Genomic DNA, 50937 nt, shown 5'->3' on the forward strand with positions numbered 1-50937 from the left:
TTCATAATCGGGTGAATAGGTCAACTCCAGCGTCGGTACGTTGCCCGGAAGTTCAAGATGGACAATCTGGTTGCCTGCCGGTGATCTATCGCTTCGACTTCTCACAACAAAACCTAAGTGGTCGCAATACCATTTTATCGATTGATCGAGATCGCTCACTCTAACGCGCGTGTGTAAAAAGATAGCCATTTTTGTTCCCTTTCTGCATTGCCTTCCTATGAACCAAGAAACACCTTGACAACCAGAGCGATGAGGGCTAGATATATGGGGGCCATTAACCCAATAATCCATCTCAGCTGCGTGTTGAGTTGCCCCTCAACGCCAGAAACCCGTGCCTCAATTGCTTCAAAACGTCTCTCCAGCTGCTCAAAGCGTTTGTCTACCTGCTCAAAGCGGTAATTGAAAAGTTGGATTAGGTCGTCAATACGTTTATCCATCTGCTCAAAACGTTTATCCACTTGCTCAAAACGTTTATCCATCTGCTCAAAGCGTTGATTCACCTGCTCAAAGCGTTGATCGATAGATTGAACCAAGTTATCAAAGCGTTGGTTCATCTGCTCGAATGCGCCGCGCAAATACGCATTATCTCTAGCATTCTGATGGACCATTTCGACCGTTTGCTGAACAACTTCTCGGAGGTCAGCTGTCTCAGAATTGGTATTCATAGTTACCTCCCATTAAATGAGAGTATAGCATAGGTTGGCTTGAATCTCAAGGAAAAACCAGATTGTTACCGGCTAGGTTCGATCGAGAGATTCCACGCAGCGGGTAGAGGATAGGAAAAACCCAATCGCTCATGTTAAGAAATCGTGCAGTTTTGCGATTCTACTTGACGATTACCATCCGCCGCGTGGCGGAATAGTCCCTCCGGTGAGGCACCAAGAGTCCAGAGCGAACTGCGAACAGGTGATAGAAATACACGCCTTTTACATTTTTTAACCCTTATAGGACTTATACAACTGAACACTCAAATACCTATAGTTCGACGATGTATCGCCGCAAGTACCCGATGAAGGCCATCCCATTAGAATTTAAAGATTCAGATGGGACCGATAAACGTGGTTGAACACAGATTTCCATCCTTTTTCTCTTGGCTCATATAAAAAGAAAGTGCAAAACGCGAATCGAAATCGTAGGGGCGGGGTCTCCCCACCCGCAGTCCGTAAGGGTTGGGTCACCCAACCCCTACGAAGATTCGGTTGCTGTTGCACGCTTTCTTAACATGAACTTTTCTCTTTTTATTTGCGAAAATCTGCGTCCCTATCTGCTCTTAGAACTGAAGTGCGTAAATCCTAAGAAGAGTAAGAAACTTATGGACTCAGAATGGAGAAAAAATTATGAATGCATCAACCTGGAATCAAGTCGTTATCAGAGACGAAACGGAGGAGTTAGTCAACGCTAGCATTGCACCGAGCACTGTCGAGACATATCAGCGTGCAATGCAACAGTTGGAAAAATGGTTGGATGGACGTTCTCTGAGCGATAACCTATTTGCAACTTATATCACGGAGTTGTATCAAAACGGAAAGTCACCGGCGACAATCAGTAAAATTGTCGCTGCGGTCAAATGGACGGTTAAAAATCAAGGTGTAGGAATCCCCTTTGAGATCACGGAAAAGGCACTCGCTGGCATTCGGCGTAAAGGCGCGATTGCACGGTTCAAATATGGAAAGTGAAACGTGATGCGTAAAACGTAAGTTGTAGGTTGGGTTGAACGGTTAAAAGCAAATCTATATCAATAGAGGAGCTGGTTTTCAATAGCACCGTCTTATAGCAGAGATAAAGTGAAACCCAACACCCAATCCAACACACCTACTGATTATCAACTGTTGGGTTTCACTATCGGAGATTTCAAGCAGAATCGAACCTTGCAATTCAACTCTAATGTTTGGTATTCTTCATAGAGATTCCGTTCAACCCAACCTACGCGTTGAAGTGCTCTTTCTTTCGCTCCAGAGGAGCGATATGTTTATAGAACAGCGATATGTCCAACTCCCGCGCTTCAGAGGAGCGCAATGTATAGGGTTCATCTATGAAGGCAATCTATTCCCTCATCCTTCTTTGGCTGTTGATTTGGCAAATCGAATTCAGCCATGCCGTTCGTGAAGGCACCGCCAACGCTAAGGCCATGATCCAACGGTATGAACGGGAGGGAAATTTCGTCAAAGCAGCCTTATGGCACCAAGCAGCTGCAGACTGTTTGAAAATCATCTCTATTCCGATGACGGAAATCCAAACTCGGTACTACGTGCATCATGGAAAACACACACTGGCAGGCCGGAGTCGTGGACAGTTGGCAGACATAAAGAAGCGGCGAAAATACCATCTGAAGGCTGCGAAGGCATATCGGGAAAGATTGGAAACGGAGGGAACTTTACCCGAACTTGAGGCAGAACGCGAGAAAATTATGCAGTTTGTTTCAACGTGGGTACAGATCTATCCAAATCGGTTCTACCATTACGGTATCTACCCCAGTTTCTTCAAAGTAGAACAGGAGATTTTTAAAAAGAAGGGGGATTATGTCGCTGTCCTAAATCTCGAAGCCGATGCAGCGGAGATGTGTGCCAATCAGTACAACGAGATAACAGTCGTCTATTTTCAGGAGATCGCTCCGGATCGTGATACAGTCGGAGAGGGTGTGGGAGGAGAGGCAATTTCCCACCGCGGGGAAAATCACCTCTCAAAGGTAGGAAAGGACTGTGTCACTCAGTATAAAAAGGTTCGAGACACGCATCGTCAGCGGGCAGCCCTGTTGCGTAAAATCGCTGAGGGCAAACCCAAAACGCTCCCCATCGAAGCAGAAGCTGTGTTAAGGGATTTATCCCATAAAGCCATCAGCCCTGCCCCGAAATTAACGTCCACACAGGCGTTGGAGATCGCTAATAGAGATACACGTCTACAAGAACACCTAAAAGCGCATACAAGTGTGCACGGATACGCCTCGTTTCAAGGGTTTGCGTGGTTTGTCAGTTACTACAATCACGGTTGGGGGAATCTAGGAACCGTGCTTGTCGATGACAAAACCGGAACAGTCCTCAATATGCTCAATCTCCGTCCTACTCGAAACTGAGTTTGTCGTCAACGTCTTGAAGAGCTGCCCACGTCTTAATGTCCGTACGAGTTGGAGCTACTTCTTGACGACGCTGTTCAAAATAGGCTCTTGACGACTCATCTTCAGGACCCCAATTTGCCATGCGTTCGTTGAACGCTGCGATTTCGTCTGCCCCTTTGCCACTTTGTTCAAGCACCCAGTCCCCGATTTCAACGTCGTTGGGGTTGTTGACCGCAGCTTCTTGGAAGTCCTCCGCAGATACACCGAGAAACTCCAAGATACGTCTATCCTGTCCAGAATCCTCGCCGTACTTATATTCTCCGATTTTTTCGGCGCGTGCTGCGCGTGCCTTATCTGCCATCCGTGCGACACCATGGCAGTCTGCGACATCTTTAGCGTGGGGACTGCGTGGTGGTCCGACCGTCAAGTCAACCTGCCAGAAACTACCCCAATCATCTAGTTCCATCGATTGAAGTACCGTTGTGAAAGTCGATCCCTCAGCATTTGCTTGTATTGCTCATTCGGTGGCTCAAGACTCAATTCCCGCTGATTAAATTCATCAATGTCCGCCTGCGTGACGCTCGAATTTTCAAGCACCCACGCCTGCAAGGCTTCGTCATCATGCTCACCAGCGGCTTTGGCAAAGTCATCGCCAGAAATTCCCAGAAGTCCGAGAACTTTAGCGTCTAGGCCGGAATTTTCTCCATAGAGGTACTCGCCGGTTGTTCCGTTGTTATGCGCTCTGGCTTTGTCGGTCATTCGTGCTGCGCCGACAATGCCGGCGAGGCTAAGGTTTGATGCACGCCGTGGTGGCTGTCGTGTAAGATCCATAATTAGTAGCTCCTTTTAGTTTATTGATTCAATGGATAAAAAAAGAATCCTAAAAATCCAGTAACGGTTTCATATTATAACCTAACCTGTAATTCGGGAGGCTCTATTTTACTACATCCACAAATCTGCGGCAATTCTAAAAACTCCAGCACCCTTAAAGAATTTCACAGCAAGGCGCGGGGAAAGGTTCGTACCCACCGCTGTTGATGGTGAGGCAAGCCGTTGACAGCGATATGCAGGTCAATCGTAACGTGAAACGCTGTTTCGGTGCTTCGAAAATGGCAGCAAGTGTCAACGGTGATTTCGCCATCGTTGTGCACGATGCGGCGATGATGTTTCCCCAACGCTGTAACATCGGCGGGATCCCGATTATGCGCCCATACTTCAAGTTGTGCATCGGTTTCCACTTTCGTCCCCGAATTCACGAGACTCGTGCCATGTGTACGGGTTCGTAGTCCGGTTCGGTCGCCAAGAATGTCGTAGACAATCTCCCACGGACGCACATCAGGCGAGAGACGATAGACGTTGATCCCCATGTGTAAGGGTTCAAACTGTGCTTCACTGGCCGGTAATTCTCCTTTCTTTGCCACTCTCACTGGAACAATGGGTAACTCCAAACACGATGAGTGCTTGGAGTCGCGATAAACGTGGTTAATCCCCGGATACGGGGTGGGCCAGAGGTTTGGGAAATCTGCGCTACATATAGAAAGACGAATGCGGTGTCCTGTTTCAAAACGCCAAGCGGTGCAGTCGAGATTGATCTCGATTTCGTAAATCTCGCTAGAATTCAGTGGTACCGGATTGGTGAGGGATTCGCGGCGCGTCGCGTTCAACACACCGCTACAGACCAATGCACTCGTTCCATCGGGGGCAACATCGCACAATTTCGCAACGAACGCCATCACAGGTGCCGTGGAACTGACATTCAGTGCAACTTGCGGCCTGCCGATAATTTCCAAAGGTTCATCAAGCGGCTTCGCTGTGTAGTTTAGTGAATGAATTTCATCAGGACGTTGATCTGTCGGCAATCCGAAGGGAACACCGCCACTCCACAATCCGCCTGTGACCCCGACAGTTGGACGGTAAGTATAGCTGTCGAAACGCAGCCCTTGATCCGGTGGCTGAGGACAGAGTTGATCGTCGTTGCCAAGCCAATAGGTCAGCGATTCGCTCGAATCCAGGGGGAACGCTTCTTCTACACGCCAGTATCCGCGTGTTTCGGTTCGATCCACACGCGGTTCATCGTAGGTCTGCATATAGACGCAAACCGGAGGCTCATCCATCACGCCGTTGTCCTCGCCCTTGAGCCAATAGTCGCACCAACGGACGACTTCGCGCAGGTGGTCAATGCGTGGTCCGGGGATAGCTTCATTGGGGTGCGCGTGGTTCCAAGGCCCGATGAGGACTTTTTTGGGCACAGTGAGATTTCTAAACGTTCGCAACGGTGGGTTTGGATAGCCGTCTCGCCAGCCACCAATCATGAAAACCGAACACTGGATCTGGTCGTATCGGCCGCGCAAACTACCGGGACGCCAATATTCACCATCGGTCTGATTCTCCAGCCATTTGAGTAGATAAGGGGTATTGTGTGCGAGGTGTTCTTCCCAGATTCGCGCCCAATCCTCGCCGCTGTATTCGGGATACGGTGGCATCGCGTTCATGCCAATCATCGAACAGCCATACGCTCCGATATCGTAGTAGCAGCGCAGGGCGCCGCCGCGATAGTGACAATCGTCGGCATAACGGTCATCGGTGAAGTACATGGGGATAATGGTCGTGAGGTGCGGTGGACGGTGTGCAGCGATCTGTACAGAAGTAAAACCACCATACGATGCCCCAAACATTGCAATCTTTCCGCTGCACCACGGCTGCGCCGCAAGCCATTCAATCGCTTCAACGCCATCTTGCTGTTCACGTGGCGTGTATTCATCCGTGTTGATCCCCTCGCTGCTGCCCGTACCGCGACAGTCCAACCGCGCCCCGATGAACCCGTGCTGTGCAAAGTAGTTATGATAACCTGAATACGGAGCGGTGTCATCTTTGCGATATGGGATGTATTCGAGGATCAGTGGACGCGGCGTCTGTTCCCAATCATCACTGTCGGGAACGTGCATATCCATCGCTAACTGCACGCCATCTGAGGTCGGAATCATCACGTTTTTGACAAAGCGAACCCTATCTTTCGGTCCCATGGCTTGGCTTCCACCTCCACTTTGATTTGACGGCTAACTGGGGCGTATTGACATTTTGATGTTGCTAATTCGGCAAACGCTGTAATCATTGGGTAATCTGACATAAGTAGCGCAAACTGTATGAAGTTTAAGAAAATAATTCTGTAATTTGCTATCGACACCAGCGCGGTTTCAAACCGCGCCTACCGTATGTTTCGAGGAAAATCGGGATTACCGATTTAAATACTTAAACTTCATACAGATTGTGGTACAAAAGACGACTCTTATGATAAAAGTTTTTGATAGGGGTTGACGTTTAACCTTTCAACCCAACCTACGGACTGAACTGAAGGCGCTTTAAGCGGTCGCCTAGGCGCGGACAACTTCTCCTGCCCGCACAGTGAGGATCGGCTCCCAACAACCTCCGGGCCGCTCCAGACCTTTGACATCTTGTAGTGGCAGCGCATCTTGATTGAAACGCAACACAGCAAGGTCTGCACAGGCACCGGGTGCCAACGTTCCAACCTCTCCGGACAGCCCAAGAAATTCTGCGGGACGTACCGTTACCCGCGCTAGGGCGTCTGCTTCGGTCATGCCGGCGGCGAGCAGCTTAGAAAGGGTACGGGGTAGATCATGTTGTGGGTTGCTATCCACATGCCGAATATACTGGTCTGTCGAGATAGTGTCCGGAAGAAATCCGTTTGCGATTGCTACCTCCGCCACATCAAAGTGGAATGAGTTCATGCCGTGCCCGATATCGAACAGTATCCCTTTCTCGCGAGCCTCCCAAACTTCATCCTTGATACGTCCGTCCTCTACGAGACAATCCATATTGCTCTGAAAGCAGTAAGTGATTACATCTCCGGGACGTAATAGTTCCAACTGCTCTTCAAAAGGAAAATCTGGCTCTCGTCGCGTACCGAAGAGCAGCGGACGGTTTGTCTGGTTGCCAGCTGCCAATGCACGGTTCAGAATCTCGCGGGGATCGTTATCACCGGCACAGGATTTGGCTATATTGGCAGCAATGCCCCAGATTGCCTCACCCCTATCTTCGATCGCTGCGACACAGGCGTCCACATCCACATCGCCCAGATTCTCGAAACAGCCACTCGTCGGGATCGATTCCCCGGTAACGGAGAGATTGATAGCTAATCGGACACGTGTCCGCGCGCCTTCGATGATTGACTCCCGGTATTGAGACCAATTGCCGGCACCCGCATCCCCTTGAGAAAGCACGGTCGTCACTCCACGGGGGAGGAAGTGAACATCGGGATCGACACCGTACTTCGAGCCTTCACGTGCGGGGTGGGCGTGCATATCCACTAATCCCGGCAGTAGCATGGCATCAGGGAAATCCAGCGTCTCCCGCGCAGATCCATCAATCTGATCACCGACAGCGACAATGCGATCGCCGCGAACGGCGACTCCGCCCGGACCCTCCAGTCCAGTCGCAGGGCAGACAACACGCCCGGCGCGGAGGTGGAGATCGTAGGCATAGGTATCAGTATTAGACATAATAACTTCCTCCTGTCGCTCACTGCGATTATTTTATAGCGCGTCCCACTGCCTCTATCAACCCGTCCACATGGCGAGTCTCAGTCGGCAGCGAGATCGCGTTCATGGACAATCCATGACTCAAGAAATAACCTTCTGCCAACAGCGCGAGGAAAACGCGATGTGCCATCGCCTTGTCGGTGCGGGCGAGGTTACGATAGTTGACAAGGTCTTCGCTAGTAAAGTGAATGCTAAACACGGAGCCGGTGTTCACCGCTTTCGCTGCGATATTTTCACGGGCGAACAGCTCGTTCAGTCCTATGCGTAGCCGGTCAGCCAATCCGTTCAAATGGTTGAAAGCTTCAGGGGTGAGCTGTTTCAAGGTCGCCAAACCAGCTGCCATAGTGATGGGATGCGCGCTGAATGTGCCGCTTTGGAAGAAACCTGTGCTGCCGCGCGTGCCGTCTAGCAAGTCCATAATATCCGCTCGTCCACCAAATGCACCGACAGGGAAACCCCCGCCGACAACCTTGCCATAAGCGGTTAAGTCAGGTGTAACGCCGTAGTATTCCTGCAATCCGCCTGTTCCCACTCGGAAGCCGACAATTTCGTCCAAAATAAAGAGTAGGTCGTTCTTCCGTGCTATCTCCCCGACGAACTGCACGAACTCTTTACGCTGCGGCACGATGCCCGCTTTGGTATCGAAAATAATGCACGCTAACTCATCACGATGCTGCGTGATAAGGCGTTCGACCGAGACTTCATCGTTGAAGGGAAGGACAACCACCTCCTCTGCCGCATGTGGAGACATCCCGCCTGCTGAGGGAACAGAATTGGGAGCCGTTTCAGATCCCACTTTGTCCAAGGACGGAGCAGAACTAATTTCGACGACATCGTGGCTGCCGTGATAACCACCCTCAAACTTGGCGATTTTAGCCCGTCCACTGACGCCACGCGCCAGTCGTATGGCATGTAACGTCGCTTCGGTGCCGGAGTTGCAGAATCGGATTCGGTCTAGGGAGGTCACTCGGCGGCACATCTCCTCGCACAATTCTGCCTCGATGCCAACCGGTGCACCTAGCGCAATGCCATTCGCCATCTGTTCCTGGATAGCATCTATGACCGCGGGATGGTTATGACCCAACACCTGTGCCGTGTGATGATTTGCAAAATCCACATATCGCTGCCCTTCGACATCATACAGATAGCACCCCTCGCCCCGCGCCATTGTGAGGGGATACGGCTGATGAAAGTATGCACCTTTTGCCCCACCGGGCATCGTCTTTCGTGCCCGCTCAAAGAGTTCCTGCGACCGTGGGGTGCGCGCTCGATAACTCTCCTCTAGTGAAACTGTGACATCTTCAGCTGTTCTGTTTTCCATTGCGATCTCCTTGCGTAATTGGTGTATTAGTTCATTAATAAACCCAAAACAGTCTCTGTGACCTCTGTGTCTCTGCGGTTGGCTATAATGCTATAAGTTTGTGTTCTACTATGGACACGCAAGCGCAGTTTTCGTATTGTTGTACAGGCTTTGAAATTCAATCCTCAAAAAGTCGATTCCAGTCGTGATGCGATTGTGCTACGCGTTCCGGATGCTTGTGGCTGCGGGCGATAAAGCCGGGAACGTTCTCACGCCCCGTTGGAAGCCCGATTTGGTTGTACCGCGTATCGACGCTCCACCTAACGGTATCCGATCGGTTCGGAACTGACCGATGCACCAACCGCTCCGTCGTCATCAGGACATCGCCCACATCAACTTCCCCTGCCACAACCTCGCAAGGCGGCAGATTGGAGTCAGCGATACCTTTTCCGCCCTTATGACCCGGTGTCGATATGAGACGGCTATGTGGCAACAACCCCAGACGATGCGAGCCCCGCATCACCTCCATACACCCGTTAGTGACTGTGGCATCCACAAGTGGAATCCAGAAATTGGCAACCAATGTATCCCCCGCTTCCTCCGGTCTCAAGTACGCGAGATCCTGATGCCAAGGGATGACTGTTAGATCCTGGTCCGGCAGTTTGGCGCGGCAGCTGAATTGTGGGTGTGCTAGAATTTCGGGCCCCATCAACGATTCAGCGACATCTAGCAGTGCAGGAACTGTTCTTAGCACAAACATCCCAGCACTCATCGGCTTTTGACTGGAAAAGTAGTGATGCCAGACCCAATCCGGTTCGGTGCAGGCTTTGCACACCTGCGCCAGGCGAGTTTCAAAGGGGGCATCACCAAATGTGTTATCCGGACCGAGTACCCCCTGCTTTACCGCTTCGTCCGTTGCTTCATCGACTCGCTGCGCCAGTTCATCGATCAATGGTTGAATCGCTTCGCGTGGAAGCAGATTGCGGATAATCAGAAAGCCGTCATCCTTGAGCTGCTGGATCTGCTGGGGTGTGAGCCCACTTTTCACGGCTGAAGTTTCAGTTGAAACGGAGTCTTTTATAACCATAGATCCTCTCCAATCGGCTCAAATCAGCTGACATTTGGGCGTCGAGAATGAATCTCGACCTACAGGTTATCTGCCGGTATTGGACCCAACGAGAGGGTCTACCAAGATGCCCGACTTACGCGTTGTCAAACGTCTAACACACCTTAATCAGTGCGCTACCTACGCTGGAATTGCCGTTGTCGGACCTCGTGCCAGTCCTCTGGTAGCGGATGGAAAGCACCTTCGCCACAGGAACCCGATTCGATTTTGGCGGCATGCCCCAAACCTGTGACTTGGAACCGTGTCCCGTCAAGCTCCGGCAGGACATATCGGCTGAACCAAGAAGCGAGTTGTTGACGCATCTCCTTCATCAGTGCACTCTTCGCTTTCTCGTCCACAAGGTTTTTTCGTTCGTCTGGGTCATTCACCAGATCATAGAGTTCATGGGGACCATAAGGATAGCGGTGGACATATTTCCATTCCTGCGTCCGAATCATCCGGACAGGACCATATTCGTCAAAGATAACCACTTCATCCTGTGCATCGTTTGTTTCACCGAGCAACGCCGGTTGGAAACTTCGTCCGGGGCGCAATGGATCCGCTGGCATCTCCAAGCCGAGGTAATCAAGCAGAGTGGGCATAAAATCGTATTGACTCGCCATCGCTTCCGTAACGCGTCCTAGTGGAATACCGCCGGGGTGGCTCATAATAAAGGGAACTTTGACCGAGTTCTCGTACATATTCAGCGGGAAGGTGCCGTTCCCTTTATGCCAAAAGCCGTGATGCCCACAGGAATAGCCATTGTCGCTGCTGAAGACGATCAGAGTATCTTCCCGCAAGCCAAGCCCTTCAAGCTTCTCCAGAATGCGACCAACGTTTAGATCCATCGCTGTAATCGCTGCAAAGTAACCCTTCAACGATTCCCTGTTTCCTAGATGTATCCGAGCGCCGGGAATCGCCCACGGGTGTGCCGCTTCTTGGGGACAGGTTTTGAATGGACAATCGTCGTAAGAATCCACAATATCCTGTGGGTGTCCGTCGAACGGCGTATGAGGCGCGTTATAGTGGACGCTGAGATAGAACGGTTGATCTTTGTTACCCTCAATAAACTGCAAAGCGTCGTCTGTGATGATATCGGTAACGTAGCCGGGCTGCACCTCTACAACCCCATCCCGAATCATCTCCGCGTCATTATACTTACTACCACCGAGTGGCATCGCAAACCAGTGGCTGAAGCCGTGCTGTGGGGTCATACTATCGCCAAGATGCCATTTCCCACTGAGTCCAACGGTGTAGCCGTTGGCACCGAGCACATCGGTGTAGCACGTCAAGCCTTCAAGATACTTCGCGGAGGTCGGTGGCATATTTCCATCTCGAATCCAGTCGTGCACGCCGTGCGCTGACGGAATCCGCCCGGTCATCAGGCTAGCGCGTGCTGGCGAACAGACGGGAGAGGTACAGAAAAAGTTTTCGAAGCGAACACCTGTTTCCGCAAGTCGATCCATGTTTGGTGTGCGAACTTCATCGTTTCCACAGCAGCCTGCCGCCCAAGGTCCCTGATCATCAGTCAAAATAAAGATTACATTGGGCTGACGACTATTGGAATCAGACATAAATTTTACTCCTTTTCCCGGGATAAAATTGACCGCAGAGACGCAGAGGTCACAGAGGGATTATGAGGGAGCGTGTGTGTGAGTCTGTGAGGTAGTGAATGCTCGCTCCCTCACTTCCCCGCTCACCCGCTTTCTCGTTTGCTCTGCGTTCTCCGCGCCTCTGCGGTAAGTTTTCAACTCAAACGTTTTATTACATCGGTCCAATTCGTCGAGGGCCTCGATCCATCGCCAGCATCGAAGCATCATAACTTCGTTTCATTAAGTCCACCTTGAGGCTTTGCGCGCTCGACGTATCCCACAGGTTTTCAAACTCCCCCGGATCCGTTTCAAGATCGTAAAGCTCGCCGTGCGGGTGACCGTGGTACATCACCAGCTTATGCTGCCTATCGCGGTACATCGTAGCAAAGGTCCCGTCCGGCTGATCTAAGGCATCATAGAATTCGCAGCGGACGAAATCCCGGTGATGAGTGGGAGAAGCCTCTCCCTTGAGGATTGGCAGCAGCGACCTGCCTTGCATACGATCAGGGATTTCCAAGCCAGCTAAGTCCAGCAAGGTCGGTGTCTTGTCCAGCAGCCCGACCAACGCATCGCTTCTCAAACCCTGCTCAAAATGCCCAGGGAAAGAAAAGATGAGCGGCACACGGACTAGTCCTTCGTAGAAACGACACCCCTTCTGAATCAGTCCGTGATCGCCGAGCATTTCTCCATGATCACTAGTGAAGATAATCACCGTCCGCTCACGCTGTCCGGTTTCGTCCAACGTCTCCAAGATACGCCCCAACACATCGTCAATTAGCTTGATCATAGCATAATATGCCGCTTGCAAGGTTTTGGCATCGCGTCCGCCCGCTGAAGCTACTTCAGCTGTCCCCGGAGACTGCGGCACGATCGGGCTGCGGATATCCAATTCCTCTGGAGGTCGTCCCTTCGACTGGAAATCTACGGCTTCTAGCTTCCGCTGCTGTTCCAGATCGCTCTCTCGGAAAAGGGGACCTGGCATATCTGCCGGATTGAACATATCCCTGTAAGTTTTGGGCGGATTGAAGGGTGGGTGAGGATCGTAGATGTTTACACTTGCCAGCCACGGTGTTTCCCGTTCTTGTCGGATAAATTCAATCGTCTTTTCCGCACACCATGTGGTTTGATGGAGTTCGGCAGGCACACCGTCAATGCTTTTGGTCAATTCCCCCAGAATATGCCCTTTGAATCGCACCCAGTCTGCGTAGTCGTGTCCCGTGTCCCAGTCGTCACGGGGTGCGTGGCTGTACTGCCAATACTGGTATCCATCGTTCACGCGGGGTTCGATGCGACGGTGAGCACTAGCGAGGTGCAGCTTACCAATCAACCCACAGTCGTAGCCAGCATCTGCGAGGAGGCGGGTTACAAGGGGCGGACTATCTGGGAAGTATTCGTTGCCGTTTCCGTTGACGTGCACCGCACTCGGATACATTCCTGTGAGAAAACTCCCCCGGCTAGGTGTGCAGATTGGGCTTTGGCAGTAGGCGTGGGTAAAAGTAACCCCCTCCTCGACTAAGCCATCAATGTTCGGAGTTGAGACGTACTGGTTTCCCAGCGCACCAATTGTGTCGTAACGCTGTTGGTCTGTACAGATCCAGAGGATGTTCGGACGCCTATTTTGTTTGCTGTTTGTAGCCATATTGAACCTCTTCAAGAATGAGAGCATTGTTCGATAGATAGTTTTATGGTATAATTTTTCCTAGGATAATTTGACGAATCTGCCATTGTCGCCTAAATTAGAGTATCGAATGAGTACACCTACTTGTCTAGCCGGAGAACCAAAGGGGATGACTTCCGATGAGAAAGCTCACCGACGCCGAAAAACGGCAACTGCAAAATAAGATAAAAGATGAGCGAGAACAGCAATATCAAGCAGTTAGAAAAATTGTCCGAAAGAACGACAATGAGGAACCAAGTAGGATACTGTCTCTATTGTTTTTCTGGAAGTTCTCCAGTTTCTGGGACTTCTTCTTTTTCTGGAGCGATTGATGTACTCCTGCCCCATGTCCTCCCTACAAATCTTGCATAGGCAAGATAACCTTAGTCTTTTCCTTTGCTGAACGGTAGGTCGCTAAGACAACCTCAACAGCATGACGCCCACCTCTGCCATCAATCAGGGGTGTTTTATCCTCACGGATACAATCGACAAAATGGGTCAGTTCACCGACGACGCCGTGAGGTCCCGTGCGGTCAGGAGTGAGCGTTTGCCATTCCGATTCACCGATTTTTTTGAGGTATGCGATGTCGGCTCCCATATCGAGCCGTAGCGAGCCTTTCGATCCGTCAATAATGGTCTCGTTTGTGCCGCGTGCGCCCATGAACCCACCCCATCGCAATATCCCCACCGCCCTCGTATCATACCGAATGAGCGAGACGGTGTAATCTTCCCAATCATCGTGTCCAGAAAAGCTGCCCACTTCCGCCGCAACCGTTAGAGCGGTCCCGCCATACCAGTTAATGAGATCAGATTTGTGGATGCCGTTCTCTAGCAGCCCACCGACACTCCCGTACCAAGTTGATGGGCGTTCCCGTGGTCCTCGATAGGGACCGCTATAATCCGTTTCAATATAGGTAACATCCCCAATCTCACCGTCATCGATCAACTGTCTGCCGAGGACATGCACGGGGTAGAAACGGAGAACCTGTCCCACCATCAGGTGCGTCCCCGCTTTGTCTGAAGCGTCAATCATTGCGTCCGCATCGCTGAGGGTGAGGGATAGGGGTTTTTCGCAAAAGGCGTGGACACCAGCCTCTGCTGCTGCAACAACAACCTCCCCATGTGCCACCGGCGGCGTCGCAACTACAACACCATCCACGATCTCTAGCAGTTCGCGGTAATCTTGAAACGCACGGATTTGGTGCTGTTCTGCGATAGCTTGTGCCGCTTCCAATCGAAGGTCCGCAACACCGACAAATTCACAATTTTCAACTTGAGGCAGTGAATTGCAATGAGCACCGCCCATGCCGCCTGTACCGATAACGCCAATACGTGCCATCAAGACCTCCTTTATGTACGGAAACCTAAGTCCTTGAAGTTCATTGGTTCACTCATTCATTAATGAATCCCTGACCATTTACATTTCACGTCCCAGTATCGTTGTCTTTCGGGCCGAAAGATTTACGAGACCGTGGATCCCGATAGGAGAGGCGCATCACGTTTCACTGATAAGTCCTTCCTTTTGAAGGATATCCCCAGCAATCGCGTAAGTCGTTCCGTGCATGGCAATGACCACCAATCCAATGCCCGATGCGAGGTAACCGCCCATATAGAGATTCGGGATATTGAACGCCTCGTAGTTATGCGGATGCGTCATCACCTGATCCAACTGGAAACGGTAGTTGTCATATTTTTCGACCTGTGGCAGCGGTTCAAATCCCTCAAAGGGAGAATAGTCTGGGATACCGCCAATCTCCAAGATAATATGCTCGGCTTCGATGATCTGTTTTTCACTCTGACGGTCTATTGTCGCCAGGCCGGCGGAGGTTCCTTCTTCAACCTTGCAAATGTGGCTTTGGTACAACGTCTGAAAACGGGGATCTCGGCTTTCCATGATCTCTGCAAGTCGGGCGTAATAAGGTAGCCCGTAACGGCTATCGCTGATTAATCGCCAATGATTCTCAAAGGGCTGGCGCATCACATAGTAGACCTGTTTGCCCGCATCGTAAAGTTCCGTTGCCGCCCAATCCGCCGATCTACCACCACCAACGACAACCACCCGTTCACCGGGGAAATCCTCCGGCCGATCGTAGCTTTTCGCCACAAACGGAAGATCTTCCCCGGGCACATCGAGCCGCCGAAGGATGCACCGCTGCCCAACGGCGTAAACGAGGTACTTGGCGGTATATTGATGCGTTGTCTCCGTCCCCAAATCCTTGCTCGTGACTAGAAAACCGCGTTCATGCGGTTCAATACGGACGACCTTTTCGCCGGTATGGATGCGGTCGGTCTGTCCAAACCGGGCAGGAATGCTGTGATAGTAACGCAGTAGGTCGCCCTTGATTATCAAATCGTTGACGTTTAAGTCAATCCCCTGTTCTTCAACATGTAGGGCTAGCGGATAGAACGCAAATTCCATCCACTGTCCTGGAGAGAGGGTCAAGAGATTTTGGGGAACATTGTTCCACAGCCCGCCGACCTCCTCTTGAGTAATGAGTAGGTAATCTATCGGGGGCTCTTGGCGAAAGTCCATCGCGATCTGTGTGAGCTCTTCAAACAACTGTCTGGGGTGATGGAGGAGTCGGAAGAGATCCACGGGCGGGACGTTTCTGGACAACCCCTTGAAATCTAATCCCAGAAGGGTGCCTTTGATTTGCTGTAGCCCCGCAGCCAACTGTGGATAGCGCATGCTGAACATACGACTTCCGCGAAAGTAAGGGTGCCAACCTCCCAACACCACAGCGAGCGGAAGTCCAGCAGGTCCCCCGCCCACAATAATTACAGTATGATGTTCTATATTCGGCAATCAATCACCTCGGAAGCAGATGGAATCTTCAGAAGAACCTGTCCTCGAACCATTCGTTTCACATTTCACAAGCTACAACTCGTCCCGATAATAGAGACAATGTGCCGTGATGGGACACTGATCGCATTTCGGCTTGCGTGCGTTGCAGATCCGGCGTCCAAAAGCAATAAGGTTCATGTGAAACGGGTACGCTTTGCCTTCGGGGATGATTTGCGGCATCAATTCATGCGCTTTTTCCGCAGTACAATTTGATGGCACGAATCCAAGCCGTTTGCTGATCCGCAGGACGTGCGTATCCACAGGAAACACATCACGCCCACAAGCGAAGGCAAGTGTAACGGATACGGTTTTGATCCCGATGCCCTTGTGCTGAGACAGCAGTGGTATTGCGTCTTTGGTGTCCATCTCGCGGATGAATTCCAGATCTAGCTCACCATACTCGGCCTTGAGCCATGTTAAGAAATTCTTGATGGTTTGGCTTTTTTGTCCGCTCAACCCTGCAATCTTGATAGCGTCCGCGATTTCCTCCACATCAGCGTTGAGCACCTCTTCCCACGTAGGGAAGCGTTCCTTGAGGATCGCGAATCCCTTATCACGGTTGACATCGTTTGTGTTCTGGGACAAGACGGTAAGCATTAAACAATCGAGGACATTTTCTTCCATATCCGGTTCGGGCGCGCCGTAAAGTTCCTCTAAAGCATCAGAAATTAACTCTGTTTTCTGCTCAAGGTCCAAATCATACCTCCAATCCTTTTTGGTTCATTGGTTCATTAGCGTATCAGTTCACTAATAGATAAATGCAATCAATACTCGCACCAACCCGTACCAGAAGTTATTATGAGGGTTTTCCAATGCCCAATAGTTCTATACCATCCCGTGTGGGGTTGACTTGGAAGCGAATTACGTACACACGATTTGGGGCTTTACCACTTTCACAATACGAGATAAGCAGCGATCCATCCTCCATCTGGAGGCCGCCGGGGTAGCCGTAGCAAGATACATCGAGGGGAATCTCTGGTGTCCAATCCACGCCTCCGTTCCGGCTCAAGAAGACATATAGCCCGCCTTGGTAGGTTGCGACACAGACAAGGGTACCATCGTCTAGCACGAACAATCGTGGTGCTTTGACTGTCCCACTTTCGACGATTTGCCTAGACTCGCACCAACTCACACCATCATCATCTGAGAAAAAGATACCGCCATCGGGTCGGGACACCATGACAAGATGTCCATCGTCAAAACGAGCGATGGCAGGTTCGTCCACATCCTTATCTTCACGACGGATAGTAGAGACGGTGCGCCATGTCTGGCCAGCATCATCGGAGCGGCGAATCGCGCCAAAGAGATGATCCTCATTTTGATTTGAACAGTAGGTGGGCCAGAGGATACCTCCATCGGGGAGTTGAAACGCTTGACCGTGGCTCCTTTCGTAAAATGAGCCGGGACTGTCTAACCAAATCGGTTCACTCCAAGTTGCTCCGCTATCAGTCGATCTAATCACGCACTGTTGAGTATTCAATCCATTCAGGTCTTTGCGGAAAGCCGGGGGTGCCTCTGGAAATCCATACCAGGATGCTTGCACATTGATGAAACAGAGCACGGTATTATCTTTGCAAACAAACAGTGTAACGGGACCGTCATCTAAAGGAATGTTTGTCAGTTCGACAGGTTTGCTCCAAGTACAACCATCATCGGTGGAATGGACTCCCATTGAGCGTCCACCTGTGGGCGCAACAAAATCCACGGGCCAACCTTCATCGGCATAGCGTTCGCGGGTCTCTTGCTCAAACAATCTCGGTGAGGCAAACGAGGCATGCCAGTAACCAGCGGAGTGAGCGAGCAACAGATTTCCATTGGGCATTCGCTCTAGTCCCCCAGCCCAGCCGATGAAGTCACCGAGTCCGGGAAATGGGTCAGGACGATTGAAATCCCAGCCGGTGGCACATACCCGCGCCTCTTTAGGCGTGAGCGGTTTTGTTGTGGTAGGAGGCATTTTTTTCTCCTAATTTCGAGAACTGAGAATTGAAGAAGACGATACCAACGGTGTTGATGGCTATTGCCCACATCGCTGACGATGGAGGTTAGGATCAATCGCTGCAGCCATGGCGCAAACATCTAGGTCTTCACTGAGAAATTCTCGAATCTGCTCTGCAATCTTCATTGGGTACTGAAGGGCATCCGAATACGCCACATCAAGCATCGGAATATTGCGTTGACTCAACAGCCGCTTAACCTCAAGGACCTGACGTTCAAAGATAGGGTGCAGCTGCGCATCGGACAGATTGCCGCCATCTTTTCCCTGACGCTGAAGCATCTCCCGCTGGGAGGCGAGTACTTCGCTGATGTCACGCTCCATGAAGATAACTTGATAGCTGAATTGAAGTGGCAGAAACGGAATCAGCTGGACGATGATTTTTACTGCCTTGCCTTTCGCTTCGGGCAGCCATGCACAATCTCGCCGAAGCTGTTTCACCTTCTCGTATTCAAAATACCCACGCGGATTATCAGCATCCGCCCTCCGTACGCCGTCAGTCAGGCACGGGTAGCCAGCGGCATCTAGCATCTGCATCAGCATTGAGGTGCCAGACCGGGGGAGACCAGATACCACCGTGATGAGTTCATTCGTACATGTGTTCATTTGTTCACTTTAGTTCATTCGTTCATTAATGAACCAGTGAACCAATGAACCAAACAGCGATCCTAGCTATCAATTTGTCAAGATTCCTGTGAGGGTATTTTTTTCTCTAACTCGATATACCTCTTCAGCAGCTTTTCCTGTTGCCTCGTTAGGGCAGTAGGGATTTCAATAACAACAGTGACAAGGAGATCGCCGTTCTCGTTTTCAGATTTTTTTATCCCCCGCCCGATGAGCCTGAACGTCTGATTGGGTTGTGTCCCTCGTGGGAGGTTCAACACAATAGGATCGGTAAGCGTCGGGACGTGGATCTCTCCACCTAGAGTCGCAGTCGCAAAACCAACTGGAACCTGACATCGCAAATCATACCCATCACACTGTAGGACCGGGTGTGACTTGACAACAACATCTACAAACAGGTCGCCATAAGGTCCTCCACGTAAACCACATTCCCCCTGACCGGGTAGACGTAATGATTTCCCACTCTCAATCCCCTGAGGCGTTTTCACTAGTAAAGAACGCTCCTTGCGGGTGGCACCTGTCCCGTGACAAGTTTGGCACGGACGGTGAATGAGGACACCTGTTCCACGGCAGCGCTCGCACAGTTTATTCTCCGTTGTGTTACCCCGCAGCAACTGGTCGAGAATCTCGCCGTTCCCCATACAATTAGGACAAGTTGATTCGGGCGATTCCTTTTGTGCACCTGTACCGTTACAACTGTCACACTCCTCGTTGCGATGAATACGGATGGACCGCTCCGTTCCCAACATGGCTTCAGTAAATGAGAGGGTTAGACCGGTTCTTATGTTGGAACCCCGCCTTCCATTTGCTTTAACCGTTCGTCTTGCTTTTGTTTTTCGTTTCGTTTGCGGACCGGACCTAAATAGACCATCAAAGAAGTCATTAATTTTGGAGTCGCTATCGCTAGCACGTCGAAATCCCCCATTCCCTTGACCTCCCGTATCCTGCCCTGACGATTGATCATCGGTATGCTGCGGATTGAGCTCGATCAATGCCTGATAAGCCATCGATGCTTCTTTGAATCTCTCTTCCGCCCGTTTATCTCCCGGATTTTTGTCCGGATGATATCGCATCGCAATTTTTCGATAGGCTTTCTTTATTTCGTCGAGGGTCGCATTCCGACTGACACCAAGGATTTGATAGTTATCCTTCTTCCTCACCAATCTCTCTCCTCACAACCGCCAAAACTAAACAGACAAGATTCTTTACCGCAATCTATAGTGAATTCAAAAAATAAATAAACACTTTCGCCCCCCGGTAGGTTCGGTTTGTAACCGCACCGGTTTGGAGTGTCTCATTAATTCTAAGGTCCACTATAATTATAAATTTATCTTTATTTTTGGATTAACAATACCCGCTTGGTTCCCTTGTTTGAAGCCTGCCGAACAAGTGCCTTTAGGTCGAGAATATCATTGACGGAAACTGTTGGACGATGGAAGCGGAGTGTCTGCTTCATCACCATTTTTCGTTTCGATTTTGTATATTCGAGTTGGATAGATCCGACACGGTTGTGGATCTCACGGTCCTCAGGCACAGAATCCACTGAAAACAGAGACGGTAAATTAACGGTAACCTCATCTTCAAAGGTAATTGCTTTGCCGAGGACAACCGGGTGTGTCCTGCTCTCTTCACTGAGCAATGCAGCGTACGGATGCTTGACAAGCGGTAATTCGAGGACATACTGCTGACCAATAGCAAAGAGATAATCCTCACACCACCATGTGAGGACAATTTTCAATTCGTCCTCCATAGTATCGAGTTTTGAGATTGAAACTTTTTCTAACTTCGCGCGGTCATCAAGTTCCATGTATTCATGGAGAAACTTTGATTGTTCATCAGGAATGATATATTTCAATTGACCTCGTAGTTTTGTATTGAACGCTCCAGTTACGGTGAGTGTTTGTGTAACCTTTACTGATAGATCATCTTCTACCTGTATCCGTGTTTCAACACCTTTGAGATTTGCCGCTGCTTCGATGGTTGGACTTTTCGCAAATCGGTATAATTGCTCCCGCATTCCACCAATTTCCTCGGAACTTGAGGTGACCTCAATGGCTGTGGAGGTCCTCCCTTGGTCTACCTCTCCCCTTTCCTTCATAAGAAAATCGGGGTTGACGATGAGTGCCCACCGATCCTGATCGCTGGCGGGGAGATCTCCAAACGCGCAGGTCTCCGCTGTCGCATCTAGCCAGATGAGTCCACCGTTGTCGTTTTCCTCCACAGCGAGAATCATATGATTGAAGTACGAAAGCGAGGGAATCTCACGGATAACTTTACTAGACTCACCCGCGGAAATCAGGACCGGATAGGACTGGATGCCCACCGCCGATAGCATTGTGCTGAGCAGGGTCGTTTTATCCTTGCAGTCCCCATAGCCTTCCTTAAAGATTTCGGGCGCTGAGTGCGGCTTTATTGCCCATATTCCGAGTTCAATGCCGACATAATCAATGTTTGTCGCAACGTATTCGTAGAGCCGTTTAATCTTCTCTTTTCGGCTCCATGCGCCCCTCAACAACGCCTTCGTTTTCTGCTCGATTTCTGGCGTCAAATAATCTTGCTCACGGATGAGAGTGCCGTACCATTCCATCAGTTTATCCCACGAGTCAAGCGACGTAATATTGATGCTATAGGCAAGGTCCTCGACAGCTGGCATAAATGCCTCTTCGCGGAGTGGTGGGACATCGCGCATTTCAAATGTATAAGTGCGTGTATAGCGGGTCTCCGTGATTGTCGGTTCGGATCCAACCGCTTGTGGACTGTTACTCTGGTAGTAAACCGTCTTCTTTTTTGGCGCGTGAATGGTAAAACGGTAGTGCCGCACAGGCTCTGAGGTTTGAAAGTAGACCTGATGCCAAAATTCGCCCTGCATCAGATGGCCCCGATTGTTGGACGAGTAGGCATAGTCAATGATACAATCATCCGACATCTCCGGCATTGAAAAATGCATGAGGCGCGCGTCTACAAACAACCCCGCTTCGACCGCACTCGGTGGCGGGATATTTTTCACGATGCTCCGTTGATCGAGATCGACCACACGACCATCGGGGGTGAGTGTTCGAGCGTGATGAATCGTGATGTCATCGTTTCCGCGTGTGTAAGGTATGCTAACCTTACCAAATTTATGGCCCATATCATTAAAGATTTTCACAATCCGCCGTGTCGAATAGATGTAGCTGCTGTCTTCGTTGACGTTCATCACCTCTACTTCCCAAAGCACGACCGCACTGCTATCAGGATAATCATCTGCCTTTGGTGCATCAGCGAGTAACCCTTTGATCTGGGCTTCATCCGCTCCTGAAATGAAATTATAAGAAATTGAAGTGCGTTGGGATTGTGGTTCATCGACCTCATCAAATGCTTCCGTAAATTCATTGGCGGGGCGGTCTAACTCCAGTTCAGCGGATACAGAGTCAACAAGTGCTGAATGACGTTTTCCTAAGTAAGTTCTTTGAGCGAGGGTGCCGTCCGAGGCATTTGGTAACTCCGTGCGTGAGGCAACCCCATCCCCGTTATCGTCAAGGTGGGGATGCTCCGATTGAACAGAGCCATCGTTCGTGTACCACGTTTTCACCCGATTTTGGGTGTATAGAAACGCTTCTAACAGTGAAATAGCTCCATTGTCGTCAGCATCAGCCGCGCGATCAGAAAAGGCATCGATGAAGATGTTCCCAAAGCCTGAACGCATGTAGCCCTCACGCGCTGAACAAGCGGTGATAACTGTTCGTCCCTCCTTGCTCACTTGAGAGACGAGGCGCGCACTGTAGGGAAATCCGAAGATTAAAACCATCTGCTCCGCGGGAATCTGATTGATGAGCGTAGCCCATTCTACATCTCGGATATCCCGTCCGGGGGAGTTGAATTTCAGTCCGCCTCCGGTTTTGGTTGCATGCCCCACCATGAAGAGGAGAAATCGATCCTCTGACTGTATCTGCGCTTGCAAGTTAGCAAAGGCAGCTTCAACCCCAGCCTTCGTCGATTTCCCATCGACTAAGTCTGACACCTCTCCGCCATCTTCAAATAGGAAGGTGATATGCTCCGGTGCATAGCCGTACTCCTCCACCAGCAGTTCACGCATTCGTGTGGTCGCGTTCCAAAACTCATCGTAAAAGGATTTTTCACCCCCAACACCGCCAATAATAAGCGCGTAATCTTCGGCAGGGGTATCCAGTGTGATGAACAGAATGCAGCTCAAAATCAGGCAAACGTAAATTGCTGCAAAGTTCGATCTCACGCCGGAGATTTGGATTAATCTCCTCATCAAGCCTACCCGTCTCATTATGCCAATTCCTCCCGAATAAATGTTCCACTTTTCCCACCAGTCTTTTTGACCAATCGAATATCAGAGATTTCCATCTCCCTGTCTACCGATTTGCACATGTCATAGACTGTCAAACTAGCAACAGAAACAGCGGTCAAGGCTTCCATTTCAACACCTGTTCGCCCAACGGTCTGAACCTCCGCCTCAATTTCAACGCGGTGTTCCGCTTCATTGATCAACAGATCGACTTTGACGGAGGTCAGTTCGAGCGGATGACAGAGGGGGATAAGATCTCCGGTGCGCTTGGTCGCCATGATGCCGGCAAGACGAGCCACTTCAAGGACATCCCCTTTTGCAAAACCCCGTTCAGCGATTAACTGAAGCGTCTCCGGTTTTGCCAATACATGCCCACATGCCACTGCAACCCGTAGCGTTTCCGCTTTCGGCGTGACATCAACCATGCGGGTATGTCCTTTTTCGTCAAAATGTGTGAGTTTATTCATTATATTCTCCGCCCGAAACTAGTGCCGTCACCTGATCAAACTGTGGCTTGAGCGCGGGATAAAGCGCGCGATAAATCTGGTAATATTCCTCATAAACTCTTACACTATCAGCGTTCGGCTGCGTCGATGATGTGATTTTGATAATTTCATCTGCTGCACTCTCAACGCTATCGTAAATCCCCGTTCCAACACCTGCGAGGATTGCTGCGCCAAATGCGGGTCCTTCGGCGATGTTAATCGTCACCAGTTCAACATCGTAGACATCGGCTTGAATCTGTCGCCAGAGTGAACTCCGTGCACCACCGCCTGTGGCATAGATTCGCTCAATGGGCGTTCCTAACCCACGGATAATCTCTAGCGAGTCACGTAGGGCGTAGGCGATGCCTTCCATTACCGATCGAATTAGATGGGATTTGCCGTGCCGCAACGTCATACCGAAGAAGGTCGCTTTGGCGTTTGCATCCGCGTGTGGTGTGCGCTCGCCGGTCAGGTAGGGCAGAAAGATTAAGCCTTCGCTGCCAACGGGTGCTTCTGCTGCGTGTCGAGTCAAAATCTGATATGAATCAACGCCTTCGATTTTTGCAGCTGCAACCTCTGAGTCACCCAAATTATCGCGAAACCAACGAAATGCACCGCCGGCTGAAAGTACCACACCCATCAGATACCACTTGTGCGGGGCAGAGTGGCAGAAGCTGTGTGCCTGTAGGTTTGGGTCCACTTTGGCTTCATCGGTATGTGCGACGATTGCTCCCGACGTTCCGATACTTGCCGAAACCCGTCCCGTACTGACAATCCCGTTGCCAACTGCGCTACAGGCGTTGTCCGCCCCACCTCCGACGACCGGAGTCCCCGCCGGGAGTCCGGTCAGTTCGGCGACCTCAGCGGTAATTTTTCCACAGATATCGACCGACTCGTACACAGGCGGTAGAAGTGATGGGTCGATATCGAGCTTATGCAACACCTCCTCAGACCACCGCCGTTTCCGTACATCAAATAGGAGTGTCCCCGCTGCATCGGAAACCTCCGCGGCGATCTCGCCTGTCAAGCGGAATCGGACGTAATCCTTAGGGAGTAACATTGTGGCTGTCTTTTCCAGAATCTCCGGCTCATTGTCTCGTACCCAGATCACTTTTGGTGCGGTAAACCCCTCAAGTGAAGGGTTACATGTACTCTGCACCAGCAGATCCTCACCGACAGTCTCCGTGATGTAGTGGCACTGCTCCGTCGTTCGCACATCACACCATAGGATCGCCGGACGTAGGACGCGGTGTCCCCTGTCCATCAACACCAGACCGTGCATCTGACCGGACAGCCCTAATCCTTTGACCTCTTTAGGCGAAACCTGCGATTCGGCAAGCACCCTTTGGATGGATTTCACCGTTGCCTGCCACCAATCCTCCGGGGCTTGTTCCGCCCATTTCGGTTGAGGCGTGTACAGCGGATATTCCTCTAGGGCGCTGGCGTGCAGTTGACCGGTTTCATCAACAAGAATCGTCTTCGCCCCTGTTGTTCCAACATCGATACCGATGAGATATGCCATAGATCATTTCCTGAGAGCAGCGAGGCGCGATATGCTAGTGACTCACAATCCCATCTTGAGATTCGCTTCATTGATCGACAGATCGACTTTTCAGAGAGGTAAGCGGAACCAAGAGATCGTTGACGACAGGCTGCCACCCGGGCAACACGTGGGATTGGACTCGCGCGCCATTGCTGAATCGTTCAACGGTCTTAGATGAATCAGAGATGAATTGCACCACTTCAATCGTGCCCTCCCTTGAACGTACAAGCCAGCACTCATCAACCCCCATCCGTTGATAGTCCGCGAGTTTGTCCGAAACGTTTTGTTGCGATTCGCTGGGGAAGACAATTTCGACGACCAGATTTGGTGCGATGTCAAGGAAAGGCAGGGTCTCCATATCCTCCAACCCCAACTGTGTAATCCGTTCAAAACTGATGTAAAGTACATCTGGTTGTCGAGTCCGCAACGGTGCTCGACTAATCATGATGTCAACGGGGGCATACACGACAAGCCCTAATAGGTGCTCATCCACATAATTCGCCATCGGTTGAAAGATCTTTCTCGAGTGCCATTGGTGTCCAAACAGCGGTGCAGGCTCCATAATCAGCTTCCCGTCAATAACCTCATATCGCTGCATGGTTTCTGGCAGCGCGAGGTAGTCATCGTAAGTCAAGAGTGCTTGTTTCATCTAAAAAACTCCTTTAGCGCGGAAACCCAAGCATTTGAAGAAAATAGAACCTAGTACTCAATCAGATAAGTTTTGCAATTATTATATATGTTATCGTTTGCTTTCAATCAATATACACAACCATAATTTGCCTGACAGTGTACTAGTAGGAGTTACGCACTTCAGTTCTAAGAGCGGATAGGGACGTAGATTTCGCTGATTTTCGCAGACAAAAAGAGGAAAAAGGATAGAAATCTGTGTTCAACCCCGTTTATCGGTCCCATTTGAATCTTAAATGCTGATGGGATGGACTTCATCAGGTGCTTGCGGTGATAAATCGCCGAACTACAGGTATCTGAGTGTTCAACTGCGTAAGTCCTAACCTAGGACACAGAGACGGAAAAAAACTGGTGCCCTTGCGACTTTGCGTTTTATCACATTTCACGCATTACATTAATGTCGCACTACGCGCCCCGGCAGTTGCCCTGTGGGGTTTCCATCGTCGATCACGGGAACCCCGTTGACCAATACCCAGTTGACACCGGCTGCCGGCTGCACCGGATCCTGCCACGTTGAACGGTCAGCAACGGTCTCCGGATCGAAAACAACCAGATCGGCAGCCAAGCCTTCGGCGATCCGCCCACGGTCTTTGATCCCAAAACGCGCCGCCGGAAATCCACTCATCTTGTAGACCGCCTCATGTAAGGACACCAGTTGACGCTCCCTGACGAAACGTCCAAGATACTGCACGAAGCAGCCGTATCCCCGTGGGTGCGGATGGGGAATATCGTAGACGCCGTCGCTAGCAATCATCATTCGCGGGTGAACAGCTGTGCGGTCAATTGTCACCTTATTATTTTCTGGCGGCGTCTGCCAAGGAAAAACGAATGTCTCTATCCCTTCCTCTTCAAGCATCAGATCGTAAGCAAAATCCTCGCGGGACTTGCCCACACTCTCGGCGGCTTCCGATAAGGTCATACCGATGAACCGACCGGAACGGGTATAGCCGACAATCTGATCGCCTCGTCCCAACTGCTCCCGGATATGGGGCAGGCACTTTTCCCGGACCTCCGACCTTTCCATATTTGCCAAGACCTCTGTGAGGCTTCCCGCTTGGAATTCCGCCGGCAGCATCAGCGCGAGATGGGTCATCCCTGCGGGGTACAGATAGGATTCAAAAGTCAAATCAATTCCCTCGCGATCTACCTGCTCAAGCAACGCAGCGCTCTCGTCATCTACCCGCTCGTGAGAGATATGGACGGGGATGCCCGATTGTTGGGCAAGTTCAAAGGTCTCTTCCCACGCTTTCTGCCGTCCAAGGATTCGGTAACGGATATGCGCGGCATAGATTGCATCGTATGAAGCTGCCAACTTGCACAGAGTCACAAGTTCGCGGAGATCCGCATTGGCACTCGGCTGGTAGTCAAGCCCCAAGCAGAGGCAACCTGCACCCGCTTCCAACCATTCACGGGTTGTCTCCACCATGGCAGCCAGTTCTTCATCAGTAGCTGGTCGGGGATCCCACCCCATCGCTCCCAAACGAACAGCGCAATGCGGCACCTGTGGATAAACGTTGGCGGGAGTATTGCCGGGGAAAATGCTCAAATAATCTTCGACAGTATGCCAATCAAGGTTGAGTTCCGCATCCCCAATCGCAAACTGCGTATAGCGCCACATCTCCTGCGCTGTTTCAGGGGGAAGCGGTGCCCATCCAAACCCATCCGGGGCAGTAAGCTGAGTAGTCACACCCTGACGGACAGCTCCCAGCTGATCTCGACCACCCAACAGTGAAATTTCCGAATGAACATGGACATCAATGAAACCGGGACTTATGACCTGTCCGGCCGCATTGATACGCTGGTTTGCCTGTGCGGAATCTAATTTTCCGATGGCAGCGATCCGATCATCAATGACACCTACGTCAGCGGGGAAAGGCTCGTGCTCGCCTGTGCCATCGACAACCTTTCCACCATGAATAATATAGTCAAACTGCATCAAGTACTCTCCATTAATATGTTGAGGAGATTATTCTGCTAATTATTTTTAATTTCTGATAAATTCAGATTTTCGATTGACAGAGAAAAAGGAATCAAGTATGATTTAGTCCGGCTTAAACATAAATCCAAGTTGCTTTGAACCCCGATTGTAGTATCGGGGAGGAGAAATGCACGAATGCACAATAAATTTCATCTTTTCGGTCTCTTTATAAAACTCTTTCTGATTGGCATCATTTTTGGTGGATGCGATGATGCGGGCTCAGGTGGAAGTGAATCGGTCAGCCTACTCCGGGGTGAGCCTGTGATTTTGGACTCTGCCCTCGCAATTAATGTCAGCGATGATCGCCCGGATGGAATTATCAATTCTTTCTTTAGGGACGAACGGATCTACTTATGGGTGTTTTGGGTGAACGTCGAGGGACGGCATACGGTTGAAGTCAACTGGTTTTCGCCGGAGGACGACTTAGACGCTCCACCCTTCCGAGAGGACCAAGAAACCTTCACCTCCTCAACGGGAGATCAGATTACGTGGTTTTTTATCGATCCGCCTTCGAGTGGTTTTCCTGAAGGCGACTGGCGTGTTGAGATTCTCTTGGATGGGCTGTTTGAGCGGAGTCATCTGTTCTTTGTCAATGAATAGGGCAAGATACCATCCATAGTTTTACATTAACTCCCGCCCAACAATCAGGCGATATGCCTCTAGATATTTTTCGCTGGTTTGACGGATGACTTCTGCCGGCAATTCAGGTGCCGGGGGCTCTTTGTTCCATCCAACATCACTCAGATAATCACGGACATACTGCTTGTCAAAACTGGGTGGAGAGCTACCGGGCTTATATTCGTCCTTGGGCCAAAAGCGAGAGGAATCGGGAGTGAAAACCTCATCAATGAGAATCAGTTGACCGTCAATCTGCCCAAACTCAAACTTGGTGTCGCAGAGGATAATCCCGGACTTTTCGGCATGTTCGCTTGCGGCTTCAAACAGCGCAAAACTGGTCTGGATAATCTTTTCGGACAACTCCTTTCCAATCTCCGCCTCCATCTCTGCGATTGAGATGTTCTCATCGTGTTCCCCCTGCTCCGCCTTCGTGGCGGGCGTGAAGATAAGTTCTGGCAACCGCTCCGATTCGGTTAGCCCTGCCGGTAGCTTTTCCCCACACACCGTTCCATCCGCTTTATACTCCGACCACGCCGAGCCCGCAATGTATCCCCGCACGACGCATTCGATATCGATTCGATTCGCTTTCCGCACCAGCATTGACCGCCCTTTAAGCACCTCCGCGTCGGCCTGCAGCACGCCAGGATACTGTGAAACATCGGTGGTGATGATGTGATTGTCAACGATTGATTTCGTGTAATCAAACCAGAACTCAGAGAGTCCGGTCAGGATTTGTCCTTTGTACGGAATCCCATTCGGCAACACAACATCAAATGCCGAGATCCGATCCGTTGAGATAATTAATAATTCATCACCGAGGTCATAAAGGTCTCGGACTTTACCTTTGTTAGCGAGATCAAGGTTCGTTAGGCTTGTTTCTGTGATAGCGTTTTGTGACATCATTCACTCCAGTAAATATAGAATTTTGGTGCTAAGATAAATTATGGTAATATCGTCTACGCTACGCCATTTGCCACGTGGCGCAAAAGGCGTACTTTCAGCATTTTGTGAGACTATCTTCCTCAATCCTTCTTTGCAGGGGTTTTAGAGTTCTTCCCGGCGGGAGCAGGATTCACGGTAGGTTTTGAGTCAGGTTGTTGACTGGGAAGTTTTTTGATTGGTGGATCTGGCCACGGTTCCAGGGGTTTCACCTTCACGATAAAATCTTCATTGAGAGATTTATCTTTGGGATTTTTCTTACCACTAGACACGGTTACTCACCTCCTCTTTCAGCAAGATTCAATCTTTTTTTTGATTCTAAAACCTCATCGCGATATCGCTTTAGTAATTTCTTGTTACGTGGAAGGTCTGGCGCAGTGTTGTCTTCTTCACCTTCCATTTCATTCCGGATTCTTCTATATTCCTCGACAAGCTCTGGGCTTGTTCGACCTAACAATAAGTCCTCCCATAAATTTTCATATGCCCTACTTATTCGCGACCATTTTCCTCTTATAGTAAACACGAGAAATAAGGAGACATTTACCAATAACTCCGACCCGATCGAAGTTTCCGAAGTCCCCCTGATAACGGTTTCCCCCTTGATAAGGGGGGCTAGGGGGGTTGGGGGATTTAAATAATTCTAAACTTTACTATAAATTGGACATTTCTCCGATTTTTTTCTGCCAATTCACTATTGGAAGCGCGATTGCAGTAATTGCTGAAACAGCAGAGAGACCCTTCCATAAAATATCAACCTCATTCCAGATACGCCAACCCGCTACCGTAGATGAGGACATTATTGCTAGAAATATCTTTGTATATTTATCCCACGCGGAGTAACGTCGACTTAAATGGTCCCAGTATCTAAAATTTAAATCCGCGTCCAACATTGCCTCCCAGACTACTTGTATGATGTATTCTTCACTTGCTTCCGGTGTCTGCATCTTTTTATATTTCCCATCAACTGCTAAAATTGAGCAGAACCATTAACTGACTAAAGCTCTAAAAACAGACAAGCAATATTTCCAGTATTCGACTGCGTATTTTTTGACTTCCTCCGGCTGACCTACCACTTCCATATAGCTCCGAATCCAGTTAAACAATAGGTCTTGAGATGCCTTTTTGACGGTGCAGCCTTCTATATCATAAGCGATATTGCAAAAATTGTCCAGATCTTCTTCATCTAGATAGAAATCAACCTCACGATATAGGACTAAATTGACCATCAGCGCAATCGTGATTTGGCGGGAGGTATCACTTTCGGCGTCCGGAGGATAGTCAGCGGCAAAAATTTTCTCTTGCGGTAATGCTTGGAGGTAATTGAATCGGAGATTGATATAATCTAGCTGTTGATTGGCAATGTTGATGTCGGCGAGACTCGTCAAGGACCGGGGGTTGGCGGATAGCTGATTAAATGAAACCTGTGCAGCATCAATTGCGAGTTTCTTCCCGATAATTGATTCCAGAAAATCGCTTTCCCATTCATTATAAGCGGGGATCTGCTCTTGCTCGACAGCTTGCGTCGCTGGTGGGATGAGGATCGCCTTTTCAAGTGTATTTTGGGAACGTTCCGTCAACTTATCAACAAGCGTATTGCCAATTTGAAAGAACCTAATCAACCGATTGCTGTTCAACAGGCGAACCGATTTGTCGAGCGCGCCTCCGCAACCGTATTCCAATCCTAAACTTGTCAAGGTAAACGCTTCTTGAATCTGCCTTCGAACCTCCGAGCGCGAGGAGAGGTCTTCCACTTTGATTGCAATCAACTTTTGAGCAAGGGAGGCAATATCGTGGTGAATTTTGTCTAGATGTGTAGGTGAAATCTGCCCCGTCTTTTGTCCATGTGCGAGTGTTTGGGCGAGAAATAACCGACTATCGTAATGGGTCAGTGCGTCAACTTCAAGCATCTTCCGATTCCTCGTCAACTTTAGACCCCTGCTTGTCTTCTAAATCCAGTTGATCGAGGTCTACTTTTTCGAGAATCTCTGCTTCGGTGATGTCAATGCCAGCTGTTTTATCGCGTTCCCTGACTCGTTCTTCCTGTTCCTCTTTCGCGCGGTCAAGCGCCCCCCAGAGTTCCTCACCTAACTCATCTCCCCGATCTAGCCCAAAGAGTTCATACAACACACGAACGAACAGGTCGGCATCCGCTTCCCAGATTGCATCTATGATGGCCTTTGCCCGTTCATCTGAGTAGTCAATGCCCGGTGTTGACGGATCGACCAATCCCTCCTCAATAAACAGTGCTTTGAATTCTTCGTCCATCTCAACGCGCTCACGCAACAGACCGCCGAGAATTCCGACATCAATTTGGGAGAGCATCTCTCCAAGTTCATCCGTCTCGCACTCCGACAACTCAAAGAGCCACAAATCAAGTGTTTTTTCATCGAGTTTGCCGTTGCGCCACAAGACGAAATCCATCATATCTTCAAACTGATCGGACGACAGACACGGTAGCAGCGCGGACGCTGTCCCTGTACCAAGCCTTGTGTCCAAAATCTGCAACACATCTTCCATTGGACTCATCTGGATTAACTCGGTACAGTCTGGCACAAGATAATACAACTCCTCTCGCGCCTTAGTATCTCGTACGGAGGAGATGAGTTCCAGTTGCTGGTCTATTGTGTAGCTTTGAAACAGCACTTCAGCCGCAGTCACCGGCATCTTTAGCAGCTTCTCAGCTTCGAGGTATGGGTTGATGAGCCTTGCACTACTCACATTTATATCTTTCTTATTGATTGGAAATCTTAGTAGTTCTCTCGGACAAAATTCAGGTTCTTTATTGCCGAAGCTATTGGATCGCTGTTTGCCGGTGTTTCGAGGACAAGCCAACCGTCATAACCAATTGCGTGTGTGGCTTCAATAACAGCAGAGAAATCAACTCCACCTTCGCCGGCGTGGCTTCCTGCGGTGTCTTTGATGTGCATCTGCGCGATAGCATTTCCAAGCTGGCGAATCTCTTTGGCGGCGTCATATCCGCGTCCCGTGGCGTTGCCCATATCGTAATAAACACCCACCGCCGGGGAGTCAACCAGATCAAGAATCTGTTGATGTTCAGCAGCAGTTAACGTCGATTCCAACGCGAGGCAAACGTTATGTTGTTCCGCCGTTGCTGCAGCAGCCTGCACGCCGTCAATGAAACGTGGCGACGTTATATGCTCCGTTTCAATCTTGCCATCGCCGAAGAACGGCACAAGAATGACCCGCGCCCCAAGTTCTGGGCAAACCGCTGAGAGGTGTTGCAACATCGCGATTCCTTCGGCTCGCGTCGCATCGTCTGGGTGGGCAAACGTATATGCAGTGAAACTGCCCGGCGAGAGTGCCGGTGTTTCAATGCCAGCCGCGTCGGATAATGCCTTGATGTCGTCCACACCGGACTCGCTCCAAAGTGGGTGCTCACGATAATTGGCACCGATACATATTTCCACGCCGTCAAAGCCAATCTCTTTCGCTTTGCCGAATACCTCTTCAAAGGGCAAACCCAACATTCCGTCTCGGATGCCAACTTTCATATTTTTCTCCTGTCTGTATGGATGAATTCATAATGGGAAGAAATTATTTCTAAGTCTAGTGTCGATATAATAACATTTTTAAATTATTGGTGTCAAGAGACGCATGAGAGAAACCCTCTGGAGATTAGTTTGGCAGACGATTTTCGATTGCCCACCACCTCAAACCTGTGCTATCATAACAGCGAGGAGAGAAGGCAATGAAATACCATAAATTGGAGTGGAAATGCTTTCCTGCGAAGCAACAGATTTTTTGCACTTGTTGTTTGCTTTTTATCCTAATTGGCGGTGCTGTAGGGCAGCGGTTGAAAACTGATCCGGCGGAGATTGAGAAAATGATGCAGTTGCCTCAAGATGATTGGTTAAATCTAACACTGATGGGCACGAAAATCGGGTATGCTCATATCTATATGGAGAAATCAAGATATGAAGGTGAGGAGGCCATTCGGGTGCGTGTTGATATGGTGATGGACCTCAAGCGCACTGACACCGGATTAAGACTTGCAACAACACGAATCTCATACGTTGGTATGGACCTCGTCCCGCGCTATTTTATTATCACCTCCAACGAGACAGGGCAAGAGAAGTATGTCGAAGGGCGCATCAGAAATAGTGTCGCCTATCTAGAGACAAACCTTGCAGGAAAAATAACCCACGCCCAAACACCTATTTCAGCCGATACGATTTTTGAACAGATGATCAGTTACTTTGTCCTGCAACGTCGTATCCAAATCGGTGATGTACATACCTTGCACGTATTCAATCTGGACCTCATGAAGCCCGTGAAAACAGATGTCAAAGTCCTCCGAAAAGACCAGATCGAATTTGAGGGCAAGACAGAGCCGGTTTATGTCGTCAGGTACACAATGGACATCATGGGCGGACTCACGACAACTCAGTGGTTGGGACATGAGGGTACGACTTATCGGATGGAAATCGGGTTGATGGGACTAAATATGGTTCTGGCAAAGACCGATATGCAAACGGCACTCGGCGAATCGGGAGAAATTGATGTTATCCTGAATACAAAGATCTTCGCCCAAGGGGAACGCCCAACTCCCCATGCACGTCGCCTCAAAGCGCATTTGCGGTTGACCGAGGGACAATTGGATAAGGCAGTCATGATCGATAGCCGTCAGAAACTGAAGGTTGATAATGACCCCCGCCATGGAATACTTGAAATCAATATACCTGAGATGAATCAAGACGCAGCACCAAACTTGCCAATACAGGATCAACAGGGCAATGAGGAACTCACGCAATTCTTGAAATCAACCGTATATATCCAAGCGGAACACCCAGCAATTCAGTCAAAAGCCAGTGAGGTAGTTGATGGGGAGACGAATGCTTGGAAATCCGCAGAGAAGCTATGTCGATGGGTGTATAAAAATATCCGTGACAAGAATCTGAAAATTGGGTTCGGCTCGGCATTACAAACGTTAGAATCGCTGGAGGGAGACTGTACGGAACATACAGTTCTAATGATTGCAATGGCACGCTCCGTTGGTATCCCTGCGCGGGTGTGTGCGGGGCTTGTATTTCAACGTGACGCTTTCTACTACCACTTTTGGCCCGAAGTGTATGTGGGCAAGTGGGTTGCGATGGAGCCAACGCTCGGTCAAATCCAAGCAGACGCAAATCATATTCAACTCGCCGGCAGCGAGTTGGAATCCGATTCTATGCTGGAGTTCGGCGAAGGAGTGATGCGAACTCTAAATCAGCTTGAGATCGAGGTGCTTGAGTGAAGCGCAAGGAGAATGCGAGAAAACGAGTCCTATTTTCCCGTTTTTCCGTTCTCTATTTTTCACGTTTCACGCATTACGTTTCACGCATTACGTTTCACGTCCGGATTTATCGAGAATCCCCGCTTCGCGGGACATCATGTCTCACGTTTTATACACTTCTAATCTTCTGGCTTTCCGTCACTGTTGCTGCCGCCAAACCTCCGCTTCAGATTATCCAAGCAAGTACGGATAGTTTCCTCATCAAATTTGAGGTGCCGACGCTGCAATCTAGTTCGCAAGAAGTCAATGGACGCACTTTCACGAGTATCTCTTTTAGGGGAGCAACCCTCACGACAGATGTAGGACGCCCTAGCCTGCCTGTTTATCCAGAATTAATTGGCATTCCCCTTGATACCTCACCGCATGTGACCGTGATTGATTCTCGACTGGAAGTCCGCCAAACCGAGCGCGTTATCCCCGCCCAACCACCGGGACTTGCCAGCCTCCAACCGACGTTCATCATAGACAGGGACTTTTATAGACGGGATCGGCCGCACCCAACCAAACTGGTCGAAGCAATACCGCTTGGACTTATCCGCGGACAACGGGTCGCACGACTCCAAATCCAGCCGATTCAGTATAATCCCGCCAGATCACAGCTCAAAATCTATCACGAGTTATTAATCCGAATCGACTTCAATTCTACGCCCACCCAATCCTATCAAGGCTCAAAGCGGCTTGTTACCCCTTCCCTCATCATAGAACCTTCGCCAGCTTTTGAACAACTCTTTCGGACAAAGCTACTCAATTATAATCAGGCAAAGACATGGCGAGATCTTCCCCAAAGTGTTCCTGCTGCCCCAGCGGTGCAGCGCGCTAGCGAACCCTCGAACAGGTATAAAATCCGAATTAGCCGAACAGGAATGTATCAAATAACATATAGCGAACTCAGACGTGCCGGTGCCAATCCCATGGGTATTGAACTTGGAACCTTTAGAATGGAGAACCGTGGACGACGAGTCGGTCTTCATATCTTTGACCATAATACAAACGATAGGTTCGATCGGGACGACTCGATTGTTTTTTACGGGGGTGCACTAATCGGGGACAGGTTTACCGACACCAACGTGTATTGGTTGAGTTGGGGCGGCGTTGGCCGTTCACAGGTTGATGTTAGAGACGCTGCCCCAAAAACGTCGAACGCGCCTACCCCGTTTGCGTTCAAAAAAACAGCACGCTTTGAACAAGATCGTAAGTATGACCGGCTGCTTGATGTGAAATCTGAACAGGCAGACCACTATTTCTGGGAAAGTCTGACAGGCGGAACAGACAGTAGATTCAACCAGAAGCATTTCCCGATTCAACTACCTCATGCAGTAGGTAGGCAAATAAATCGGAATGCCGAGATTCGGATTAAGTTTCAAGGGGTATCGCGCGAAAGGAACGCCAGACATCAGGCGCGTATTTTGCTTAACGACGCACAACTTGGCCAAGTTGCCGAGTGGCGGCAGCAGGAGGCACCGTTAGTTGTGCGTAAAATTGAACCGCGTCAATTTAGTAATCCAGAGAACATGAATGTTCTGAAAATTATAGCCGACGACCGTAACAGCACGCCGGCAGGAGAACCTGATTTTTATCTGGATTGGTTTGAGATCGATTATTGGCACATCTTTGAGGCATCCGAGGGCGGGCTTGCGTTCAACTCAGAAACCGAACCACGAAGAACTGAACGCGTTCAGTACCGTGTGACAAACTTTCTTCGTCCAGAGGTTGATGTATATCGGATTCAAGACGACAGTATTGTTGCAAAACTTGTTAATGGTAGGCTTGAACGCAAGGACGGGACTTTTCAACTAACCTTCGAGGATAGTGTAACAGCGCCAACTGGCTACTTTGCGCTTGAACGAGGACAATACGCCCAAGTGGATCGCATTGCCCTCGCCAAACCGTCAATAATCAGCAATCCCGCGAACCAAGCGGATTACATCATTATCGCTCACAGCAAGTTTATAGATGCCATCCAACCCCTTGCAGCCTATCGGCGGTCACAAGGCTTATCCGTCATGATCGCTGACATCGAAGAGGTGTACGATCAGTTCAACCACGGAATTTTCAATCCCATCGCCATCCAGAAGTTTTTACGCCACGCCTACACCCATTGGCGTGTCCCTAAGCCGACATACGTCCTGCTGGTCGGCGATGCGCACTACGATTACAAAGGAGCAATTGTTAAGCGATATCGCGATGCACTCAACAGGGACTACGACCTTCACCCAATCTACGTGCCAACCTTTCACGGTTGGGCACCGGCGAGTGGGGAAACCGCAATCGACCACCATTTTGTCACTGTCAGTGGCGACGACCCATTACCGGATATGTTCATAGGACGACTCCCGGTACAGTCACCACACGAATTGGAGGAGATGGTAAAAAAGATTATCAATTATGAGGTAAAGCGGCAGCCCGGCTTATGGCAAGGCAGGCTGATGCAGGTCGCAGATAACGAAGTGAACAACGTTGAGGACGACATCTTTGAGCGAGCGAGCAAGCAGCTTATTGAGGAATATATCCCTGTCGGCTACGACACCCGCAAGGTGTACCTGCGACAGATTGAGAGTCCAGAACGCACCAATCAAGCTATCCTAACGACAATTGATGAGGGCGTTCTCGTTGTCGAATATTCGGGGCACGGTGGTACTCAAACGTGGGCGGATGAGGGTATTTTTCGTATTGCGGACGCGGAGGGCTTACGAAATGTGCACCTACCGTTTATCATCACAACAACGTGTCTCAACGGGCAATTTGATCAGCCTCTACAATTCGGGCAACGCAGTTTAAGCGAACAATTCTTGATGGGCAGTGCCGGTGCGATCGGTGTCTTGAGCGCGACCCGTTTGACCTACGCAACAGTAAATGCAAAATTCGATAAAAATCTCTTCACCTCGATCTTCACTGTTAAACCTTCGACACTCGGCGCAATCATCGCCGACGCAAAAACACAATTTATGATGACTGCACCCCAACTGTGGATCCCCGGCGTAACGCAGTACACCCTCTTCGGTGATCCAGCGACGCGCCTTGCTGTGCCAGAACTGAAAATTCAGGCCGAGTTGGAGAGGGTTGTGGTCGATCCAAACAAAGAGCTGATCATCCGTCATAATATTGTTGGTCAGCATCAAGTGTCGCCAATTACAGGAGCAATAGAGCTTCGCAAGGCGATCGATTTCAGCACAGGAACAATGTCGGCACTAGCCCTGTTTGTTAACGATCTAGACGATGATTTGACCAACGATCTCCAGCAACAACGGAACAATATTCAAGTATGGCAGGGCGAGTTTGGCGCAATTCGTATTCCTATTCCAGAAGATGTCCCCTCCGGACAGGGTATTGTTCGCCTCTTCGCTTTTGATGATCAGCGGACAGCGGTTGGAGGGGTGAAATTCTGGACGTATCAACCCGCTATCTTAGAAGTACGCGAAGATATTGATCCACTCACTAACACGCTGAACCTCTCCGTCCTAATAGTAGACAATGAAGACCCCGCAGGACTCAAGTTGATAGAAGTGGCTTGGACTGACACCGTGGAATCCAAGGAACGCACGGTGGCGATGATACTCCATCCAGCACCGCCTCCCCCTGCGGTGGACGGTGGACGGTGGTACAAGCTGCAAACCGCAATTCCCTTACCGAAAGGTGGACAGACGGTACAGTATCAAATCGTGGTAACCGATAGCACGAATCATACCATCAGGACCGACAAAAAATCACTCAGGGTGCCCGAAGGAGCGAATATCGCTATTGCTTCAGCAGCGATCGCTCCTCTCCGCTACACCTTTTCAAAGGAGAAAAAAGCCCATACACTTACCGCCAAACTGATTAACGATGGCGGGCAACAAATTGATGTCCCCATTGAAGTTTGGTTCGCTAAAGAAGATCCAGATCGGGATGGGGACGGTCAAATCGATCACGGTGCGGATGTGCTTGGACGTGTCTTGGTCAGAACCGATGCATGGCATTCGGGGACAACGTATTTGCAAGAAACAACAGCAACGTTAATTCTCGCGAAACCGCTATCTACCGGCTCTCATCAAGTCTATGTCTTTGCGGATCCAGAATCGCCCGATGATGATCACGAAGATGGGGTTATCGGCAAGCTTGATGAACCACGTTCGTTTGATAACAAAGGGTCCGGATCTTTTGTAGTCAACGAATTTATCTTGAAAGCGAATGAAGACCTAACCGCGTCCAGTTTGGATCGGGTATTTGACGCGGTATTTCCGATAGGAGCTACCCCTGAACACATAACAACGATTTCCGTCAATACAATCGAACCGCCCATCTCATTTCAACCCGACCTCCGCTTTGTTTCGCTTCCTCGTGTATCGGCATTGCAACGTGGTGCATATCAAGTTGAATTGTATTCTGACTCTGAGCAGTTGATCAAACCTGCTGCGCTCAAATTCCGTTTCGATATAGAGGCTTTGAAAGCTCGCTTGCAGACAAATTGGGGACTCAACCCTGAAACAGAGGAATCCAATTCTGTATTACATAGAGAGACCGAAAAACTCACAATCTATCAATGGGAAGTAGATATCAACGCTTGGAAGCGGCTTCCCTCCGAGATACTGCGCGACAACACTGGAAAATTGGTATCGGAAAAATTTGTGACATCACCACAAACCGAAAATACAAGCGTTCAGAAATTACGGACCTCTTATATTCATGTCAATCCAAACCTCACGCCGGCGGGGAGATGGGCAGTCCTTCTCCTTGATGCAGATCGGTATCGTGTCCTGTTTCAGCGAAAAGGCAAAAGAAAAATCGAAGAACTTGAGCCAACCGGGCGCATCGGTCAAACCCTCAGAAACGAGGGATTGGGGATCGAGTTAGATATCCCCCGACTTGGGGCAACAGACGGGCTAGGCAGAAATCTAGTCTTTGAATTCGGCGATGTACTGACCTTTGAAACCGATGCTAGTCCGAACGGGGAGGTACACCTTTCTGCGCTACGGAGCACCAACCGAGGCGAAGGCTCTGCGCATGTGAACATCAGGACGAAGAATCAGATCACTGGTAAAGAGGGTCAGTCCGATGTCAGTGACTGGCTGATTTTCTTCCGGGATAGCGAACACTTTGAGATACGAAATGCGCGAAACGAGTTGGCGCGCCATGCGACTGGAAGCCCCGTTGTGGGGACGGTTAATCAACTTTTGATTCTTGACAACCTTGGAATCGAGGTGTTCGTTAAGTCTACAATGGATTCGGGATTTAAAGAAACTGACAATCCGCCGTTCCAGTTTGGAGACAAGGTCAAGTTCAGCAAAACGATTGTAGGCATCATTTCCACAAAGACCAGAGAACTTTCCACTTTTGCGCTGATGCAGAGTTCTGACCAAGAGCCTCCCAAAATCCAACTCTGGGTGGACGGAGAAGTACCTAGGCCCGGCAGCACCATTCCACCCCGTCCGCAAATCTCTCTCCTCTTGACGGATAAAAACGGAGTGGATATGGACAGCGTCAACCTAGCGGTGAGCAAGGATGGAGGAACGTTTGATACAATTGAGAATTTCGAGATTGGGAACGGACAGGTAACATCGGTTTCCATCCACTACAAACCAACGCTGTTCATCGGCAGCTATCGTTTCAGAGTCAAGGCAAACGATCTCACCGGGAACGTACTCAGCGGGGAGAACGGATTCCGTGAATTTACCTTCTCTGTGGTGGAGCAACCCGACCTTGAACCACCAACGGTTGAAATCCTCCTCAACGATGAAGTCTTGGTGGACGGGGAGATTCTACACGAACAACCAAAATTTGAGATTTTGATTGATGACGCAGGCGGAATCAGTCCAACGACGATTCAACTTGCTTTCGGTCCAACAACCGGTCCGCTGTTTCCATTGCCTGAAAACCACTACGAGCTTGAGTTCAATGTTGCCCAACCAACGCAAGCGCGAATTGCTTTTGAGCCTGACCTATCAAATGACGAGTATCAACTTCAAGTCCTCGCCGCAGACGATAGTGAAAACACAGCCGAATCGAAAATCTACCATTTCCACCTTGAGGAGCCCGTGTCTATCACTCGTCTATTAAACGTGCCGAATCCCATACGCACTAACACGGTTTTTACCTATAACCTTGCACAGGCACCAGACCAAGTCACAGTTAAGATCTATACGGTGAGCGGTAGGCTTATCCGAACAATCGAAGATGCCTCAGCGAGACGGGGCTACAACGAAACCGATTGGGACGCTCGTGACGAGAATGGCGAACGTTTGGCAAATGGTGTTTACTTTTACAAAGCTATCGTTAAAACAGGTGCACACAGAATCGAAAAAATCGGACGATTGGCAATTTTGCGCTAACAGTGTAAGCCGATCTTTGAATCGGCGAATCAGGTTCCAATTTTGAAGTTTTGACTCATTTCTAACGATTTGCTTTTACTTGCGCTTTATATGGAGATCGGTTATAATGTACTGATTTTTTATATAGTTTGCGGTCAGGTCATAATGAGCTCAAATGCTTCGCTTATTCTGAACTATGAAAACATCTCCCAAGCCACAATCAATCGCCTCTCTTTGTACTCCCGGCTTTTATCAACGCTTGCACTCGAAGGGGTCACGGTTGTGTCTTCAAAGGAGTTATCAGGACGCACCGATTTTACAGCGACTCAAATCCGAAGAGACTTAGCTTATTTTGGACAATTCGGGAAGCGTGGGATCGGCTATGAGGTTGCTGCGCTTAAACAAGCCATTGACAAAATTCTCGGCGTTCATGTCCCTCGAAAAGTTGCACTCATCGGTGTCGGTAACTTGGGAAGTGCTTTATTGGGGTATCGCGTACTGCGGGAACACAATTTTGAGATTGTTGCGGCATTCGATAATGATTCAAGTAAATGGGATCGGGGCATCAATGACGTTGTGATCCAGAACATCGCAGAGCTTCCCGCAACCGTGCAATCCAAGCAAATTGAAATTGGCATTATTGCCGTGCCGCTCCATGCGGCGCAGAGCGCACTCGATTGTCTCGTTGCAGCAGGGATTAAGGCGATTCTTAATTTTGCGCCAGCGCACCTGACCGTTCCACGTCATATTAAACTGAGAAATGTTGATTTATCTATAGAGCTTGAAGGGCTTTCTTACTTTTTGCAGCATCAAGCGCCATAAGGAGTATCTATGAGTCACTTTCCGATTTATCGCCCGAGACGGCTCCGTGCTAACGAGAACCTCCGGCGGCTTGTTCGAGAGACACAACTTGCCGTTGATGACTTAATCTACCCGATGTTTGTTGTCCATGGGGTTGATGTTGCATCGGAGATCCCATCAATGCCGGGGTGTTACCAATACTCAGTCGATCGACTCGTCCGGGAAGCAAAGGAACTGGCAGCCCTTGGCATTCCGGGCACACTCCTATTCGGGATTCCAGAATCCAAAGATCCGGTCGGCTCCGAAGCCTACGCCGACGATGGCATTATTCAGCGTGCTGTGCGAGCGATCAAGGACGCTGTCCCTGAGTTACTCGTAATCACAGATGTTTGCCTTTGCGAATATACGGATCACGGCCATTGTGGTATAATCCATGAGGGCGAGGTACTGAATGACCCCACGTTGGAATTATTGGTTAAAGAGAGTTTGTCCCATGCCCGCGCCGGTGCAGATGTCATCGCACCATCCGATATGATGGACGGACGAGTGGGGGCAATCCGCGAGGCATTGGACGACAACGGATACGATCAAACTCCCATCATGGCGTATTCCGCAAAATATGCATCCGCGTTCTACGGCCCCTTCCGAGAAGCGGCAGAATCCGCTCCACAGTTTGGTGATAGGCGTGCGTATCAGATGGATCCCCCGAATGTGGAGGAAGCGTTGCGGGAGGTTGCCTTAGATATTGAGGAAGGTGCGGATATCCTCATGGTCAAGCCTGCGCTGTCCTATCTTGATGTGCTCAGTCAGGTAAAAACGCATTACGTGAGCGGGGAATACTCAATGATCAAAGCCGCGGGACAAAACGGTTGGATCGACGAAAAGCGGGTTGCGTTAGAGGTGCTCACCAGCATCAAGCGTGCAGGCGCAGATATAATCTTGACTTACTTTGCAAAATCGGTTGTGGAGTGGCTCGCAGAATAAATGAAAGGGAGAAAACAAGTTGAACAACGCCAAATCTTTGGCAGCATGGCAAAAATCACAGCAACTTATTCCCGGCGGCGTTAATAGTCCGGTAAGAAACTTTAATAAGGTTGGTGGTAGTCCACTCTTTATCCAGCGTGGTAAAGGTTCAAGGGTCTATGACATCGACGGTAACGAATATATCGACTATTTGGCATCATGGGGACCACTAATTTTAGGGCATGCACATCCGAGCATTCTTGAGGCAATTCAAGGGGTGGCAGAGAACGGTACCAGCTTCGGGGCGGCAACGCCATTAGAAACGGAACTTGCTGAACTGATAGTTGACGCCTGCCAGTCAATCGAGATTGTTCGATTGGTCAACTCCGGCACAGAAGCTACAATGAGCGCAATCCGCGTGGCACGGGGATACACTGGGCGCGATAAGGTCATCAAAATGGCGGGTTGTTATCACGGGCATGTTGACTCACTCCTCGCCGAAGCGGGGTCCGGGGTTGCAACCTTCAGCGTCCCTGAGTGTATGGGCATCCCGGCAGATTTCACACGACACACCCTCGTTGTACCGTTCAATGACGTTGATGCCGTGCGAGATACAATTGAAGCGAATCCCGATCAGATCGCCTGCTTGATTCTTGAACCGATCGCAGGCAATATGGGTGTGATACCGCCGCATGACGGTTACCTTCAAGAATTGCGCGAGATTACCACCGAATACGGCATTCTGCTCATTTTCGATGAAGTGATCACCGGATTTCGTGTAGCGTACGGCGGGGCACAGACCCTCTACGGAGTTACCCCCGATATGACCTGCCTTGGCAAGATCATCGGCGGAGGAATGCCGGTCGGTGCGTACGGAGGAAAAAAAGAGATTATGGAAAATGTCGCGCCACTCGGTGGCGTCTACCAAGCAGGAACATTATCGGGCAATCCGCTTGCAGTATCCGCTGGAATCGCAATGCTGAAAGCGCTTTCCGAGCCTAATGTCTATGATCAACTTGAGACACGCGCTGCTACCCTTGCAGAGGGACTCCAAGCAGCCACCAAACGCCACGGAATTGACGCTTGGCACAGTCGAATCGGTTCGATGTTGATGTTCTATTTCACAAATGAAACCGTCGTCGATTACGAGGGCGTACAGACCGCGGATACCGAGCGTTACGCACCTTATTTCTGGAATTTGCTTGAGAAAGGGGTTTATGTCGCGCCATCTCAGTTCGAGACCGGCTTTGTTTCACTGGCACATTCTGAGGCAGATATAGACCAGACAATCCAAGCAGCCGATGAAGTGTTATCAAGACTTTAACATATGAAAGGGAGATAAACGGAGAAACAAAAAGGAGCATAACGTGAAAGTTATAGGCGAAAGAATCAACCTTCACGTTTCACGTTTCACGTTTCATATCCATGCTAACACCAAGCCTTAGCGAAATTTGTCATTTTATTACAGACGACTTACAAGCTGTCGAAAAAAAACTTAGCGAGAAAACTACGAGTCATTACGATTTTGTTGATCTTGCTGTCCAGCATGTGGTCGAAGGGGGTGGAAAGCGGCTGCGCCCAATCCTGTTGTTGCTCTCCGCCAAAGCATGTGGGTACCAAGGCGAGGATGCCCATACGCTTGCAGCAACTGTTGAGCTAATCCATGTCGCATCGCTCGTTCATGATGATGTACTTGATGAAGCACCTATGCGTCGGGGACGTGAAACATTGCATTCTAAATGGGGCAATAAAGTGGCGGTGCTCGTCGGAGACTATCTTCATGCCCGCGTGCTTTCGATGCTCGTCAATCGACGTGCCGATGATCTCGCGATGGCGCTTCTCTCCGACGCGACACATTCGATGTGTGAAGGGGAAGTCATCCACGCCTATAAAAATGGGGATTTTGACATTTCGCAGGACGACTATCTAAAAATCATCGACCTGAAAACGGGCAAACTTATCACTGCCTCGTGCGCGATGGGAGCAGTACTTGGAACACAGGATTCGCAAATTACCCAAGCCTTGACAGAATATGGGGAAGCGATCGGCGCAGCATTTCAGATTATTGATGATCTCCTCGACCTCGTGGCAGATGGAGAAACGTTAGGCAAGGAACCATTTAACGACCTACGTGATGGAAAACTGACATTTCCGATGATCTATGCTCGTGAAGTCTGTACAACCGAGGATAGGACGGAACTCGAACGAATTTTTAGTTTACAAATGGATGAGGCTGGGGCAATCGAATGGATCGAAGCGCTGCTTGAACGCTATCAGATTCAGGCACATTCCCGTGGGGTTGCTCAAGAATACGCCGACCACGCGAAATCTGCTTTGAATGTGCTCCCTGAAACGCCTGCAAGAGATGCACTTGCTCAGCTTGCGGACTACGGTGTGTCGAGGGATTGGTAAAAAAATAATACGCAACGAGTAATACGTAAAGGATTATTTACACAACCACCGTCATTTCGTAGGCACGTTTTTTTACGTCTTACGCATTATCCTTCATAGAAACAGTGGGTACAGAGAAGAACGGGCTATAATGCCCCAATGTGCTACCTTTGATATCATGTTCTATCCAGCGTATCTGAACCTCCAAAATCGTAAATGCCTCGTTGTGGGGGCAGGGCTTGTTGCCGAACGAAAAGTGCTTTCTCTGCTGCGCAGCGGCGGGGATGTAACATTAATCAGTCCCGAAGCGACGCAAGCCAATGCGGATTTGGCACAGCACGATCGGATTGCATGGTATAAACGCCAGTTTCGGCCCGGCGATACGGAAGAGATGTTCCTTGTCTGTGCGGCAACCGATCTGCCGGAAATCAATACACAAGTATTCAAGGAGGCACACGAAGTATACGGAATCAACCTTGTTAATGTAGTTGATGTGATCCCTGAATGCACCTTCGCAGCGGCATCCGTAATTACGCACGAAGACCTGACGATTAGCATCTCTACAAGCGGCAAGAGCCCTGCGTTGTCTAGGCGCATCCGAGAATATCTTGAAGCAAAATTCGGAGCGGCATCTCTTTACGATGAACCATCTGAGACAAATTTCAATCTGCCTCTCAAGGGGGACGGACTTCCGTATCCGGTCTATTTTCTGTTGGAGAATCGCCATTGTGTCGTAATCAGCAATTCAGAGGAGATAACACAACCCCTCGCGCAGAGATTAGACCTATTGTTGCGGTGCGGTGCATCTGTTGAACGAGTTGCTCCGAACTCCGACAACTTAGAACATGTATCAGATGCTTTTCTTGTGTTGGTTGACGATTGCAAGTCCAAAGTTTCTGACTTCGCCGATCTCAATCGGCATCAACTAATTGAATGCATCAATACTCCAAGATTTAGTACATTCACCACGCCTCCTCTGGTGAGAGACAGCGATTTGATTATCAGTATCTCCGCCAATCATATTCAGGCAATCGACAAAGGTGTAAACGGGAACCGTAAAATCGAGTCTGTACAAACCCAGCTTGCCCATCAGTTTAAAAATAACGGTTATGGGAAGTTTATCGATTTTCTCGGTTCGCTACGACCTATGGTGATGGAATCTATCCTAACTCAAAAAGGTCGCCAGCAATACTACGATCACCTTATCGATCAGATTCCCGGAAATGAAGGGCAGAAATGCTGCTTAGGCTTTGAAGCCCCTAGCTGTGCGGTTGAATGCACTTTCAATATGATCCGTAGCGGGCGGATCGACGCTGCTCGCCAATATGCTCTTCAACGGGTCCGTGAATAAACTTAGTAGATACGCTTCTTACATTTTATGTCACAATGAATTCACAATTCTTTTATACGCTTTTGCTAGTCTATTTGGCAGCAAGCATACTTCACATTCTTTTCCTCGCCACTGGGAATCGAAGGATTGCGCAATTCGCCTACTGGCTGACGATAGGAGGGTTTTCGCTACACTCGTTCTTTATCGTACTGCGCTGGCGGCATACAGGACATCTAACAGCGCATTGGTATGATTCAACCTCCTTCTTAGCATGGGCGATTATTTTGATTTACCTGTGCATCGCATACCGGACCCGTCTTCGCACGATTGGGGTTTTTGTAGTTCCTGCTGCTTTTATAGCCACTTTAGTCGTTTACACGCTACAAACTCAAGAAAATACTGCGATTCCCGCTTATTTGCAAAACTACTGGCTCCTCGCCCATTCTTCTGTTATCTTTCTGGCTTACGCTGCATTCGTCGCCGCGTTTGGGTTTGGACTGATGTATCTGATTGAAGAGAAGAAAATTCGTGAAAAGCAGCACACACTCATCTTTAATCTCCTGCCCGCGCTTGGCCGCTCCGATGAGCTTTGTCACAAGTGTATCTTCGTTGGCGTAATTTTGATGACGATGGGCATTGTTATTGGTGTACTCTGGACACAGTACACCATAGAAGTTAAATGGACATGGCTCGATTCAAAGGTTATCTTCACAATCGCCACATGGCTTATCTATGTGTTACAACTCAGTATCCGCCAAATTCTCGGTTGGCGCGGGCGTAAAACCGCCTATTCTGCAATTATCGGTTTGGCTGCTGTGTTGTTCACCTATGTAGGCGTTAATCTTTTTTTACCTAGTATACACGCATTCTAACATTTAACAGATGAATCAAATTGTCACTGTCGGCACCAGCCATCATATTGCATCGCTCGATTTTCGAGAACAGTTGTCGTTTTCTGAAAGCCAGCTTACAGAGGCTCTCCAACTTTTAAGCGAACATCCCGACGTTCGAGAGGCAGCAATTCTCTCGACCTGCAATCGTGTCGAAGTCTATGCCGTGACTCACAGTAAAGAGGGTTGTGCTGTTCTTTTCGATTTTCTATCAAATTATCATCAAATCGAGCCGCAACAACTGGACAAGTTTACATATAGCCACCAAAATCTCGATGCAGTTCGCCATCTCTTTAATGTAACTGCAAGCCTCGATTCCATGGTTGTCGGCGAGCCTCAGATTCTTGGTCAGGTGAAAGAGGCGTATGCCCAATCACTCGCTGCTGGTGCAACCGGTGATATCTTGAATCGCTTGTTTACCAAAGCACTAAGTGTTGGCAAGCGCGTCCGAACTGAAACTAACATCGCCGCCGGTGCGGTGTCTATCAGCTATGCATCGGTTGAACTTGCTAAGAAGATTTTTCAAAGCCTAGAAGATAAAACGGTCACTATCATCGGTGCCGGTGAAATGAGTGAATTAACAGCCCAACACCTTGTGAAGAACAATGTCTCGAAAGTCATCGTGGCAAACCGAACATATCAACGTGCAGTCGACATCGCGAAAAAATTTAATGGGATTCCCCTAGCGTATGACGCCGACCTAAGTTTCCTTGTCGAAGCAGACATTGTGATCAGTTCAACCGATGCACCGCATTACCTAATTGATCGGCATTCACTTGCAGAGATTATGAGACAGCGGAAGCACCGCTATATGTTCCTGATTGACATCGCTGTACCGCGTGATATCGATCCTGAAGTGAGCAAAGTAGACAACGCCTTCCTATATAATATCGATGATCTTGAGATGGTAGTCGCCTCAAACCTCAAAGACCGGGGACATGAAGCAGAGATCGCAGCGCAGATTGTCAAGGAAGAAGTCGTAAAATTCCAGTCACAGTTGCAAGCCTTTGAAGTCAATCCGACGATCAAAGCACTCCATCAGCAATTTCAGGGAGTGGTTTCAAAAGAGTTAGCAGTCTGTCTTGACAAAGCGCAGCTGACTCCTAAACAGCAGAAGACGGTTGAAGCTATGACGCAAGCGATTATCAAAAAATTGTTGCATCAACCGACAGCAAGTTTGCGGCAGGTCGCTTTGAATTCTGATCTTATCGGGGCAATTAATGATAGCGATGGCGAACATGTGCAGTATGTTCGCGCGCTGCAGGAATTGTTTGATTTGGAAAAGGCAGCAAATACGAATGACGCAGAAAACTAAAGCATATGGTACGGATGGATGTAGTCAATTTGATTCTCGAAATCGCTGGATCGGAAAATGCTTTCGACATTTTGGAAGAACAATTTTCAGAAATCACGAAGGATAAGTTGAGTTCAAGTCTATTAGAATGTGGAATTATTCCTGAGTTATTGGAACACGACTCATCTGAAGAAAAGTTATGGGCTAAATACTGTGACATCCTATTAGCGCAAACATGGACGCATTTGTCTATTCCTGCCGAAGTTTTAAGAGCGAGAGGTGACTCTGCTGACGTTTTTGGAAGAACTCATAATTGTAGTATTGTTGGTGATGCCAAAGCATTCCGCCTGAGTCGCACAGCAAAAAATCAGAAGGATTTTAAGGTACAAGCACTAGACGATTGGCGCAAAAGTAATACATACGCTTGTCTTGTATCACCGCTTTATCAATATCCTCAGCGAGCAAGCCAAATTTACGGACAAGCAATTGAGCGAAACGTCACCTTGTTATCATACACCCATCTCAAATTTCTACTTGATTGCACTGATGGACAAAATCTCGATCCCCTTTAGTGTATAGGCAATGAGCTACCAAAAAGCAAAAATGCCCAACAGTACTGGGAAGTAATTGATGAGACAACGCGTAAAATCGCTGGTGAAAGCGAAGAGACACTCAGCAGTTATAAACAGGAAACAATTGATAAAATCAAACAACTCGGTAAAGAAGGCATTGATTATTGGGAAACAAGAATAGCCGATTATAAGAAATTATCCCAAGAAGAAGCAGTAGCAAGACTGATTAAGGCAGAAAAAGTTGAAGCTAAGATCTCGACAATACAAAAGGCGATTGAAATTGTTCAATCGTAAAAAAACTGATGGACACATTACTTGATAAAATTATCCAAGGCGATTGTATAGATTGGCTTCCCAAAATTCCACCGGAATCTGTTCACCTCTTCCTCTCGGATATACCTTACGGCATCGGATTGGACGATTGGGATGTTCTACACAATAACACAAATTCTGCTTATCTCGGTCAATCCCCGGCGCAACATGGCAAAAGTGGCTTCAAAAGAAGAGGAAAACCGATTCGGGGATGGAACGCCGCTGACAGGAACATTGTCAGAGACTACCAAAAATGGTGCGATCAGTGGGCGCAACTCGTTTACCCCGTCATGAAAAAAGGGGCAAGCTTATTCGTGTTCGGTGCACGTCGAACCATCCACAGAGCAATTATTGCGCTTGAGGATGCTGGTTTTCTGCTTCGTGACGTTCTTATTTGGAAAAAGGATTCTGCTCACCATCGGAGTCAACGTTTGGAAATCGTCCTGAATAGAAGGGGAGAAGAAAAGTTATCAGAAAAGTGGAAGGGGTGGCGGATAGGCAATTTAGCACCGATCTACGAACCGATTGCATGGTTGTTTAAGCCGTATGACCACACAATTACTGACAATATCATTGAAAACGAAGTTGGAGGGATGAATATCGCCGAATGTTTAATCAATGGCAAAAGTCCTACCAATGTGTTAGAGATTGACTTTCGCCCCAACGAAACACGAGTACATGAAGCACAGAAACCTGTTGCTCTAATGGAATACCTTATTAGACTCACGACGCTTGATAATCAGATTGTGCTAGATCCCTTTATTGGAAGTGGAACGACTGCAATTGCATGTCGTAACTTGAACCGAAGGTTTATCGGTTTCGAGATTAACGAATCCTATTATCACAGTGCCCTCCGCCGATTGGAAACTGAAACGAAGCAATTACGGTTTCTACATGAGTCGGCCGGGGCAGGCTAAACCATTGGGAAATTCGCTGGAATCCACTTCGACGAGTCGCAAACGCTGATACAAACGAATAAAGATTGTAGCTGATGTTATACAAACCTGATCAAGGAACCTACAATGGAGACATTCGGAATTATCGGAATGGCACTTGGAATGACTGGCTTTCTCTTTGGCATGTTAGCTTATGCTTTGACTGCTCGCCTCCAAGGACGGATAGAACGTTTGGAATCTGAACTTGAAAAATTGAGAGCTGAATAGTGTCGCTTGAATTGCTTTATCGGTTTCGAGATTAACGAGTCCATATGAAACAAACTATCACCATCGGCACACGCGGCAGCCAACTTGCTCTCTGGCAGGCAGAATATGTGAGGAAGCGTCTGAATGATCACTTTCCCAACCGCTCGATTGAACTCAAAATCATCAAGACGACGGGGGATAGAATTACAGACCGCTCTCTCGTCGGACTCGGTAAAGGAGTTTTTACGAAGGAGATTGAAATTGCGCTTTTGGACGGCACAATTGATCTCGCTGTCCACAGCATGAAAGATCTGCCGACAGATCTGCCTGACGGGCTCTGTATCGCCGCTATCCCCGTGCGCGAAGACCCTCGCGATGTGCTGGTCACGCAGTCTGG

Annotated in this window: 43 protein-coding genes; 18 read left to right on the forward strand and 25 right to left on the reverse strand. The window is 49.3% G+C overall.

Features of this window, described 5'->3' with window-relative positions; genetic code table 11:
* Together J4G02_02965 and J4G02_02970 are read right to left on the reverse strand one after the other, a co-directional pair.
* Positions 1–189 (reverse strand): VOC family protein (locus tag J4G02_02965; GenBank protein MCE2393555.1); only part of this gene is annotated, 189 nt, incomplete at its 3' end.
* A gap of 26 nt (positions 190–215) precedes the next feature.
* Positions 216–665: a hypothetical protein gene (locus J4G02_02970; GenBank protein MCE2393556.1), complete on the reverse strand. Its 450-nt coding sequence runs from the start codon at positions 663–665 to the stop codon at positions 216–218.
* Between the two features lie 672 nt (positions 666–1337).
* Between J4G02_02970 and J4G02_02975 the strand changes: the two genes are divergently transcribed.
* Together J4G02_02975 and J4G02_02980 are read left to right on the forward strand one after the other, a co-directional pair.
* Complete coding sequence (locus J4G02_02975) at positions 1338–1676, forward strand: site-specific integrase (GenBank protein ID MCE2393557.1); 339 nt, start codon at positions 1338–1340, stop codon at positions 1674–1676.
* A gap of 356 nt (positions 1677–2032) precedes the next feature.
* Entirely contained in the window at positions 2033–3070 is a 1038-nt protein-coding gene (locus J4G02_02980; protein MCE2393558.1) for a hypothetical protein, read from the forward strand.
* Here the strand turns inward: J4G02_02980 and J4G02_02985 are convergent.
* The 8 genes from J4G02_02985 to J4G02_03020 form a co-directional block, all read right to left on the reverse strand.
* Complete coding sequence (locus J4G02_02985) at positions 3057–3518, reverse strand: DUF5069 domain-containing protein (GenBank protein ID MCE2393559.1); 462 nt, start codon at positions 3516–3518, stop codon at positions 3057–3059. The two genes, J4G02_02980 and J4G02_02985, sit on opposite strands and share 14 nt — an antisense overlap.
* Complete coding sequence (locus tag J4G02_02990) at positions 3509–3883, reverse strand: DUF5069 domain-containing protein (protein ID MCE2393560.1); 375 nt, start codon at positions 3881–3883, stop codon at positions 3509–3511. The genes J4G02_02985 and J4G02_02990 overlap by 10 nt, the downstream gene beginning before the upstream one ends.
* Positions 3884–4047: 164 nt before the next feature.
* Positions 4048–6075, reverse strand: a complete 2028-nt coding sequence (locus J4G02_02995) for a CocE/NonD family hydrolase (GenBank protein MCE2393561.1) — start codon at positions 6073–6075, stop codon at positions 4048–4050.
* A gap of 348 nt (positions 6076–6423) precedes the next feature.
* Positions 6424–7569: an amidohydrolase family protein gene (locus tag J4G02_03000; GenBank protein ID MCE2393562.1), complete on the reverse strand. Its 1146-nt coding sequence runs from the start codon at positions 7567–7569 to the stop codon at positions 6424–6426.
* A gap of 28 nt (positions 7570–7597) precedes the next feature.
* A complete protein-coding gene (locus J4G02_03005) occupies positions 7598–8929 on the reverse strand; it encodes an aspartate aminotransferase family protein (GenBank protein ID MCE2393563.1) in 1332 nt (443 codons plus the stop codon).
* Between the two features lie 157 nt (positions 8930–9086).
* Positions 9087–9995 carry a phytanoyl-CoA dioxygenase family protein gene (locus J4G02_03010; GenBank protein ID MCE2393564.1) on the reverse strand — a complete coding sequence of 303 codons (909 nt, stop codon included), beginning with the start codon at positions 9993–9995 and terminating at the stop codon, positions 9087–9089.
* Positions 9996–10150: 155 nt separating this feature from the next.
* Complete coding sequence (locus J4G02_03015) at positions 10151–11587, reverse strand: sulfatase-like hydrolase/transferase (protein MCE2393565.1); 1437 nt, start codon at positions 11585–11587, stop codon at positions 10151–10153.
* Between the two features lie 190 nt (positions 11588–11777).
* Complete coding sequence (locus J4G02_03020) at positions 11778–13244, reverse strand: sulfatase-like hydrolase/transferase (protein ID MCE2393566.1); 1467 nt, start codon at positions 13242–13244, stop codon at positions 11778–11780.
* Between the two features lie 158 nt (positions 13245–13402).
* Between J4G02_03020 and J4G02_03025 the strand changes: the two genes are divergently transcribed.
* Positions 13403–13594 carry a hypothetical protein gene (locus J4G02_03025; protein ID MCE2393567.1) on the forward strand — a complete coding sequence of 64 codons (192 nt, stop codon included), beginning with the start codon at positions 13403–13405 and terminating at the stop codon, positions 13592–13594.
* Between the two features lie 23 nt (positions 13595–13617).
* On the opposite strand, the gene J4G02_03030 is transcribed toward J4G02_03025, so the two are convergent.
* The 11 genes from J4G02_03030 to J4G02_03080 all read right to left on the reverse strand — a co-directional run bounded on the left by J4G02_03030 (position 13618) and on the right by J4G02_03080 (position 27669).
* Entirely contained in the window at positions 13618–14601 is a 984-nt protein-coding gene (locus J4G02_03030) for a Gfo/Idh/MocA family oxidoreductase (GenBank protein MCE2393568.1), read from the reverse strand.
* A 156-nt stretch (positions 14602–14757) separates the two neighbouring features.
* On the reverse strand, positions 14758–16068 hold the full coding sequence (locus tag J4G02_03035; GenBank protein MCE2393569.1) for an NAD(P)-binding domain-containing protein: 1311 nt from the start codon (positions 16066–16068) through the stop codon (positions 14758–14760).
* 72 nt (positions 16069–16140) lie between these two features.
* The gene (locus J4G02_03040) at positions 16141–16803 is read right to left on the reverse strand and encodes an endonuclease III (protein ID MCE2393570.1); all 663 of its coding nucleotides are present in this window, start codon (positions 16801–16803) and stop codon (positions 16141–16143) included.
* A 100-nt stretch (positions 16804–16903) separates the two neighbouring features.
* Positions 16904–18061, reverse strand: coding sequence for an exo-alpha-sialidase (locus tag J4G02_03045; GenBank protein MCE2393571.1), 1158 nt, complete (start codon positions 18059–18061; stop codon positions 16904–16906).
* Positions 18062–18121: 60 nt separating this feature from the next.
* Positions 18122–18706 carry a sulfotransferase family protein gene (locus J4G02_03050; protein MCE2393572.1) on the reverse strand — a complete coding sequence of 195 codons (585 nt, stop codon included), beginning with the start codon at positions 18704–18706 and terminating at the stop codon, positions 18122–18124.
* Between the two features lie 77 nt (positions 18707–18783).
* Positions 18784–19884, reverse strand: coding sequence for a J domain-containing protein (locus tag J4G02_03055; GenBank protein ID MCE2393573.1), 1101 nt, complete (start codon positions 19882–19884; stop codon positions 18784–18786).
* Positions 19885–20057: 173 nt separating this feature from the next.
* A complete protein-coding gene (locus J4G02_03060; protein MCE2393574.1) occupies positions 20058–23000 on the reverse strand; it encodes a DUF3857 and transglutaminase domain-containing protein in 2943 nt (980 codons plus the stop codon).
* Positions 23000–23485: a cyclic pyranopterin monophosphate synthase MoaC gene (gene moaC / locus J4G02_03065; GenBank protein MCE2393575.1), complete on the reverse strand. Its 486-nt coding sequence runs from the start codon at positions 23483–23485 to the stop codon at positions 23000–23002. Before moaC ends, J4G02_03060 begins: the two co-directional genes overlap by 1 nt.
* The gene (gene xylB, locus J4G02_03070) at positions 23478–25025 is read right to left on the reverse strand and encodes a xylulokinase (GenBank protein ID MCE2393576.1); all 1548 of its coding nucleotides are present in this window, start codon (positions 25023–25025) and stop codon (positions 23478–23480) included. The genes moaC and xylB overlap by 8 nt, the downstream gene beginning before the upstream one ends.
* Before the next feature lie 67 nt (positions 25026–25092).
* Complete coding sequence (locus J4G02_03075) at positions 25093–25695, reverse strand: Uma2 family endonuclease (GenBank protein MCE2393577.1); 603 nt, start codon at positions 25693–25695, stop codon at positions 25093–25095.
* A gap of 432 nt (positions 25696–26127) precedes the next feature.
* The gene (locus J4G02_03080) at positions 26128–27669 is read right to left on the reverse strand and encodes a D-aminoacylase (GenBank protein MCE2393578.1); all 1542 of its coding nucleotides are present in this window, start codon (positions 27667–27669) and stop codon (positions 26128–26130) included.
* Between the two features lie 177 nt (positions 27670–27846).
* Between J4G02_03080 and J4G02_03085 the strand changes: the two genes are divergently transcribed.
* The gene (locus tag J4G02_03085; protein ID MCE2393579.1) at positions 27847–28311 is read left to right on the forward strand and encodes a hypothetical protein; all 465 of its coding nucleotides are present in this window, start codon (positions 27847–27849) and stop codon (positions 28309–28311) included.
* A gap of 21 nt (positions 28312–28332) precedes the next feature.
* On the opposite strand, the gene J4G02_03090 is transcribed toward J4G02_03085, so the two are convergent.
* The 4 genes from J4G02_03090 to J4G02_03105 all read right to left on the reverse strand — a co-directional run bounded on the left by J4G02_03090 (position 28333) and on the right by J4G02_03105 (position 32780).
* On the reverse strand, positions 28333–29229 hold the full coding sequence (locus J4G02_03090; GenBank protein MCE2393580.1) for a phosphoribosylaminoimidazolesuccinocarboxamide synthase: 897 nt from the start codon (positions 29227–29229) through the stop codon (positions 28333–28335).
* Positions 29230–30254: 1025 nt separating this feature from the next.
* Positions 30255–31175, reverse strand: coding sequence for a hypothetical protein (locus tag J4G02_03095; GenBank protein ID MCE2393581.1), 921 nt, complete (start codon positions 31173–31175; stop codon positions 30255–30257).
* Positions 31168–31986 (reverse strand): hypothetical protein, encoded by an 819-nt coding sequence (locus J4G02_03100; protein ID MCE2393582.1) that lies wholly within the window; start codon positions 31984–31986, stop codon positions 31168–31170. The genes J4G02_03095 and J4G02_03100 overlap by 8 nt, the downstream gene beginning before the upstream one ends.
* A gap of 29 nt (positions 31987–32015) precedes the next feature.
* Positions 32016–32780: a sugar phosphate isomerase/epimerase gene (locus tag J4G02_03105; protein ID MCE2393583.1), complete on the reverse strand. Its 765-nt coding sequence runs from the start codon at positions 32778–32780 to the stop codon at positions 32016–32018.
* A 197-nt stretch (positions 32781–32977) separates the two neighbouring features.
* Between J4G02_03105 and J4G02_03110 the strand changes: the two genes are divergently transcribed.
* The 14 genes from J4G02_03110 to J4G02_03175 form a co-directional block, all read left to right on the forward strand.
* Positions 32978–34522 (forward strand): hypothetical protein, encoded by a 1545-nt coding sequence (locus tag J4G02_03110; GenBank protein ID MCE2393584.1) that lies wholly within the window; start codon positions 32978–32980, stop codon positions 34520–34522.
* The gene (locus J4G02_03115) at positions 34519–40866 is read left to right on the forward strand and encodes a T9SS type A sorting domain-containing protein (protein MCE2393585.1); all 6348 of its coding nucleotides are present in this window, start codon (positions 34519–34521) and stop codon (positions 40864–40866) included. The genes J4G02_03110 and J4G02_03115 overlap by 4 nt, the downstream gene beginning before the upstream one ends.
* Before the next feature lie 144 nt (positions 40867–41010).
* Complete coding sequence (locus J4G02_03120; protein MCE2393586.1) at positions 41011–41667, forward strand: redox-sensing transcriptional repressor Rex; 657 nt, start codon at positions 41011–41013, stop codon at positions 41665–41667.
* Between the two features lie 9 nt (positions 41668–41676).
* Complete coding sequence (gene hemB / locus J4G02_03125) at positions 41677–42630, forward strand: porphobilinogen synthase (protein MCE2393587.1); 954 nt, start codon at positions 41677–41679, stop codon at positions 42628–42630.
* 19 nt (positions 42631–42649) lie between these two features.
* The gene (gene hemL, locus J4G02_03130; protein MCE2393588.1) at positions 42650–43933 is read left to right on the forward strand and encodes a glutamate-1-semialdehyde 2,1-aminomutase; all 1284 of its coding nucleotides are present in this window, start codon (positions 42650–42652) and stop codon (positions 43931–43933) included.
* Positions 43934–44034: 101 nt separating this feature from the next.
* Positions 44035–45021: a polyprenyl synthetase family protein gene (locus J4G02_03135; protein ID MCE2393589.1), complete on the forward strand. Its 987-nt coding sequence runs from the start codon at positions 44035–44037 to the stop codon at positions 45019–45021.
* A 130-nt stretch (positions 45022–45151) separates the two neighbouring features.
* The gene (locus tag J4G02_03140; protein MCE2393590.1) at positions 45152–46351 is read left to right on the forward strand and encodes a hypothetical protein; all 1200 of its coding nucleotides are present in this window, start codon (positions 45152–45154) and stop codon (positions 46349–46351) included.
* A gap of 74 nt (positions 46352–46425) precedes the next feature.
* Positions 46426–47202, forward strand: a complete 777-nt coding sequence (gene ccsA, locus J4G02_03145) for a cytochrome c biogenesis protein CcsA (GenBank protein ID MCE2393591.1) — start codon at positions 46426–46428, stop codon at positions 47200–47202.
* 10 nt (positions 47203–47212) lie between these two features.
* Positions 47213–48535 carry a glutamyl-tRNA reductase gene (locus J4G02_03150; GenBank protein ID MCE2393592.1) on the forward strand — a complete coding sequence of 441 codons (1323 nt, stop codon included), beginning with the start codon at positions 47213–47215 and terminating at the stop codon, positions 48533–48535.
* A 14-nt stretch (positions 48536–48549) separates the two neighbouring features.
* Positions 48550–49086 carry a HindIII family type II restriction endonuclease gene (locus J4G02_03155; protein ID MCE2393593.1) on the forward strand — a complete coding sequence of 179 codons (537 nt, stop codon included), beginning with the start codon at positions 48550–48552 and terminating at the stop codon, positions 49084–49086.
* A gap of 3 nt (positions 49087–49089) precedes the next feature.
* On the forward strand, positions 49090–49380 hold the full coding sequence (locus J4G02_03160; GenBank protein ID MCE2393594.1) for a HindIII family type II restriction endonuclease: 291 nt from the start codon (positions 49090–49092) through the stop codon (positions 49378–49380).
* Positions 49381–49388: 8 nt separating this feature from the next.
* Entirely contained in the window at positions 49389–50315 is a 927-nt protein-coding gene (locus J4G02_03165; protein MCE2393595.1) for a site-specific DNA-methyltransferase, read from the forward strand.
* 105 nt (positions 50316–50420) lie between these two features.
* Positions 50421–50561: a hypothetical protein gene (locus J4G02_03170; GenBank protein ID MCE2393596.1), complete on the forward strand. Its 141-nt coding sequence runs from the start codon at positions 50421–50423 to the stop codon at positions 50559–50561.
* A 44-nt stretch (positions 50562–50605) separates the two neighbouring features.
* The coding region (locus tag J4G02_03175) for a hydroxymethylbilane synthase (GenBank protein ID MCE2393597.1) at positions 50606–50937 on the forward strand (332 nt) is incomplete at its 3' end.

The sequence above is a fragment of the Candidatus Poribacteria bacterium genome (assembly GCA_021295755.1).
Lineage (GTDB): Bacteria > Poribacteria > WGA-4E > WGA-4E > PCPOR2b > PCPOR2b.

Excerpts from the sequence above, each read along its gene's own strand:
- J4G02_02970 (MCE2393556.1), bottom strand. The coding sequence starts at position 665 with ATGAATACCAATTCTGAGACAGCTGACCTCCGAGAAGTTGTTCAGCAA.
- J4G02_02975 (MCE2393557.1), top strand. The coding sequence starts at position 1,338 with ATGAATGCATCAACCTGGAATCAAGTCGTTATCAGAGACGAAACGGAG.
- J4G02_02980 (MCE2393558.1), top strand. The coding sequence starts at position 2,033 with ATGAAGGCAATCTATTCCCTCATCCTTCTTTGGCTGTTGATTTGGCAA.
- J4G02_02985 (MCE2393559.1), bottom strand. The coding sequence starts at position 3,518 with ATGGAACTAGATGATTGGGGTAGTTTCTGGCAGGTTGACTTGACGGTC.
- J4G02_02990 (MCE2393560.1), bottom strand. The coding sequence starts at position 3,883 with ATGGATCTTACACGACAGCCACCACGGCGTGCATCAAACCTTAGCCTC.
- J4G02_02995 (MCE2393561.1), bottom strand. The coding sequence starts at position 6,075 with ATGGGACCGAAAGATAGGGTTCGCTTTGTCAAAAACGTGATGATTCCG.
- J4G02_03000 (MCE2393562.1), bottom strand. The coding sequence starts at position 7,569 with ATGTCTAATACTGATACCTATGCCTACGATCTCCACCTCCGCGCCGGG.
- J4G02_03005 (MCE2393563.1), bottom strand. The coding sequence starts at position 8,929 with ATGGAAAACAGAACAGCTGAAGATGTCACAGTTTCACTAGAGGAGAGT.
- J4G02_03010 (MCE2393564.1), bottom strand. The coding sequence starts at position 9,995 with ATGGTTATAAAAGACTCCGTTTCAACTGAAACTTCAGCCGTGAAAAGT.
- J4G02_03015 (MCE2393565.1), bottom strand. The coding sequence starts at position 11,587 with ATGTCTGATTCCAATAGTCGTCAGCCCAATGTAATCTTTATTTTGACT.
- J4G02_03020 (MCE2393566.1), bottom strand. The coding sequence starts at position 13,244 with ATGGCTACAAACAGCAAACAAAATAGGCGTCCGAACATCCTCTGGATC.
- J4G02_03025 (MCE2393567.1), top strand. The coding sequence starts at position 13,403 with ATGAGAAAGCTCACCGACGCCGAAAAACGGCAACTGCAAAATAAGATA.
- J4G02_03030 (MCE2393568.1), bottom strand. The coding sequence starts at position 14,601 with ATGGCACGTATTGGCGTTATCGGTACAGGCGGCATGGGCGGTGCTCAT.
- J4G02_03045 (MCE2393571.1), bottom strand. The coding sequence starts at position 18,061 with ATGCCTCCTACCACAACAAAACCGCTCACGCCTAAAGAGGCGCGGGTA.
- J4G02_03050 (MCE2393572.1), bottom strand. The coding sequence starts at position 18,706 with ATGAACACATGTACGAATGAACTCATCACGGTGGTATCTGGTCTCCCC.
- J4G02_03060 (MCE2393574.1), bottom strand. The coding sequence starts at position 23,000 with ATGAGACGGGTAGGCTTGATGAGGAGATTAATCCAAATCTCCGGCGTG.
- moaC (MCE2393575.1), bottom strand. The coding sequence starts at position 23,485 with ATGAATAAACTCACACATTTTGACGAAAAAGGACATACCCGCATGGTT.
- xylB (MCE2393576.1), bottom strand. The coding sequence starts at position 25,025 with ATGGCATATCTCATCGGTATCGATGTTGGAACAACAGGGGCGAAGACG.
- J4G02_03075 (MCE2393577.1), bottom strand. The coding sequence starts at position 25,695 with ATGAAACAAGCACTCTTGACTTACGATGACTACCTCGCGCTGCCAGAA.
- J4G02_03080 (MCE2393578.1), bottom strand. The coding sequence starts at position 27,669 with ATGCAGTTTGACTATATTATTCATGGTGGAAAGGTTGTCGATGGCACA.
- J4G02_03085 (MCE2393579.1), top strand. The coding sequence starts at position 27,847 with ATGCACAATAAATTTCATCTTTTCGGTCTCTTTATAAAACTCTTTCTG.
- J4G02_03090 (MCE2393580.1), bottom strand. The coding sequence starts at position 29,229 with ATGTCACAAAACGCTATCACAGAAACAAGCCTAACGAACCTTGATCTC.
- J4G02_03095 (MCE2393581.1), bottom strand. The coding sequence starts at position 31,175 with ATGCTTGAAGTTGACGCACTGACCCATTACGATAGTCGGTTATTTCTC.
- J4G02_03105 (MCE2393583.1), bottom strand. The coding sequence starts at position 32,780 with ATGAAAGTTGGCATCCGAGACGGAATGTTGGGTTTGCCCTTTGAAGAG.
- J4G02_03110 (MCE2393584.1), top strand. The coding sequence starts at position 32,978 with ATGAAATACCATAAATTGGAGTGGAAATGCTTTCCTGCGAAGCAACAG.
- J4G02_03120 (MCE2393586.1), top strand. The coding sequence starts at position 41,011 with ATGAGCTCAAATGCTTCGCTTATTCTGAACTATGAAAACATCTCCCAA.
- hemB (MCE2393587.1), top strand. The coding sequence starts at position 41,677 with ATGAGTCACTTTCCGATTTATCGCCCGAGACGGCTCCGTGCTAACGAG.
- J4G02_03135 (MCE2393589.1), top strand. The coding sequence starts at position 44,035 with ATGCTAACACCAAGCCTTAGCGAAATTTGTCATTTTATTACAGACGAC.
- J4G02_03140 (MCE2393590.1), top strand. The coding sequence starts at position 45,152 with ATGCCCCAATGTGCTACCTTTGATATCATGTTCTATCCAGCGTATCTG.
- J4G02_03150 (MCE2393592.1), top strand. The coding sequence starts at position 47,213 with ATGAATCAAATTGTCACTGTCGGCACCAGCCATCATATTGCATCGCTC.
- J4G02_03155 (MCE2393593.1), top strand. The coding sequence starts at position 48,550 with ATGGATGTAGTCAATTTGATTCTCGAAATCGCTGGATCGGAAAATGCT.
- J4G02_03165 (MCE2393595.1), top strand. The coding sequence starts at position 49,389 with ATGGACACATTACTTGATAAAATTATCCAAGGCGATTGTATAGATTGG.
- J4G02_03170 (MCE2393596.1), top strand. The coding sequence starts at position 50,421 with ATGGAGACATTCGGAATTATCGGAATGGCACTTGGAATGACTGGCTTT.